Source organism: Nocardia caishijiensis NBRC 108228, assembly GCF_001612825.1.
Taxonomy (GTDB): Bacteria; Actinomycetota; Actinomycetes; order Mycobacteriales; family Mycobacteriaceae; genus Nocardia; species Nocardia caishijiensis.
In genome coordinates, this window is the sequence record NZ_BDBE01000039.1 from 169,739 (window position 1) to 225,996 (window position 56,258).

Genomic DNA, 56,258 nt, shown 5'->3' on the forward strand with positions numbered 1-56,258 from the left:
CGCCACATGCCCATCGCGATCTGGCGCTCCACGGGCTGCGCGCGATACCAGGGGTGCCGTCCCAGCGGGTCCTCGGTCGGCATGATCCAGCGTGGATCGTCGGAATGCACCACCATTTCCGGTGCGTCCCAATCGATGTCGACATAGGGATCGAAGTGTTTGGTGACCGAGCCCTCGGACAGGCCCTGCAGAATATCGTGATAATCGGACAACGTCATCGGTGTCTCCTAGCGGTGGTTCCACTACTCAGTTTAGTGGTACCGGCGGTTCCATTCAAGTGTAGATGGAACTTCGTGTCACATATATTTCCGCACCCGGTCGACGGGAGCGGAATGAGGTCGAATCACATACGCCACCAACACTTTCCGACCGCGAAAAGGGCACTGATAAGGTGTGTGCGGATTCGCCGGAAGCGCAGCACAGCGGGACGGGGACAGGCCGCACTCGCACCGTTGCACCGACGGCGGCAGTCTCGTCGGAGGGACCGGCGAGGTTCCGGCCACCAGGCTCTTCGGCCGGTGAGACGACTAAGGAACCGATGACCCCGACAATCGCGGTGTTCTTGTTCGGTATCGCAACAGTGGTGTTGCTCGGCGCGGTCGCGGTGGCGCTGGTCGCCCTGCGCAACGAGCGTCACGTGCGCGCGCGGCTGTCCACGGCAGAACGCGAGCTCTACGCGCACGACGAGGCGATGACGCGCCTGGTCGAAGCGACCTTACCGAGGATCACCGAAGCCATCCGCCGCCACAGTGAACCGGACGTCACCGCGGAGGTCCCCGCCCAGCTGCGGGACTCGCCGTTCGCGCACAAGATCGCGCGCATCGCGGCCGAGTACGCCGAGGACCTCGCCCTGGTGCGCGAGGAGACCCGGCTCGCCGCCGAGCACGACGCCGAGGAGCGCGCCGCCGAACGGGTCGAGGCGGTCCGCGACGAGACCCGCGCGCAGGTCGCCGCCGAGGCCCGTGCCGCGACGGGAAACGCGGTGCGCGCCTTCGGCACCACCGTGGTGAGTCTCGGCGCCGACGTGGGCCAGGTGGTCAGCAACGCGCTGCGGGAGAACCGCAACGACGAGGTGTACGGCACCTTGAGTCGCATCGATCACACCGTGCAGCAGATGATCCGGCAGGCGCAGTCCTATGTACTGGTCTCCGGCGGTCTGCCCGGCAGGCGGTGGCCGCAACAGACGGTCGACGACGTGGTCGGCGGCGCGACCGGACGGGTGCGCGACTACCTGCGGGTGCGGACCGGGCACTGCGACCGGGTGGTCATCAGCCGCGCCGTCGAGCCGCTGGTGCACACCGTGGCCACGCTGCTCGACAACGCTCTGCGCTATTCGCCGCCGTCGTCGTTCGTCGATGTCGCCTTCCAACAGGGACACCACGGCGTCACCCTGATCATCGACGACGCAGGCGTCCGGATGAGCCAGGAGCAGATGGAGGAGGCGCGCCAGATCCTCTCGGGCGAGCGGGTGATCGACATCAACGCGCTCGGACCGTCGCCGAAGATCGGCTTTCCCGGCGTGGCGGCGCTGGCCCGGCGCTACGGATTCGCCGCCTATGTCGACGGACCCAATGTCTACGGCGGCACCCGCGCGATGGTCTTCATTCCCTCGGCGCTGCTCGTCGACAAGTCCGACTCCCGCTCGACCGAACTCGAGCAAGCCGCTGTCGCACCGGAAGTCATTGTGCGAGAGGATGTTTCCGAACCACTGGAGGTCGCGGCGGTGAGTGTCGCGACGGCACCGGAACCCACGGAACCGGACACGACCCCCGGCGGTCTACCCAAACGCACACGACGAGTCGTGACCCCCGCCGGGGACCGGGCCCGCGGCTCGGAGCTGCCAGGCAGGCCAGAGCTGGTCACCGCCTGGCAGACCGGCTCCCGGCACGGTCGCGCCGCGGCCGAACGTTCCATCGACGGACAGGACAGCTGATGAGCACTTCCCTCACCGACAGCACCAACCGCCTGGCTTGGCTGTTGGACGATCTGGAGCTCGACGGCGTGCGGTTCGCGGTCCTGTTATCCGACGACGGGCTCCGGGTGGCCCATTCGCCCGGCATCAGCAAGGACGAGGCCGAACGATTCGCCGCCGCGGCCTCTGGGCTGCGCTCGCTCGGCAAGGCGCTCGGTGAGTTCTGCGGCGGGTATCCGAACGCGGTGCGCCAGAACATGACCGAGTACGACGAGGGAATGATCCTGATCACCGCCGCGGGCGCGGGCACCCTGCTCGGGGTCGCGACGACGGCGGAGGTCGATCTCGGACTCGTCGCGCACCGGATGAACGAACTGGCCGAACGGGTCGGCCGCGAACTTGGTGCCCCGCCTCGGCGCGATGAATTCCGTCGAGCGGAGATCTCGCTGTGACCCTCGAGACCTCCTTCGGCGCCGCTCCCATCTCACCCGACTCCAACAGCGGGCAGGCCAGGATGGCGTTGTACTCGGAGGAGTTCGCGGCCGACCCGCAAGGCGCCTATCGCGACATGCGGCGCCGCTTCGGCTCGCTCGTCCCGGTCGACCTCGCGCCCGGTGTGCCCGCCACCCTGGTGATCGGCTATCGCACCGCGGTGCACATCCTCAACGACCCCGACCACTTCCCCGCCGACGCGCGCGTGTGGGAACGGACGGTACCCGAAGACTGCCCGGTGCTGCCGGTGATGCGTTACCGTCCCACCGCACTGCGCACCGCGGGCGCCGAGCACGCGCGCTACCGGCAGGCCACCGTCGCCAGCTTGGCCGGGGTGGACCTGTACCGGCTGCAACGCACCGTCGAGCAGATCACCATCCCGCTGATCAACGAGTTCTGCGCCGACGGCAGCGCGGAACTGCTGAGTCAGTACGGCTTCCCGGTCGCCTTCGCGGCCCTCAATTCGATGCTCGGCGCACCCGAGGACATCGGCGCCCGAGCCGCCGCGGGCATGGCGGCGATTCTCGAGGGCGGCGCGGACGCCGTGCAGGGCGGTCAGGTCCTCGAGGACGCGCTCTACGAACTGATCCGCCACAAGCAGCTCGATCCGGGTGACGACGTGGCCACCCGCCTCGTACAACACCCGGCCCGCCTCAACGACGAGGAGCTGATGAACCAGCTGCTCACCATGTACGCCACGGGTATCGAGCCGATGCTGAACCTGATCCTCAACACGGTGCGCCTGATGCTCACCGATCAGCGTTTCGCAGGCAGCATCCTCGGCGGCAGCCTGTCGACGCGGGACGCGCTCGACGAAGTGCTCTACACCGACCCGCCGATCGCCAACCACTGCACCACCTATCCGCGCCAACCGGTTCTCGTCGAGGACGTGTGGCTGCCCGCGCATCAGCCGGTCGTGGTGAGCATGGCGGCCTGTAACACCGATCCGGCCATCGGCACGGGTGAGTTCCTCGACAACCGCGCCCACCTGGCCTGGAGCACCGGCCCGCACGGTTGCCCGGCCAAGTCCCCCGCGTATCTGATCGTCCAGGAAGCCATCGATCAGTTGCTCGACGCCCTGCCCGAAATGCGGCTCGCGGTGCCGGAGTCGGAGCTGGTCTGGCGACCAGGCCCGTTCCATCGGGCCCTGACGTCGCTCCCTGTCACCTTCCCCGAGACCGCGCCGATGCCGGTCCCGAATTGACCAGTCGACGGAAGAAAAAATCTACAGTGGCAACTGTAGACATTGTGCTTCACCAGTTGTAAGGTCGCTGATGTACACGAGCTTCGACACAACCGGCAGTCACAGGAGGTGGTGGTCACTGAGCAGTCACTTACCAGTCCCGCGTCCCGGAGAGTGTCGGGGTGCGGAGTGAATGTGAAGTCAATCCCTCGTTTGTAGATCCCAGGCCCGGCGCCACACGCGCCGGGCCTGCCAGCGTTGACCGAGAGGTGCTGTGCAGCACGTGGACACCGACGACGGCATCACTGCCGCCGACCGACTCGAAGACGACGACTACCCCGCCTACAGTATGGGTCGCGCCGCCGAAATCCTCGGCGTCACCCAGTCGTTTCTGCGCGCCCTCGACGCCGCCGAACTGCTGACCCCGCAGCGCTCCACCGGCGGCCACCGCCGCTACTCCCGATATCAGCTGCGCATCGCCGCGCGGGTACGTGGACTCGTCGACGCGGGCAACACCCTCGAATCCTCGTGCCGCATCGTGATTCTGGAAGACCAGCTCGCCGAGGCCGAGCGCATCAACGCCGATCTGCGCGAGGCGCTGCACAATCGCCGCACCGACAGCTGACAGCGTGCGCGCCGACTCCGAGGTCCACTCGATCTGCGACCGGTATGTGGACGACTTCGCCGACGCCGACCCGGTCATGGCGACCCTGCTCGGCATCACCGGCCGCGACGATCAGCTCACCGACTACTCACCCGCCGGGTACGCGGCGCGAGCCGACCTCGCCCACCGCGCGGCGAGTGCCATCGCCTCGACGACACCCGACGACGACGAGCGGATCGCGCGAGCGGTGTTCGCCGAGCGCATCGGCATCGAGGTCGAACTACACGATGCCGGTCTGCGCCTGGGGGCGTTGAATGTCATCGCATCGCCGGTTCAGGACGTGCGGATGGTGTTCGACGTGATGGCGAGCGACACCGCCGAGGACTGGACGATGATCGGCGATCGGCTCGCCGCTGTGCCGAAATGCCTCGCGGGCCTGCGCGATTCCCTGCTCACCGCGCAGCAGCGCGGTCGGGGTGCCGCGATGCGGCAGGTACTCGAGACAGCCCGGCAGGCCGAGACATGGGCAGCCGGATTCTTCGCCACCTTCACCGCGGCCGCCGAGCACGTGCCGGGCGCACCCGATCTGGCCCGCGTGGCCTCGGCCGCCGATCGGGCATTCGGCGAGCTGGCGATGTTTCTGCGCACCGAGCTCGCGCCCCACGCTCCCCGCGCCGACGCGGTGGGCGAGGACACCTACCGGCTGTGGTCGCGGTATTTCACCGGAACCGCCGTCGACCCGCACGCGGCCTACGCCTGGGGTTGGACGGAATTGGACCGCATCCATCGCGAGCTGGCCGCCGTGGCGGGCCGTATCGCACCGGGGGCGTCCATCGCCTCGGCCGCCGCGGTCCTCGACGCCGACACCGACTACCACCTGCACGGGCGCACTGCCCTGCAAGCCTGGCTGCAGGAGACGTCCGATCGAGCTCTGGACGCGCTAGGCGGCGTGCACTTCGAGATTCCGGACGAACTGATGGCGCTGGAGTGCCGGATCGCACCGCCGGGCGGCGGGGTCGGCGCGTACTACGTCGGACCGAGCGAGGATTTCCGCCGACCCGGCCGGATGTGGTGGTCGGTGGAGCCGCGGCGGGAGCTGTTCCTCAGCTGGCGTGAGATCAGCACCGTCTACCACGAGGGTGTGCCGGGCCACCACCTCCAGGTGGCCACCGCGGTACGGGAGGCCCGGTCCCTCAACCGGTTTCAGCGACTCCTGTCGTTCGTGGACGGCCACGGCGAAGGCTGGGCGCTCTACGCCGAGCGCCTCATGCGGGAACTGGGCTTCCTCGACGAGGACGGGGCCCTGTTCGGCATGCTCGCCGAACAACTCTTTCGCGCCGCCCGCGTCGTGCTCGACATCGGCCTGCACCTCGAACTGCCGATTCCGTCCGGTACCGGTTTCCACGAGGGTGAACGCTGGACTCCGGACCTCGGCCGGGAGTTCCTGCTGACCAGAACCCTGAAGGACGCGACCACCGCCCGCGACGAGATCGCCCGCTATCTGGGCTGGCCCGGCCAAGCCGCCGCCTACAAACTCGGCGAACAAGCCTGGCTCGCGGCCCGCGAGGACGCCAGACTCCGCGCGGGCGCTTCGTTCGACCTGAAGCACTTCCACACCCGTGCCCTGCGGCTGGGTGGGATGGGGTTGGACACCCTCCGCACGCAATTGGTGCTGGACTGACCGGGCCCGCCGACCCCCGCCCGGGTGCTCCCGCGTTTCAGAACAGGCTGGTCTGAGCCGGTTCCGGGGTGACGTCGATGGTCGGGTCGAGTTCGATGCGGCGACCGACGAGGCGGGAGTCGTTGACCAACACCAGTTCGGCGGCACCCGCCCGGTCGCGGCAGGCGAGGGTGTGGCCGTGGGCGGCGACGGCGTCGAAGACGTACTCGCCTGCCGCCGAGGTGATTTCGACGGGGTCCGGGAATCGGCCGCTGGCCTGGATGGTCGTGTAGAAGTCGCGGCCGCCGGACCAGGCGATGTCGGTGCGGACGATCTCGTCGGGGAGGGCGCTGGCCGCATGCGCGGCGGCCTCGTCGACCGCGGCTTCCACGGCCGACCACGGTCGCAGCGGCCGGGTGAGGATCCGCGTCTTCGTGACGCCCGGCACCGACTGCCGAAGTCCGGCCCGCTCGGTCACCACCCGTTCGAGTTCGCGCACGTACAGTCCGTCGGGCGAATCGGTGATGAACCGGGCGGCGAGCGCACCCTGCTCGAACAGGCGGCGGTGCCGGCGCTGCGCGGAGGCGGTCCCGACCTTGGCCATTCCGTCCCCGAAGTACGCGATGTAGAGGTGGTGCGGGCGGGCCATGTAATCACGCACCTGTTCGGGCAGTGTGGTGAGCGGGCCCCGATGACTGTGCACGACCGACCACCCCTCCCGGATCCGGCACCGCTCGCACTGATGACCGGTGTCGACGCGCGCCTCGTGCGGACAGGGACGGCGGCCCGGCTCCGCGCCGAACGCGCGATAGCCGAGGCAGTAGCGGCCCTCGGCGACCCGGAACGCCAGGCGGGTACCGACGCCAGGCAGCCGGTCGACGGTGCCGTCGCCACCTTGCAACTCGTACCACCATCGACCCTGTTCGTCCCAGCGCGTGCCGCAGTACAGGGCGGTGGAGGTCATCCGGCGAATCTAGGCGATGGGGCTCACACGGCGTCGAGGAGGTCCTCGAGGTGGATCGGGACGTGGCGGACGCGGACCCCGGTGGCGTGGTGGATCGCATTGCCGACCGCCGCCGCCGAACCGACGATGCCGATCTCACCGATTCCCTTGCTGCCCATGGGATTCACATGCGGATCGTGTTCGTCGATCCAGCTGACGTCGATCTCGCCGATGTCGGCGTTCACCGGAATGTGGTACCCGGCGAAGTCGTGGTTGACGACCGCACCGAAGCGGGTGTCGAACACGCTCTCCTCGTGCAGGGCCATACCGATGCCCATGGTGATGCCGCCGATGAACTGGGAGCGGGCGGTCCTCGGGTTGATGATGCGGCCCGCACCGAACACGCTCACCACCCGGGGCACCCGGATCTCAGCGGTGTCGGTGTCGACGCGCACCTCGACGAAATGCGCGCCGAAGGCATGCGTCGAGAAGTTCTCCCGCGCCGGATCTTTCGACGTTTCCACGGTGGTCTCGGCTCCCTCGGCCGGATCGTCGCCGAAGCGGCGGCGGAAGTCCTCGGCCGCGGCGACCACCGCCGACCCCCACGACGCCATCCCGCTCGAACCACCCGCGACGGTCCCGGCGGGCAGGCGGGAATCGCCGATGCGCAGGTCGATGTGGTCAGTGTCGACGCCGAGCGCGTCGGCGGCGATCTGACCGAGCGTCGTCCAGGTGCCGGTGCCGATGTCCATCGCGTCGATGGCCACCTCGTAGCATCCATCGGCGAAACGCACCCGCGCGCTGTTGCCCGGATTCACGTCGGCCGGGTAGGTGGCCGCCGCGACACCCGAACCGACCAGCCACCGGCCGTCGCGGTGCGACCTCGGCGCCGGATCCCGGTCGGCCCACCCGAAACGCCGCGCCCCCGTGCGCAGGCATTCGACCAGCCCGCGACTGGAGAAGGGGCGACCCGATTCCGGGTCGACCTCGGGTTCGTTGTGGATGCGCAAGGCGATCGGGTCCATGCCGAGCGCCACCGCCAGCTCGTCCATCGCCGTTTCGGCCGCGTACATCCCCGGGCAGTGTCCCGGCGCCCGCATCCACGACGACACCGGCACGTCGAGCGCGGCGAACCGGTGGGTGGTGGCGCGGGAACCCGCCGCGTACATCACCCGCGACACGATGGCGGTCTGCTCGGCGAACTCCTTCACCGCCGAAACCTGTTGGATCACATCGTGACTCAGGGCGGTCAAGGTTCCGTCGCGGTGAGCGCCGAGCCGGACCCGCTGCACGCTCGGCGTGCGGTACCCGGCGAGGGAGAACAACTGCTGGCGGGTGAGTGCCAACTTCACCGGCCTGCCGTTGGTGAAGCGGGCCGCCATGGCCGCCAGCACGATATTGGCGTGCGGTTCGCCCTTCGACCCGAATCCACCACCGACATACGGTGCGATGACGTGCACCTGTTCGGGTTCCAGCCCGAACAGCGGCGCCAGCGTCGAGCGCACCACGTGTGGGCCCTGGGTCGAGTCGTAGAGGACCAGGCCGTCCTCGGTCCAGTGCGCGATGGTGGCGTGCGGTTCCATCGGATTGTTGTGCACCATCGCCGTGGAGTAGGTGCGATCGATGGTCACCGGGGCCAGCTCCAGCGCCTGCTCGACGTCACCGACGGTGGTGTCGGTGGCGAAGCCGCCGCTCACGTCCTCGGGTGCGTACAGGTCGTCGCGGTCGGGGTCGAAGACCACGTCGGCGGGGCTCTCGTCGTAGCTCACCAGCACCCGCGCCGCCGCCGCACGGGCCACCTCGGGGCCGGTGGCGACGACCACCCCGATCAGCTGACCACGGAAGGCGACCTCGTCGTTCTGCAGGATGAACAGTTCGTTGTCGTCGTCGGCGGCGAGCCGTGGTGCGTTGAGATGGGTGAGCACCGCGACGACGCCGTCCGTCTGCTCGGCCGGGCGGGTGTCGATCGCGCCGATCCGGCCCCGCGCGATGGTGGCCTGGATCGGGAAGGCATGCAAGGCATCCCGGGCCGGATGTTCCATCGCGTACGGTGCCCGGCCGCGCAGCTTGGCCGGTCCGTCGACGCGGGTGGGGGAACTACCGATCGCGTGCGTCATCGCGCTCCCTGTTCGGTCAGGTCGCGCAAGGTGGCGACGAGGACTTTGCGCGCCAGCGGGATCTTGAAGGCGTTGTGCTGTTGTGGGCGCGCGGCGGCGAGTTCGGCCTCGGCGGCGTCGGCGAAACTCGCCTCGGTGGCGGGACGACCGCGCAGCGCGGCTTCGGCGGCGTGGGCGCGCCAGGGTTTGTGCGCGACCCCGCCGAACGCGATGCGGCAGTCGCGCACCAGCCCGTCGGCGAGATCGAGGGCCGCGGCGACAGAGACCAGCGCGAACGCGTACGACGCGCGATCGCGCACCTTGCGGTAGGTGGAACGGGCCGCCAAGTCGAGGGCGGGCAGGTCGACGGCGGTGATGAGGTCGCCGTGGGCGAGGACGGTGTCGCGCTCGGGCTCGTTGCCCGGCAATCGGTGCAGGTCGATGAGGGGGATTTCGCGTTCACCGTCGGCACCGAGTACCCGGACCGTCGCGTCCAGCGCGGTCATCGCCACCGCCATGTCGGAGGGGTGGGTGGCGATGCACTGCTCCGACGCGCCGAGTACGGCCTGGTCGCGGTCGTATCCGCCGATCGCCGAGCAACCGCTGCCGGGCGTGCGCTTGTTGCACGGTGTGGTGACGTCCTGGAAGTACGGGCAGCGGGTGCGTTGCAGCAAATTGCCCGCGGTGGTCGCCAGATTGCGCAGCTGGGGTGAGGCACCGGCGAGCAGTGCCGCCGAGAGCATCGGGTAGCGGGCGCGAACGATCGGATGGGCCGCGAGGTCGGCATTGCGCACCGTCGCACCCACTCGTACCCCACCGTCCTGGCGTTCGACGATGTCGTCGAACGGCAACCGGCTCACGTCGACGAGCAGGCCGGGGGCGGCGATACCGAGTTTGAGATGGTCGACGAGATTGGTTCCGGCGCCGAGGAATACGGCGTCCGGCTCGGCGAGCATCGTCGCGACCGCCTGCTCGGCACCGGTCGCGCGTTCGTAGCCGAAGTCCCTCATCGGGCGGCCTCCGCGATCGCGGCGACGATGTGCGGATACGCACCGCACCGGCACAGGTTACCGCTCATGCGCTCCCGGATCTCACTGTCGGTGAGTTCGATCGACTCGGTGAGATCGGCGGTGACATGACTCGGTGCGCCCGCCTTCACCTCCTCGAGCATGCCGACAGCCGAACAGATCTGGCCCGGCGTGCAGTACCCGCACTGGAAGCCGTCGTGATCGAGGAAGGCCTGCTGCACCGGATGCAGGTCGTCCCCGTCGGCCAGCCCGTCGGCGGTGACGATGCCGGCGCCGTCGTGCGCCACGGCCAGCGCCAGGCACAACGTCGCGCGCCGCCCGTCGAGCAACACCGTGCACGACCCGCACTGCCCGTGATCACACCCCTTCTTCGGTGAAATCACCCCCAGCTGCTCCCGCAGGACGTCGAGCAACGTGGCGCGGGTGTCGACCCCCACCTCCCGCGTATGCCCGTCCACGGTCAAACTGATCTGCGCACGCATCGAACGGCCTCTCGTCGTGGGACACCGACCTCACCACCGACCACCGCGGCACGCCCTCACGGGCCCGCCACCAGCTGCTACCCGAACAGGTGTGCACCAGCACACCTCGCCACGGTAGCAAAGTGACGGCGCACAGCCGCACCCTCGCCGCTACGAGCGGGCACAACGTCCCGCCCACCTGGTACCGGTCCGCATCGCCCGGAAGTCGACGCGGACCGTTTCGTCCGGGCACAGCACCCGCCGCGGCAGCGGTCACATGCGCTGCGGAGCGGCGATTCCCAGCTGCCCGAGGCCCCTTTCGAGGGTCGCGGCGGTGAGGCCGCACAGGACGATCCGATTGGAGCGGACCGGCTCCGACGCGGTGCGCACCTGGCACGAGTCGTAGAACGTCGTGAAAACCCGGGCGAGCTCGTAGAGGTACCCGGCCAATCGATGCGGCTCGAGCGACTCGGCCACCTCGTCGAGCACGGTTCCGTAGGCGTCGAGGGTCAGCGCGAGTGCCCGCTCCGCGGGTTCCAGAGCGACACCGGGGTCCACCGTCGCGTGTGTCGTATCCGCGGCCTTGCGCAGGATCGAGCACACCCGTGCGTGCGCGTACTGCAGGTAGACGCCGGTGTTGCCGTTCAGCGCGGTCATCCGCACGGGATCGAAGGTGTAGTCCTTGACCCTCGACGTCGACAGGTCGGCGTATTTCACGGCACCGATGCCCGCCTGCTCGGCGACGGTGTCGAGCTCGTCCGGTGTCAGCTCCGAATTCTTCTCCGCGACCACGTCACGTACCCGGGCGACCGCCGCGTCCAGCAGATCGCGCAGGCGAACCGTGCCACCGGCACGGGTCTCGAGCGGCTTACCATCCGGACCGAGGATGGTCCCGTAGGCCACGTGGTCGACCTGGATCGCCTCGGTCAGCCAGCCGACTCGCCGTGCCGCTTCGAAAACCAGACGACGACCGCACCCGCGCTGTCGACGGCCACGCCTTTGTCGACCAGTTCGGTCACCGTCTCGGCCAGCTGGTCGTTGTAGAACGATTCGCGGAGGTAGTCGTCCGGCGTGAGCAGTACACCGAGCCGCTCGTAGATCACACCGAATGCTTTCTCCGACTCCGCGACGATCTCCCGCCATCGCGCGACGGTGGCCGCGTCGCCCGCCTGCAACGCGACCACCCGCCCGCGCGCCCGCTCGGCGAACTCGGGCTCGGCGTCGAACTGTGCCCGGGCAGCTTTGTACAAAGCGTCCAGCGCCGAGACCGCACTCGTGTGGTGGTCGAGTTCGGCCGTGTGCCACGGTGATTCGGGATGCTCGTCGATGTACTGGATGAGCATCCCGAACTGGGTTCCCCAGTCACCGAGGTGGTTGGCGCGAATCACCTCGGCTCCGAGGAAACCGAATACGCGGGCCAGGCTGGCGCCGATGATCGTGGTGCGCAGATGCCCCACGTGCATCTGCTTCGCCACGTTCGGGCCCGAGTAGTCGATGACCAGCCTGCGCCCTTCCTCGGTGGCCGCGACGCCGAGCCGATCGTCGGCCGCCGGGCGACCGCGGTCCACACCGCGTGATCCGAGAGCGTGATGTTCAGGAACCCCGGGCCCGAGACCCGCGCATCGGCGATGAGGTCGTCGCCGCACTCGATGGCGGCGGCGATGTCGGCACCGACCTGGGCCGGTGGCATCCCGATCCGCTTCGCCAGGGACAGTGCGCATCGGACTGACAGTCGGCGCGCTCGCAACGTCGTACCACCGGGTCCGCATCCGCCGTTTCCGGACGGACTCGGACGATCGCCTCCGACACAGCGGCAGCGACACGTCCGAGCAGCGGTACGACACCGGCAGAGCTCACCTACGGTTCCTTTCGAACGGAGACGGTGCGGCCATTCTCGCACGCACCACAAGGCATTTTCCCGATCAGGACGAGGGCAGAACTCGCCGAGCCGCCGGTGGAATCAGGCGACGAGTTCGGCCGTGCGGCGTTGAAGGTCGGCCAGGACCGCGCGCAGGGACTGTTCGGCACGGATGCGTTGCCAGCCCAGCATGGCGTGGGGGCTGAACCTCGCCTCCTCGAAGAGGGTGACGAGTTCGTGGGCGGAGGAGTCCTGGAGGACGCCGGTGGTGAACGCGCGGGCCAGCACCTCGTTGGGGGTGTCGGAGATCAGGGGGGCGGCGGCGCGGTCGGCGGACAGGCCGCGCTCCATCGCGACGTAGCAGGCGATGATCGCCTCCCGGGTGTCCTGACCGGGGGCGATCATGGCGGCCAGACCCATCTCGGCCGCCCTGGTGAGCGAATCCACCTCGGGCGCGGGGAGTTCGGTGTCGACGGGGAAGACGGGGTCGGGGACGCGGCGGGCAGAACCGAACGCGGCGGCCATCCCGACCACCGCGAGCGCCACGAGCAGCAGCGCGAGCGCGACGGCGACCACGAGGGTCAGGCCGGTCAGATCCGGTGTGCTGAACGGGGATTCGGGAGCAGTGGCATCGAGTGAGGTCGGGCGGTCGCGCACCGGGGCGTCCTCGGGCGGCGACTGCTCGGTTCGCGCGCCCGGCAGCAGGAACAGGGCGACGATCCCACCGGCGAACACCAGCGCCGACACACCGACAGCGACCGGGAGAAGCACCGAGAACCGCCCGAACCGCAACCGTGGCAGCCCGCCCTTGGCCTCGACCTGCGGCATCGCCAGTGGCAGCCGGTGCTGGCTGATCAGCACCCCCGCCGCCAGGATCACCACCGAGACGAGCAGCAGCACCGGCATCACCGCGACCGCCAGCGCGGAGGGGCGCTCCCCCGCCACCGCGCTCACCCCGGGGACCCGGCCGCGCAGGGCGATGACGGCCCCGATCATCAGGGCGACCACCAGCACCGATCGCAGGATCGACACCCAACTCGTTACACGCACACTCGGTCTTTCGCAGGCAGAATTCGGCCGGACAGCCGCCCCGAAAAGTAGGACCCACCCGCACCCGAGAAAACCGTTAACCGCAGTCATTGGAAGATTCACGACACTTCTCCCACGACCCCATGCTCACCCACAGGAACAGACCGCCGGGTCGGCGCTAGTCCGGGGGCAGGTCGCCGCGGAGGCGGGCGTGGAGGACAGCGTTGGCGTCCTCGAGGTCGAGGATGCGGCCGATGCCCGCGAGGTTCACACCCGCGGCGGCGAGGGCGACGATGCGGTGTAGGCGTGCCAGATCGTCGCCGCTGTAGCGGCGGGTGCCGCCATCGCTGCGGGCCGGGGTGAGCAGGCCGTGGCGCTCGTAGAGCCGCAGTGTCTGCACACCGACCCCGGCCAGTTCTGCTGTCACCGAGATTCCGTATACCGCCCGCGCCGGGTCGGGCAGCGGGGATCCCGCGTGCGGATCCAGCGACATCTCACTCCTCTCTTGCACTCTCATGGCTAGAGTGCTAAAACAAATCTATGCCACATGGCATAGGTTACCTGACCTACAAGAGAGAAATGGAGTGAGTTGGAGGTGGCGACCATGCTGATGCGCACCGATCCTTTCCGCGATCTGGACCGACTCACGCAGCAGGTGCTCGGCACTGCGGCCCGGCCGACGGTGATGCCGATGGATGCCTGGCGTGAGGGCGACGAGTTCGTCGTCGAATTCGACCTGCCGGGCATCGACCCGGGTTCACTCGATCTGGACATCGAACGCAACGTTGTCACCGTGCGAGCATCGCGACCGGACCTCGACTCGAGCCGCGAGATGATCGCCGCGGAGCGACCGCGCGGCGTGTTCAGTCGTCAACTCTTCCTCGGCGAGGGACTCGATACCGACCATGTCCGCGCCGAATACACCGACGGTGTCCTGCGTTTGACGATCCCGGTGGCCGAGAAGGCCAAACCACGCAAGATCGAGGTGGCCCACTCCAACGGGCACCAACGCCAGGCCATCGACGCCTGATCCGACCGGCGGGGGTTCACCCACCCGGCGCGAACCCCCGCCGGAACGACGCGACCACGGACGCGCCTAGCGATCCGACCAAACACCCGGGCCGAATTTTCGTGATGGAAGCCACAAGTTAGCTGGCACTATTGCCAGCGACACAGCGAGCGACAGAAGATGGTCTTCTGACCAATCCGATGTCGAGGAATCGCCGTGTCGCACTTCGCTACCCGCCTCAACGAGCTCTTCCGCAATCCCCCCGAGCAGGTCGCGGACCGGTGCACCAACCGGCAGGTCGCACGCTCGTTACAGGCGGCGGGGCATCGCATTTCGGCGCCGTACCTGTCCCAGCTCCGGTCGGGCGGGCGCAGCAATCCGTCCTGGAGAACCGTTGCCGCGCTGGCCGATTACTTCCAGGTGGAACCTGATTACTTCTTCGCTCGCGACCTGAACGGGTCGAACGTCGACGACAACACCCTGCTCGCCCGCCTGCAACTCGACCGGCCACGCCTGTTTCTCGTGCAGACGATCGGCCTGTCGCGCGACTCGATCGACCTGCTCGTCACCATGGCCGAGCATCTGCGCTCGAGCGAGGGATTGCTGGATATTCACTTCGACAGCTGAGCGAGCCTGAGCACCGCCGCGCCGAAGCGGAGCGTTCGCCGGGTCCCGGCGTGGCATGATCACCCCGACCGCATCGGCCGCGGCGGGGACGCCGCACACCTGGAACCCGGCATCGATATGAACCTCGACGACCACGCAGACGAGTGGGCTCGGCGGCTGGCCGCGCTCGGTCCGGTCGCGTGGGAGTCGCTCGTCGAACCGGTGCGCGGCATCCTCTCCACCCTCGGCGCGGCGCCGCACGACTCGACATTCGCGGCCGCCGAACGGGCCGCGGAAGCGCTGGTCGGTCTCGGGCTCACCGACCCCGCCGTCATCGGCGCCTCGGTTCCGGTACTGCGCGCCATCGCGGATTCGGACGACGTCGGGGACGCCCTGCTCGGCGGCTTCGGCACCGGTTTCGCGCGAGCCCTGTGCGCCGGGCCACCGCATGCCGAGGGGTATGAGATCGCCTTCCGCCACTCCTCGATCGGTATCTCCATCGGCGACGAACACGGCACCATCCTCGACGCGAACCCAGCCTTCGAACGGCTCATCGGCCGCGATCTGGCCGAGCTGCGCAGCACCACCGGTTTCACCATGTTCCCGGCCGACCGCCGAACCGAGGTGCGCGAGCGGGTGATGCGGGCCCTGGACGAGTCGGCGACCGGCAGCATCCAGATCGAAGGCCGGTTCCCCCGCCAGGACGGCTCGATGGTGTGGACCTCCTGGACCGTCACCCGGTGCGCCTCGACCGACGGCGAACGCGGATACCTACTCGGCTTCGGTGAGGACATCACCGAACGACGCACGGCCACCGAGCAATTGCAGTGGCAGGCCATGCACGATCCGCTCACCGCCCTGCCGAACCGGCGCTATCTGCTCGACCGGCTGCACACCGTGATCGATGAATCGACACCGGCGGCGCGAGCTGGGGTGTGCGCGCTCGACCTGGACAACTTCAAAGAGGTCAACGACTCGTTCGGCCACATCGTCGGCGACAAACTGCTCGCCGCCGTGTCGAACCGACTGGAGTCGGCGGCCACCGCGCACGGTTGCCTGCTGGCGCGGACCGGCGGTGACGAGTTCGTGGTGCTCGCCGAACCGCCCGCCGACCGCGACCTACTCGACCGGCTGGTCGCCGCGCTGCACGCGGCGCTCGGCGCGCCGGTCACCGTCGACACGGTGAGCATCGATGTCACCGTGAGTATCGGCGCGGTCCTCGTCGCGGTGGCGGGCCAGGAGCCCGACCACATCCTGACCCGCGCCGATCAAGCTCTCTACGCCGCGAAATACGCGGGCGGCTGAACCGGATCGCGATCACTCCGGCGTATCGGGCCTGCGGATCTCGTCGGACACGGAACCACCGGCCACATCGGCGGCGATGCCGAGCTCCTCTTCGTAACCGACCTTCGGTGCGACCTGGTTACCGTCCTGATCGAGTTCGACCGGGGCCGAACCGACCGCCTGGGGACCCGAGCCGGGGACCACATCGGGTTCCTCCTCGGCCAAGCGTTCGTCCAGACCACGCGGCTGGGCCTGTTCGGCCGGTGTCATCCCGTATTTCGTGACGCCGGTCCAGTGCTCGGGTGGGTCCATGCCCGCCTCGAGCGGGTCCTCGCGCAGGCGGTCCTCGTCGAGGTCCTCGCTGCTGTTGAGTGCGGCCGGATCGGTTTCGACCGAGTCGGGCGCGCCGGTGTCCTGCGGCGGGTCATAGGTGTCGTCTGCTTCGGTCATGCCGTGGCCCTACCCCTCCGACGGGGCCGCAAACGGCACTGGTGTGCCACACCGTAGCTGGCAGAGTGCCGTGAACACGCGGCGGCGGACCTCACGCACCGGGGACCACTGATTCCACGCCGGTCGACACGCTTTTGCTGGAAAATTGCGACACGCGAAACGGCCCCATCCCATCCGGCCGCAGGACCGAATACATGACGGGTCACCGCCCATCGGCGGGTGGCGATCCTCGCGCGTCACCGCCGACTCGCCCCCACTCCCGCTGCCCCCGTTGATATTTCGAGCCCGAACGCGAGGAATTCTCGATGATCACCGACGCACAACCCGACCGGATCACTCCCCCGGTACCCACCCCCGCCCAGACGCCGCTCGGCGCCGACCTCACCCCGCTCGCGCTGCCCGCACTCGGCACCTCGGTGGTGATGCTCGCCCTCGGAGCACTCGCCGTGTTCCCTCTCGGACACTGGATGCACGACTACGGCATCGTGCTCGTCCTCACCGCCTACATGCTCTACATCGCCTGCTTCACCGCCCTCGCCGCGTGGGGATTCACCCAGCTCAACCACCATCGGCTCGACGAGGACGAGCCGGGCCTGTGACGCCCGCGCGCGGGTTGTCGAGGGCGTAACAGGCACAATGGTCGGGTGAAACCCTGGCAACCCACCGACTCGGCCTCCTCCAACGGACAACTGGTGGATGTCGACGACCTGCGCCGGCTGCGCGACCAGTTCGTCGACTTCATGCTCGGGTACAAGTTCGCGATCGACGAGGTCACCACCAAGATCAACATCCTGCGTGAGGACTTCAACAACACCCACGCCTACAACCCCATCGAGCACGTCGGCTCACGGCTGAAGTCGCCGGAGAGCGTGCTCGAGAAGGTGCGGCGCAAGAACTACGCGATGAACCTGGCCGCCATCCGCGAGAACGTGCTCGACATCGCCGGGGTCCGGGTGGTGTGCAGCTTCATCTCCGACATCACCACCATCAAGGACCTGCTGGTCAGCCAAGCCGACATCACGGTGCTCGAGGAGCGCGACTACATCACCCACCGCAAGCCCAACGGTTACCAGAGCCTGCACCTGATCGTGTCGATCCCGGTGTTCCGCGCCGGGCACACCCAGCGGGTTCCGGTGGAGATCCAGATCCGCACCATCGCCATGGACTTCTGGGCCAGCCTCGAGCACAAGATCTATTACAAGTACCGAGGTGAGGTGCCGCCGAATCTGCGCAGCGATCTCGCCCAGGCCGCCGAGGCGGCCACCCAGCTCGACGAGAAGATGGAAGCCCTGCACCGCCAGGTCGATCGGGCGGCCGAGCCCAAAGCCCCGGCCGGGGACGCCCTCGACCTCAGCGTGCTCTACCACAGCCTGACCAGTCGGCCATTTCCCGGAGATCTCCGCGCCTAGTCCGTGAGTCGCGCTAGGGTCGGCCGCAGGAGGAGTCGATCATGAGCGCATCGAAGGACCGCACGCCCAGTCAGTGGGAGGAGATCGTCGCCGCCGACCCGTCGCATTCGGCGAGGTACGTGCAGCGTTTCCGCACCCTCGCCGCCGAGGGCACCGACATCGTCGGTGAGGCGCGTCTGGTCGACGCCATGCTCGGCCGCGGCGCCCGCGTGTTGGACGCGGGCTGCGGGCCCGGCCGGATCGGCGGCCATCTGCACGACGCCGGACACACCGTGGTCGGTGTCGACGTGGACCCGGTGCTCATCGACGCCGCGCGCGCCGATCATCCCGGCCCCACCTGGCTCGTCGGCGACCTCGCCGAATTGGCTCTGCCCACCCGCGATTTCGACGCCATCGTGTGCGCGGGCAATGTGCTCACCTTCCTCGCCCCGTCCACCCGGGTTCCCGTGCTCGAGGGGTTCGCCCGCCACCTCGGGCCCACCGGTCGCCTGGTCACCGGTTTCGGCGCCGAACGCGGCTACACGTTCACCGACTTCCTCGACGACACGGAGAAGGCCGGTCTCACCACCGATCTGCTCCTGTCCACCTGGGATCTGCGACCCTTCCGCGAGGACTCCGACTTCCTGGTCGCGGTGTTCTCCCCGATCTGACCCCGGAAACCAATACTTGACTGATTCAAGAAAACGGGGAAGACTACGTGGCGTGCCAACGGACCTGGAATTCCAGCAGATGCTGCGGGGAGTTTCACTGCGCGTCACGGCCCCGCGTGTCGCGGTGCTCGGCGCCGTCCACGATCACCCCCACGCCGATACCGATTCGGTGATCCGGGCGGTGCGCTCGCAGCTGCCCGGGGTATCCCACCAAGCGGTCTACGACTCGCTGCGCACCCTCACCGGGGCCGGACTGCTGCGCTGCATCCAGCCACGCGGTCTGGTCGCCCGCTACGAATCGCGCGTCGGCGACAACCATCATCACCTCATCTGCCGGGACTGCGGTGCGATCTTCGACGTCGACTGCCAGGTCGGCGAGGCACCCTGTCTCACCGCGGCCGACGACCACGGCTTCGCCATCGATGAAGCCGAGGTCATCTACTGGGGCCTGTGCCCCGACTGCGCGCACGCACCGTCCACCCCCAACGAGTAGCCCGCTCCACCCGTCCAGGAAGGAATATCGTGACCTCCGATAGCCGCCCACCCACTCCTGACACCGAGACCACCAGCGCCAGCGAGAGCGAGAACCCCGCGATCCCGTCGCCGGAGCCCAAGGCGCATCGCCCGCTGTCGAACCAGGACTGGTGGCCCGAGCAGATCGACGTCTCGGTCCTGCACGCGCACTCGTCCAAGTCCAATCCGCTGGGCGAGACCTTCGACTACGCAACGGAATTCGCCAAGCTCGACGTCGAAGCGCTCAAGGCCGACATCGCCGCGGTCCTCACCGATTCCCAGGACTGGTGGCCCGCCGACTACGGCAACTACGGCGGCCTGTTCATCCGCATGAGCTGGCATTCGGCGGGTACCTACCGGATCGCCGACGGGCGTGGCGGCGGCGGGCAGGGCGCGCAGCGATTCGCCCCCCTCAACAGCTGGCCCGACAACGCCAATCTCGACAAGGCGCGCCGGTTGCTGTGGCCGGTGAAGCAGAAGTACGGCAACAAGATCTCCTGGGCCGACCTGCTGGTCTTCACCGGCAACGTCGCGCTGGAGTCGATGGGCTTCCAGACCTTCGGCTTCGGCTTCGGTCGCCCCGATGTCTGGGAGCCCGAGGAAGTCTTCTGGGGTCCGGAGGACACCTGGCTCGGCGACGAACGCTACGGCGAGGAACGTCAGCTCTCCGGTCCGCTCGGCGCCGTGCAGATGGGCCTGATCTATGTGAATCCGGAGGGCCCCAACGGCAGGCCCGACCCGGTGGCCGCCGCCCGCGACATCCGCGAGACTTTCGGCCGCATGGCGATGAACGACGAGGAGACCGCCGCCCTGATCGTCGGCGGCCACAGCTTCGGCAAGACCCACGGCGCCGGTGACGCGAGCCTGGTCGGCCCCGAACCCGAAGCCGCCCCGCTCGAGCAGCAGGGCCTGGGCTGGAAGAGCTCCTTCGGCACCGGCAAGGGCAAGGACGCCATCACCAGCGGGCTCGAGGTCGTGTGGACCGCGACCCCGACGCAGTGGAGCAACGGCTTCCTGAAGAACCTGTACGGCTTCGAGTGGGAACTCACCAAGAGCCCCGCCGGTGCGTGGCAGTGGAAGCCGAAGGACGGTGCGGGCGAGGGACTCATCCCCGACCCGTTCGGCGGTCCGGCCCGCACGCCGACGATGCTCACCACCGACCTGGCCCTGCGCGAGGATCCGATCTACGGCGAGATCACCCGCCGCTGGCTCGACCACCCCGAGGAGCTGGCCGAGGCCTTCGCCAAGGCCTGGTACAAGCTGCTGCACCGTGACATGGGTCCGCTGAGCCGCTATCTCGGCCCGTGGGTGCCCGAGCCGCAGCTGTGGCAGGACCCGGTTCCGGCCGTCGACCACGAACTGGTCGACGACGCCGACGTCGCGTCCCTCAAGCGCACGGTGCTCGACTCCGGTCTCACCGTCGCCCAGCTGGTCAAGACGGCCTGGGCGTCGGCGGCCAGCTTCCGCAGCACCGACAAGCGCGGCGGCGCCAACGGTGCCCGCATCCGGCTGGAACCGCAGCGCGACTGGGAGGTCAACGAACCGGCCGAGCTGGCCAAGGTACTCGAGGTGCTCGAGCGCATCCAGCAGGACTTCAACGCCTCGGCCACCGGTGGCAAGAAGATCTCGCTGGCCGACCTGATCGTCCTCGCGGGTTCCGCGGCGGTCGAGAAGGCCGCCCAGGACGCCGGTCATCCGGTGACGGTGCCGTTCCACCCCGGACGCACCGACGCCACCCAGGAGTCCACCGACGTCGAGTCGTTCGCCGTGCTCGAGCCGCGCGCCGACGGTTTCCGCAACTACGTGCGTCCCGGTGAGAAGGCGCCGCTCGAGCGCTTGCTGCTCGACCGCGCGTACATGCTCGACGTGACCGCGCCGCAGATGACGGTGCTGGTCGGCGGCCTGCGCGCGCTCGGCGCCAACCACGGCGGCAGTGCGCACGGCGTGTTCACCGATCGCCCGGGTGTGTTGTCGAACGACTTCTTCGTGCATCTGCTCGACCAGAACACCGAGTGGAAGCCCGCGGAGTCGGCGGAGAACGTCTACGAGGGCTTCGATCGCAAGACCGGCTCGAAGCGCTGGACGGCCACGGCCAACGACCTGGTGTTCGGCTCGCACTCGGTGCTGCGCGCGGTGTCGGAGGTGTACGCCCAGAGCGACGCGGGTGAGAAGTTCGTGCGCGACTTCGTCGACGCCTGGGTCAAGGTGGTCGACAACGACCGGTTCGATCTGCGCTGATCCTCGACGACGGCCCGGAACCCACTGCGGTTCCGGGCCGTTGCGCTGTTCAGGCCGGGTGGCCGGGCGTCAGCTCGGCGACGGCGCCCAGGTGCAGGATCGCCCGGTCGGTCGACGGCGCGGCGGCCGCGACAGGCGCGAGGACTACGCCGAGGTGGTCGCCGAGGTCGACCCGCTCGATGATCTCCCCCGCGAACCATCCGGCCGCACCGGCCAGGATGGGCAGCCCGTACGGACCGGCGTGCCAGTCACATCGGGCGAATTTGTCGGTGTCGTCCCCGGTGGTCGTGGCGAACAGCCGGGCCAGCTCGAAATGGTCGGCGGTGAGCAGGTGCACGGCGAGATGGGTTGCGGCGGCGACTGTTTCGTAGGTGTGGTTGCTCTCGGACAGGGCGACGAGAAACCGGCGCGGGTTGATGCTCGCCTGCGTGGCGAACCCGACCAGACAGCCCGCGCGCCGGTCCTCGGCGACGGTGGTGACGATCCAGACCGGCGCGTCCGCCGCCGCGATCACCGCGTCGAAGGCGTCCGTGGGCTCGCTGTCGGCCGACATGGGATCAGATCTTAGGCCGCGGGCCCGGGTGGTTCCAGCAACAGCGCTGTCGGAGTGGACGCTGTGCCGATCCGCTCTCGCGGTCGGTCACTCGTCCTCGTCGTCATCATCGATCAGATCCACATCCAGATCGACGGAGAAGTCCGGGATGGCCAGCGGATCCCCCGACGTGTTCATGATGAGATCTTCGGTGCCGAGGCCGAGCCGCTGCAACAGGACCGCGACGACAGTGGCGACGACCCGGGCATCCGTGCTCGCGGCAGGCCAGGTGCGGAGCGCGATCCCGTCCGCGGCGTCGTGGAAACCGAGGGCGAGCAGGTGCGCGCGGGTGGCCTCGGTGGTGGCGACGAGCACGCGAATCTCGGTGAGCGACAATTCGAGTCGGACGTGACGGTCCGGCGACTCCTCGGGGTCGTAGAAGTCCACCGCGAGAGGATCAGCGCCGGGGCCGAGGGCACGCATGGCGAGGTGGACGCTGCTCAGCAGGTCGGTGAGCACACCACGCAGGTGCGCGAGGGTGTAGACACTCCAGATCTCGCTGCCGCGACCGGCCGGGCCCGAGGACCAGGTGTAGTCGATCTCGTAGTCGTCGGCGCTGGTGTGCTCGAGGTCGTGTTCGTCGGTCGGGGCCCACTCGTCCTCGTCGATGAATTCCGGGTAGTGGTACTGGGTTTTCCAGTTCCACCACCGGCGATTGGCGTCGACCTCGGTCGACCGGATGCTCACCGCGAGGTCGCCGTCGGCCGCCAGTTCGAGGGTGTACAGCGTCGGCCCGTCGACCCAGCCGACGTCCAGGTCCGCCGAGAGACCGCTGTACCAGGAGGGTTCGCCCCACGCCGCGATCGCCCGATCGAGATAGGTGCGGAAATGTTCGGGCTCGATCCTCGCGACGGGAAGGAAGAACTGTCGGCACGACTCGGTGTCGTTGTAGGGATCGTCGTCGCCGAAGGTGTGGGCCCCATCGGGGACACCGGGGATATCGACCGAACCGTCGCTCGCGAAGGTCCCGCCCAGCGTGCGACAGGCCCGATCCATGTCGGCGCGAGTGCAGGCACGGAAATCGGCGGTGCGCAGCCGCGTGAGCAGGTCGGCGAAGCGGGTGTCGGGCAGGAGATCCATGCCGAGAACAGTAGGGTGAGGCACCGACAAGTCTCGATGGAAGCCGTTGCGGGGGTTGATGATCCACCCACGCTCGCACATCGCGGTACCCGCCGGGTCGGATCGGCGTGTCCGAGTTCGAATTGAAAATGATATTCAGTAGCATGGGCGTCATGACGATCATTCATGAGCGCCGCGGGGGGCGGACGGGGACCGGGACCTCGACCGGGGAACCGGCCGAGGCCGAGGCCGTGTTCCTCGATGCGACGCTGGCCCTGCTCGAACCGCTGGCGATCGCACCGGGCCAGGTCGTGGTGGATGTGGGGCCGGGAGCCGGATCGGCGACCGTCGAACTGGCACGTTCGGTCGGCGAAGCGGGACGCGTGTACGCGGTCGATCTCGATCCGGCGATGCTCGAACTCACCGTCGAGTCCGCGCGGGCGGCCGGGGTCGACGACCGGGTGCGCCCCGTGCTGCACGATCTGGAGGACGGCCCACCACCACTACCGGAACCGGTCGACGCGGTGTGGTCCTCCTGGTGCGTGCACCACGCGCACGACTGGGAGGCGGCGGTGCGGTCGCTGGCCCGGGTGTTGCGCCCCGGCGGCATCCTCGGTATCGCCGAAGGCGGCTTGCCGACACGGTGCCTGCCGTGGGACGTCGGCATCGGTCGGCCGGGGTTGGAGACACGACTCGACGAGGCGCACGACCAGCAGTTCACCCGCTGGTTCTTCGACCGCGTGGCGGCTGTACGTCCGCGCCGCGCGTGGACGACGATCCTGGCGGACGCCGGTCTGGTCGACATCACCGCCTCCACGGCGCTGCTCGACCTGCCCGCTCCCCTGCCCGTCGAGGTGCGCCGGGTCGTGCTGGACGAATTCGCGGCGCGGGTGCGCCGGGCCGGACCGTATCTCGACGACGCCGACACCGCGATCTGGCGTCGACTGCTCGACCCGCACGACGAGCACTGGCTCGGAGCGCGCGACGACCTGGCACTGCTCAGCGCACGCACCGCCTTCCGTGGTCGCACCCCACGCTGAGACGGCTCAGCTGCGCATTCCTTCGCAGCGACGCACCACCTCCAGCACCCGGTCGATCTCGTCGGGGGTGTTGTACACGTGCACGCTCACCCGCACGGCGTGGTCGTCGGAGTCGCGGCCCGCCTGGCAGTGCCCGTCGGCGCGCACCATGATGCCCTCGTCGGCGAGCACGAAGCCCAGGTCGTCGGAGCGCACCGCCCGATGGCGGAAGGTCACCAGTGCCTCCCGCCGCTGCACGGTCGATGCGGCGGTGAGGCTGTCCTGACAGCCGAGAACGCGCACCCCGGCCAGCCGGGCCAGCCCGTCGGTGAGGCGGGCGGTCAACGCGCCTGTCCAGGAACCGATCTCGGCCGTCCCGGCAGCGTCGAGCCAGTCGAATGCCGCGGCCATACTGACGATGCCCGCCGTGTTCGGTGTCCCCTCCCACCCGCGCAGCGCGAAACGCGGGCCGCGCCGGTTACGCGCCCACACCGCGCCGATGCCCGGCAGTGCCAGCATCTTGTGCCCGGAGAAGACCACGAAATCCACATCGAGATCGGCGACCGACACCGGCCGGTGCCCGACGCTCTGCGCGGCGTCAAGACAGATCGGCACGTCCGGTCCGACCGCCGCACGGACGCGGTGCACGTTCATGTCGACCCCGAAGACGTGATGCACATGGGTGACCGCGACGAACCGCGTGCGGTCGGTGACGACCGACGGCAGCGCCCGATGGTCGTAGTCACCGGAGGCCGGATCGACCGGCATCGCGATGACGCGCACACGGATACCGCCGCGCGCCAAGTCGTCTCGCATATCCAGCCACGGCCGCAGATTGGCTTCGTGGTCACCGAACGGCACGATGATCTCGTCGCCGTCGAGGAGCTGATCGGCCAGCCAGTCCTGCGCCACCGTACGCAAACCGTGGCTCGTGCCACCGACGAACTCCACCGAGGACCCGGTCGTGGTGTCGCCGAGGGCGTTTCGGACCCGTTCACGGGCGCGTTCGATGCGGCTGGTCGTCGCGGTCGCCCACGGATAGGAACCGCGCCCCACGTTCGCGTTGCCCGTGCTGAGGAACTCGGTCACCGCGTCGAGCACCGCGCCGGGCTTCTGTGTCGTGGCCGCGCTGTCGAGATAGGCCACATCGGGGTTGCGCGCGAGAATCGGGAACTGGGCGCGTAATCCGGCCTGCCAGTCGGCCAGCCGGTCGAGGACATCGTCGGGTGTGTTCATGGCTCAGTCCCTGACCAGCGGTGCGCCCGCGTCGCGCCAGGCCACCACACCACCGCGCAGACTGCGCGCGTCACGGTGCCCCATCCGGGTGAGCAGGGCCGCGTAGCGCGCGGACTTCTCCCCGACCGGGCAGACGAGCAGTACCGGCGTGCCCGCGCCGAACGGCAGTCCGCCGTGCACGAGTTCGTCGAACAGCTCGTCGACGATATTGATCGAGCCCGCGATGTGGACGGCGCCGTAGGCGAAGGAACCGCGCAGGTCGACGACCACCGGTCGGTCGCGGGCGATCCACTCTCGGGCCCGGTCCACGTCGATCGATGCCACCGCCGCGAGCTCGTTGTCGGTCACCGTGCTCACCGAATTCGGGCGCACCGGTTGCTCGAGCAGATCGGGCCTGCGCTTGCGCACATAGCTGAGATAACTCTCTACCCGATCGCACACGATGAACACGGCGGTGCGCCGGTCGGTGAGCTCGGCGTCGACGGTCCGCAGATGACGCAGCGCCCCGAAGTAGGCGGCGCCCGCCGTCGGACCGCCGAGGATCCCGCAGCGGCGGTTGAGGGTGAGCATGCCCTCGATCGCCTCCTGGGAGGTCACCGCGTCGATGGTGTCGTAGTTGTCCGGATCGAACAGCCCGACCTCGTTGATCTCATCGATATTGCGGATACCGGGGATGAAATCGGATTTGTCGGCGACCAACCCGATCACCGACACCGCCGGATTGTGTTCACGCAGCGCACCCGCCACGCCCGTCGAGGACCCGGCGGTGCCGATGCAGGCGATGAAGATGTCGGGGCCCGCGCCGTCGAGATCCTTGATGATCTCCGGCGCGGTCCCGGTGCGGTGGGCGTCGAGATTGCGGGTGTTGAAGTACTGATCGGTGTGCAGGTAGCCGCCGCCGTCCTCGGACAGCATCCGGTACATGCGGCTGAGCGGGTCTTCGGTGTCGGTGGGATCGAGACATTCGGTCTGGCCGGGCAATTCCTCGATGCGGGCGCCGAGCAACAGCAGCAGCTCTTTGATCTCGGGCACCTTCATGCGGTTGGTGACGCTCTTGAACGGCAGTCCGTGCATGGCCGCGATCACCGCCAGGGCCTTGGCGGTGTTGCCGCTGGACAGCTCGACCACCGCGTCACCCTGCTCGACGGCCCGGGACAGCCCCTCGCGCACCATGTTCCACGCCGGACGGTCCTTCACCGATCCGAACGGATTGAGCATCTCCATCTTGGCGTAGAGGTCGATATGGGCGAGCCCGTGCACGGCCGGATCGATGCGGACCAGCGGCGTGTCCCCGATGACGTCGAGAATGCTGTCGTACTTCATGCGCGGTTCCCTTCCACGGGCCAATACTGTTCATCCAGGCACCACGTCCACCCACCCTCGCCGGGGCGAACCGCGATCGTGCGGGCCACCGGCTGCATCAGCGCGGAATCGGCCGCGAAGTCCATGAAGTAGCCCGCGGTGTTCACGAACGCGAGCAGATCGCCCGGCACCGGAGTGCGCGCCAGGGTGACCTTGCGGCGGGTGATGAAGTCGTCCTCGAGACAGAGGTTGCCCGTGAGATAGACCCCGACCGGTTCACCGGGACGCTCGGGCAGCAACACCGGATCCATCAGCACCGCATGGTCTTCGGCGCTGATGTCACGGGAATTGGCGGCCACCCGGACCAGCAGGTCGCCCTCGTCGGTGGCGCGCACCTCCGAGACCCGGGCCAGGGTGAGGCCACACTGGTCGAGCAGCGACCGGCCGGGTTCGATGTGCAGGTCGTAGAGATTTTCCAGGAGCAGGGTGGCCAGCGATCTGCCCAGCGAGGGCGCCTCGCGGCTCAGCAGTTCGTCGAGGTAGCGCGCACCGGAGAGTTCGCGGTAGGCGGGATAGAGGCCGAGGGTGCCACGCAGCGTTCCGGCCTGTGCACGCAGGCCGTATCCGTGGTTGTGCCAGGTCATCGAAGGACGCGTGCCGAGCACCGCGTTGCCGAGTTCGGTGGTGTAGCGATGCCATTCGTCGCGATCGTGCAGGTAGCTGACGCCGAATCCGCCACCGATGTCGATCGCGCTCGGCGTGAAGCCCCTCGTCTGGGCCTCCCGCATGGCCAGCAGGCAGCCTTCGAGTGCGAGCGCCTTCTCGTCGAGGCCGGTGGTGTCGAGGTGGTAGGCCATGCCACGCAGGTCGAGGGTGTCGCGATGTCGGTCGAGAAGGTCGAGGGCCGAGGGCACTTCGCGGGCGTGCAGGCCGAAGCGGCTGCGTCGACTGGCGATGGTCACCCCGGGCGAGTCGAACGCGGACAGCCGCAGCATCACCCGCGTGCGCGGCAGGCCGGACTCCGCGATCAGCCGGGCGAGCTCGGCGAGTTCCTCGCGGGAGTCGGCGTTGACGACCGCGCCGACCCGGGCCGCGAGCCACAGGAATTCCCGGTCCTTGGGACCGGTCGCCATGATGCGGTCACCGGTGAAGCCGGACTCGAGCGCATGGCGGAGTTCACCGAGGGAGGCCACGTCGATGCCGCACTCCCCCGCCGCCAGCGCGCGGACGATCGCACTCGATCGATTGGCCTTGTGCGCGAAGAAGATGTCCCCACTCAGCCGGTGCTCGCGGTACACGGCGCGATAGCTCGCCGCGTTGTCCTCGAGTTGCTGCGGGACGACCACATTCAGCGGTGACCCGAGGGCGGTCACCAGCTCCGCGAGCCTGTCGGGAGCGTCGAGTACCGCGCGAAGCGACGCACCGATTCGCGGCGTCAAGATCAGGTCCGGTTCCACACTGCCCCCATCCGAGCCACGTTTGTTGACAACGATTTTCGCTAGGACATCATGTCCCCGGCCCCCTTCCCGCACAAGTTCGCGAGCGTCACTGCGCCACAACAGGTTCGATTTCCAGGGTAGCCACCACCACCGACAGCCGACCGATTTCGACCGTCCGATATGCGACACTGGGCCGATGAGCGAAGCCGACGCCGGAGCGGGCAGCTACGTCGAGAAGGGCGAGTTCCGCCGCGACACCAACTACATCACCACACGCATCACCGCCGACGGCCGCGACGGCTACCCCGTCGAACCTGGCCGCTACCGACTCGTCGCGGCCCGCGCCTGCCCGTGGGCCAACCGCACCCTGATCGTTCGCCGCCTGCTCGGGCTCGAGCCGGTGTTGTCGCTCGGCCTGTGCGGTCCCACCCACGACAAGCTCAGCTGGACCTTCGACCTCGATCCGGACGGCGTCGATCCGGTGCTCGGCATCCACCGTCTGCGCGATGCCTATCTGGCCCGGTTCCCCGACTACCCGCGCGGTATCACAGTGCCCGCGATGGTCGAGATCGCGACCGGGCAGGTCGTCACCAACGACTACGCCCAGATCACCCTCGACTTCTCGACCGAGTGGGCCCCCTACCACCGCCCGGGCGCGCCGCAGCTGTATCCGGAACCGCTGCGCGAGGAGATCGACGCGATCAACCGGGAAGTGTTCACCGAGATCAACAACGGCGTCTACCGCTGCGGTTTCGCGGGCGCGCAGGACGCCTACGACGCGGCCTACGACCGGCTCTTCGCCGCGCTCGACCGCGTGAGCCAACGGTTGCGCACCCAGCGCTACCTCGTCGGCGACACCATCACCGAGGCCGACGTGCGGCTGTTCACCACGCTGGCCCGCTTCGATCCCGTCTATCACGGGCACTTCAAATGCAACCGGACCAAGCTCAGCGAGATGCCGGTGCTGTGGGCCTACGCTCGCGACCTGTTCCAGACACCCGGCTTCGGTGACACCATCGACTTCGGCCAGATCAAGGAGCACTACTACGTGGTGCACCGTGACATCAACCCCACCGGCATCGTCCCGGCGGGCCCGGACCTGTCGAACTGGCTCACCCCGCACCACCGCGAGGAGCTGGGTGGCCGCCCGTTCGGTGACGGCACGCCGCCGTCACCGCCGATGCCCGCGGAGCGGGTGCCCGAACCCTCCTCGGCGAACCGGTAGGTCAGCGCTCGCCGGGCAGGGCCGCCGCGAGCTGGTTGCCGACGTCCAGCGCCAGACCGAAAATGTCCGCGGGCAGCGGACGACCGTGGCAGACGGCGATGTCGCAGCCACCGTAGGCGCCCGTGCCGAGCAGGATCGCCGCGGTGGTGTGCGGGTCGAGCAGCAGTGCGCGTTCCTCCGGTGTCGCGCCGGTCCGATGGATCGGGTCCGGCGGGAGGTCGGGGTCTTCGAGGGGTTCCTGGTTCTCCACCGCGGCGACAATGCGGTGGAACAGCATCCGGTTGTCGGGATTGCTGGTGCCCGTCAGGAAGCCGGTGAGATTGTTCGGGTCGATGGTCGCGGGCACGCCGAGACGGATGATCACCAGGTCGCGGCTGGGAATCACCACCGCCAACTGGCCGAGGGCACCGGAGAAGGCGATCGTGTCGTGGGGAAGTCCGGGAAACAGGCGGTGCTCGTACAAAGCGGGTACCGGCACATTCACCCCGCGGAAGGTCTCTCCCGCGTTGAGCCACAGCAGGAATCCGTATCCGCCGTTGGCCTGGGTCGGCGTGGTGGCCTGACGAAGGTAGTCGGCATCGATCAGCTGGTTGCCCGCCCATTCACCGCGTTGCAGGACGAGCCGGGCGATTCTGGCCAGGTCGGCGGGCCGCATCGCCAGACCACCCGCGACGGCGGTGGTGGTGTCGCGGTCGCGCAGCCACACCCAGTGATCGCGGGGAATTCCCAACGGGCCCATCAGTTCTCGCCGCACGAACTCCTGATAGTCCAGACCGGTGGTGATCTCGATGATGCGGGGCAACAGTCCGAGCACTGCCTGCGCGTACTGGAAGGTTGTGCCCGGTTCGTAGTCGATCGGCGCGGCCAGGACCCGGTCGACGGTGCTGGTGGCGATCGAGGCGACGTCGGCGGGCCAGGAGAAGTGCAGACCGGTGGTCTGGGTGAGAACCTGGCGCACCGTGATCCGGGCGTGCGCGGCGTCGGCCGTCGGGAAGAACCGACCGATCGGATCGTCGAGCCCGAAATGCCCGAGCGTCACCGCCCGGCCGACCGCGACGGCGGTGACCCCTTTGCTCGCGCTGAACAGGGGCATCGGCAGATCGCCGGTCGGGGCGTGGTCGGCGATTAGGCACCCGTGCCGGTAGACCTGGATGGCATGAGCTTTCGCGCCGATGCCGAAATCCATCGCGGCGGCCAGCGCGGCCTCGTCCATGCCCACCTCCTCGGCCGCGCGGCGCTGCGGCGCGGCGCCGGGTTCGGCGCACGCGGAGTTCGCCCGCGCGGTCGACGGCTCGATCAGCACGGGACCCAGCGCCAGCACGGCGGCCAGCACGATCGCGACCGGACAGGGTGACATGAACGGACCTCCGGAGTCGGCGATCAGGCGGGTCGGACCCGGGCGGCGACGAAGGCGGCGGCTTCGTCGGCGTACCGCTTGTACTGCATGTGGACGTTCCAGTCCTTACCTCGCGGATCGCACACGGGGTCGTTGTCGTTGCACACATCGTAGGTGCGATCGGCGTACACGCCGGTGACCTCGCGACCCACTCCGCGAATCGGGTTGCCGAACAACAGGATCGCCGCGATCCTCGGCGCCAGCTCGGCGGGCAGGGTGGCCACGATCGGCCCGCCGACCCGGGCGCCTGCACTGCTGATGCCGATCGAGTTGTCCACCACGTTGGCGCCCTGGGAGTAGCCGACAAGCACGAACTGCTGATCCGGGCAGGCCGCCGCCCGCGCGACGACGTGATCGACCAGGTCACGGTTGCCCGCCTGCACCGAGGCAGGCTGCTCGTAGCCCGCCGGGTACTGCACCCGATACGCGTTGGTCGACTGTGACAACCTGTCGTCGATGGCGGCGTACACCGGGTTGCCGACGACGGTGCCCAGCTTGTACTGGCTCCACAGCCCGCCGGGTTCGTTGGTTCCGCGCGCCGCGACCACGTGCACGTCGACGCACCCCGCCGCCCGCGCGGGCGCGGCGGCGACCACCCCGGTCATGGTGCCCGCCAGTACGGCGGCGGAAAGTGCCAGGCCCACGCGGGCACGGTATTCGATCACGGCTCGTCCTTCGCATCGGTGGTCGATGGCCGCGAGCGTAGGTGCGCACCGCGTGGCGAATCGGTGCCCGGCACGCGCTTTTGGCCCGGTTCACATCGGTGGGGACGACCGCCTCGCGATTCGGTGACGGAATCCCAGCAACCGCGGATCAGCGGCAGCAGTTGGGATCGAGCACCGTGCACAGCGCCGACAACGCCTCGCGCCGCGCACGGTGGAAGGTGTTCATCCCCCGCCGCTCGGACTCGACCAGCCCCGCCTTGCGCAACTGCCCGAGGTGATGCGAGACCGTCGACTCGCTCAGCCCGACGACGCCCGCCAGATCGCCACCGTTGCACTCGCCCACCGGACTGGTGAGCAGCAGCGACAGCAGTTTCACCCGGACCGGATCGGCGATGGCCTTGAGCCGCAACGCCACCTCCAGGGCGGCCACATCGTCGACCGGAGCCGCCGCGACGGGCGCGCAGCAGACGGGAGCGGACATGTCGATCACCGGTAGCGCCTTGGGCATGACATCGACCCTACGCGAAGCATTGACATATGTCGAAAAGGTGCGCACACTCGAGCTCGCAACTTCTTCGACATATGTCTCACAAGTGGAGGTACGACCATGTCCCGAATCCAGCTGGCCCTCAATGTCGACGACCTCGACCAGGCCGTGCACTTCTACTCGATTCTGTTCGCCACCGACCCGACCAAGCGCAAGCCCGGGTACGCCAATTTCGCCGTCGCCGACCCGCCACTGAAGCTCGTGCTGATCGAGAACGCGGGGCAGGGCGGCAGCCTCAACCACCTCGGCGTGGAGGTCGAGTCGTCCGAGCTGGTCCACGGCGAGATCGCGCGGCTGACGCAGGCCGGGCTGTTCACCGAGGAGCAGCAGGCGACGACCTGCTGCTTCGCCACACAGGACAAGGTGTGGGTGAGCGCGCCCGACGCCGAGCGCTGGGAGGTCTACACCGTGCTGGCCGATAGTGAAACCTTCGGCAGCGCACCACAACTCACCGAAGCGGAGCGCGGTGTCACATGCTGCGGCACCGCTGCGGAGGCGGAGGCCGAAGGAGCCTGCTGCGGCACCGACGCCAAGCGGAATGCAGTCGCGTCGGGGGCGACCTGCTGCGGCTGACAGAGTCCGACCGGCTCGGAAGTTCCGAGCCGGTCGGGAAACTCGGGCGGGGTTGACGCTCGAGGAAGAGTGAGTGTACAGTCACTCACATGAGCAAGAGCGGAGCAACACTCTCCCGGTCCGACATCCGACGCGACGCCGTCGTGGATGCCGCGATCATCGAGTTCGCCCGTACCGGTTACCACGGCACGCCGATCAGCACGGTCGCGGCGACGGCACAGATCTCACCGGCGTACGTCTTCAAGTTGTTTCCCGGCAAGGTCGCCCTGTTCGTCGCCGCGCTCGAGCGGTGCTTCGACCGGATCACCGCGGCCATGTCGGCCGGTGCGGCACGGTCGAGCGGTGACAGCCCCGAGCAGATCCTCTACGACATGGGCGGTGCCTACGCCCAGTTGATCAGTGACCGCAGCTTGCTCATGCTGCAGGTCCACGCCCAATCGGTGGCCGATGTACCCGAGATCGGGACGGCGATGCGCGCCGGACTGGCCCGGATCACCGAACTCGCCAAACACCGCTCCGGCGCCGAGGACGACCACGTTCAGCGGTTCATCGCCTTCGGTCAGCTCTGCCACCTCATCACCACCCTCGGCCTCGACGGCGACGACAGCGCGTGGGCGACCATCGTCACCGCGGGCATCCGTCACCCGGACGCCGTCTGACCATCGAATGCCCCTCGCGGGGCATTTTTTCGACCCGTCGAGTGATTGACCAGTCACACACTAGGAGAGCCATGTCCATCGTCGCCACCGAAATCGTCCTGCCCGAGCGGGTGGAGCCCGAGGGCCTGCTGGTGACCCGGCGCTCGTTGCCCGCACCCGGGCCGGGTCGGGCCGTCGTCGCCGTGGAGGCGAGCGGTGTCTCGTTCGCCGAGCAGCAGATGCGCCGCGGCAAGTACTACGACCAACCCGCGTTCCCGTTCGTTCCCGGCTACGACCTGGTCGGCACCGTCCTCGCCGTCGGTCCTGGCGTCGACACGACCATGATCGGCAGGCGGGTCGCCGCGCTGACCAAGATCGGCGGATGGAGCAGCCATGCCGAGCTCGACGCCGCCGCTCTCGTCGCGGTGCCCGACGGGCTCGCGGCCGATGCGGCGGAGACCTTTGTCGTCAACGGAATCACGGCCTGGCAGATGTTGTTCCGCATCGCGAAGGCGCGTCGCGGGCAGACCGTCCTGGTTCACGGCGCCAACGGAGGCGTGGGGTCGACGCTGGTGCAGCTGGCCCGCGCCGAGGGAATTCATGTCATCGGCACGTCGTCGACACGGCACGCCGAAGCGGTCCGGGCGCTCGGCGCCACCTGGGTCGACTACCGCGGCGATGTGGGGCAGCAGGTCCGGGCGCTGGCACCCGACGGGGTGGACGCGGTGTTCGACCACATCGGCGGTCCGGGGATCACCGAGTCGTTCGCTCTGCTCGCGCCCGGCGGCACCCTGGTGTCCTACGGCACCGCGTCGACCAAGAACGACGAGGGCAATTCGCGGCTACCGGTCCTGCGGTTGCTCGGCCGACTACTGGTGTGGAACGCGTTGCCCAACAAGCGCAACGCGCACTTCTTCAATCTCTGGGCGGGCAAGCGCGACCTGCCGCGTTTCCGTGCCCGCATCGCCGAGGACCTGGCGGCCGTGTTCGACCTCGCCGCTCGCGGCGTGCTGCGCGCACAGGTGGGTGCGCGGGTGCCGTTGGCACAGGCCGCGCGAGCGATGCGGCTCGCCGAATCGAGCACTGTCGTCGGCAAGGTCGTCCTGGTCGCCGACACCGAGTCCTGAACCCCTACGATTCTGGAGAAATTACGATGTCCGCTCTGCGTGTTCTGCTCGACAACCGTCCGTCCTACCTCAGTTTCGGTGCCGCGTGGCTGCTCGGCCACGGCGCTTACGCCGTGTCGCACGGTGATTCACCGCTCGTGCGGCTGCCCGCCGTGGTTCCGGGCGCGCTGCTCGTCGGCGGGTTGCTGATCGCGATGATCGTGACCAGCGTTGTCACGATGCGGGCCAAACGCGGCGCGACCGGAGCCGAGGCGGTGATCGGCAACCTGCTCGCCGCCTCGTGGCTGGTGGGTTTCGGTGCGCAGTTCTTCGTCATCACGGCGCTGAGTTCGGCAGTGGCCGACGAGAATCTGCGGATGCTGTTGTGGCCGACCGGTTCCGGTCTCGTCGTCGGCCTGCTGTATCTGGCCGGTGGTGCCGCCTACCGGGATGTGCTGCAGTACGCGCTCGGTGCGTGGCTGGCATTGACGTCCTCGGCTGCGCTGTTCCTCACCGGGGCGAGCCCGTACTGGGTGCTGGCGCTGGCCGGTGGTGGCAGCTACCTGGTGGCCGCCGCGCTCGAACCACGTCGCCACGCTGTCCCCGCCTGAATCAGCGTCTGACCGTCGTCGAGCCCGGCTCGGCGGCGGATGCGCTGGTTTCCCATCCCCTTCTCACTGTATACACGATCGCGGCCGCTCATGAGACATCGAAAAGTGGTCCATAATCGCTCGCGTACTGCTGAAACCGCAGGTGAGGAGTGGGTTATGGGTGTTGTTCTCGAGTTCGGGCAGATCGATCGGTCGCAGGTGGGAATCGTCGGGGGCAAGGGTGCGAATCTGGGTGAGCTGGCACGCATCGAGGGGGTTCGGGTGCCCGACGGGTTCTGCGTGACGACCGAGGCCTTCGACCGGGCCCTCGCGGGCGCGACGGCGGTCCGTGCGCGCATCCGCGACCTGGCGGACCTCTCGCCCGAGGACCGGGCGGGGATCAGCGCAGCCGGTGCCGCGATCCGCCGCGACATCGAGCAGTTGCCGGTACCCGAGGACGTGGCGGCCGAGATCCTCACCGCGCACGCCCGGCTCGGCGCCGACGCCGCGTACGCGGTGCGCTCCAGCGCCACGGCCGAGGACCTGCCGACCGCGTCGTTCGCCGGGCAGCAGGACACCTATCTGAATGTGATCGGTGCGGCGCGGGTACTCGATCACGTGCGGCGATGCTGGGCTTCGCTGTTCACCGAGCGGGCGGTGACCTACCGCCTGCGAAACGGGTTCGACAGCAGCATGATCCGGATGGCGGTCGTGGTGCAGCGGATGGTGTTTCCGCGTGCGTCGGGCATCCTGATGACGGCCGACCCGGTCACCTCCGATCGCACCGTCGTCTCCATCGATGCCGGGTTCGGTCTCGGCGAAGCCCTGGTCTCCGGCCTGGTGAACGCCGATGTGTACAAGGTGCGCGACGGCGAGATCGACAAGACCATCGCCACCAAGAAGATCGCCGTCGAACCGGTGGTCTCCGGCGGCACCGAGGTGCGTGAGATAGCCGACGATCGTCGCGACGAACCGGTTCTCTCGGACACCGAGGTGCTGCGGCTGGCCGAGCTGGGCCGACGCGTCGAAGCGCATTTCGGCGCCGCGCAGGACATCGAATGGTGCCTCGACGACGAGATCCGCCTCGTCCAGAGCAGGCCGATCACCACACTGTTCCCGGTTCCCGACGCGGCCGACGACGCCGACCGCGTCTACGTGTCGGTGGGTCATCAGCAGATGATGACCGATGCCATGAAACCGCTCGGGCTTTCGTTCTGGCAGCTCACCAGTCACGCGCCCATGCGTGACGCGGGTGGGCGGCTGTTCGTCGACGTCACCGAACGATTGGCCTCGCCGACCGCGGGCCCGGCCGTGGCCGAGGCGCTCGGGAAGTCCGATCCGCTGATGGGTGACGCGTTGCGCACGGTCCTCGATCGCGGCTTCGTCCCCCTTGTTCCGCAGACCGACCCGGTCGCGGCACCGCCGACGCCCGCGCCGATCGACACCGACCCGGCGATCGTCGAGGAGTTGATCGCCGACAGCGAGGCCTCGCTGGCCGTCCTGAAACGCGAGATCGCCGCCCTGTCCGGGTCGGCACTGCTCGATTTCATCCACGCCGACATCGCGGAATTGCAGCGGGTGCTGTTCTCCCCGCGCGGATTGCGGATCATCACAGCCGCCATGGACGCCACCGAATGGCTCAACGACCGCTTGGGCGAATGGCTCGGTGAGAAGAATCCCGCCGATGCGCTCAGCCAGTCGGTGCCGGGCAACGTGACCTCGGAAATGGGGTTGGCATTGCTCGATGTCGCCGACGCCATCCGTCCGCACCCACAGGTGGTGGCGTACCTGCGGGAGATCGAGCAGAACGGCACGAGCGATTTCCTCGGTGGTCTCGAGCAGTGTTCGGGCGGCCCCTCGGCACGGGTCGCGATCAGCGAATTCCTCGACAGGTACGGGATGCGCTGTGTCGGCGAGATCGATATCACCCGCACCCGGTGGAGCGAGGACCCCACCGCGCTCGTGCCGACCATTCTGGGCAATGTCCACAACTTCGGACCCGGCGCGGGCCGAGAGCGTTTCGAGGAGGGGCTGCGCGATGCCGAGCAGCAGCGCGCTCGTATTCTGCGAGAACTACGTGCCCTGCCGGACGGCGAAAACAAGGCCGAGGAAACCGCGCGGATGATCGACCGAGTCCGTACTTTCGCCGGTTACCGCGAATACCCGAAGTACGGCATGGTCAGCCGCTATTTCGTCTACAAGCAGGCGCTGCTGCGCGAAGCCGAGCGACTCGCGGCGGCCGGGCTACTCCGGCGACCCGAGGACATCTTCTTCCTGCGGTTCGAGGAATTGCGCGACGTGGTGCGCGACCGCCGCGTGGACGACACACTCATCGACGAGCGGCGCGAAGCGTTCCGCACCTTCCGAACGCTCAGCGCGCCAAGGGTTCTCACCTCCGACGGCGAGGCGGTGACCGGTGCGTACCGGCGCGAGGATCTGCCCGAGGGCGCGCTGCCCGGCATGGCGGTCTCCGCAGGCACGATCGAGGGTCGAGCACAGGTAGTCCTCGATATCGGTCAGGCCGATCTCGAGCCCGGCGACATCCTCGTCACCGCCTACACCGACCCGAGTTGGACGCCGCTGTTCGTCGGCATCGCCGGACTGATCACCGAAGTGGGCGGGCTGATGACCCACGGCGCGGTCATCGCCCGCGAGTACGGCCTGCCCGCCGTCGTCGGCGTGGAACACGCGACCGAGCTGATCCGCGACGGACAGCGGATCCGCGTGAACGGCACCGACGGTTACGTGGAGATCCTCACCTAGCCGTCGGTGAGGCGCACATCCTCGGCGGCGGCGGTGACGTGCAGGCCGTCCGCCGCCGGGGTGATGGTGGTGATGCGCGCGCCGAGGGGCAGGCTCCGCAGTGGGACCACGAAGGTCAGTCTGCTCCGCAGCAGGGCCAGGGAGATGGTCGGACCGCCCGCCGAGTGCCGCGCGGACACGGGAGTCACCTCGATGCCGTCGGCGGTGGGTGCGACGGTGACGATCACGGTGGCGGGAACCATGATCCCGGCGACGGGGAACCGGCCGACCACGGTGAGGCCGTCCGGTCCGTATCCGATCGATTCCACGTCGTCGGGCGCGAACCCGCGCACGGTGTCGTAGGGGACGACCGCGGTGGCCGTCGCCGTGGCGGCCACCAGGTTCGCTGTGCGACCGGCGAGCACGTCACCCAGCGGTGCGGACACATCGTTGAGGGTGACGTCGAGGTCGCGGACGGTGATGTCGTCGCCGGTCCAGTCGCCGACCGCGATGTCGATGGTGGGGTACGCGCCGTCGACGGCCTGGGTGAGGAACGGGAAACCGGGGATGTCGACCTCGGGCCGACTCGTGAGCTGGTATTCGGCGGCGATCTGGCGTCCGATCGCGTTCTGCGCGACCACGAGCGCCACCCGGTCGCCGACGAGCAGCGCGATCGCCGCCAGGATCAGCGATGTCAGCAACGTGCGCATGCGTTCAACCCCTTCACCTCACCCGTGCGGGCAGTGGCGACCATGCTACGGCTCGGGCCGTGCGTCGTCCGGCCCGATTGGGCCGCGACACAGTGGGTATCAGCCTCACACGCAGTCCACCGGAGGGAAGGATCGACCATGGCGTACCCCGCCCACCACGGCTCCCGGATCTCGCGCCGCACCGGGCGCGAATTCCCCGACCACTCCCGAACGACCCGCAGCCACGCCGGTGAAGGACTCGAGGACGGGTACAACTTCCCCGGCATCATCCTGTGCGCGCTGGCGGTGATCGCGCTCGGCCTGTGTCTGACCGCCGCCGGGTACGGCTTCGCGGGCTGGGGCGCGATCGCGGCCGTCGCCGCCGCGACCCTCGCCCTGGCCGGTGTCGCCTGGCTGCTGCTGGAACACCGACGCGTGAAGGCCAAGGAGGGCCTCAACCTCACCGATCAACGCGGGCACTGACCGCTCGAACGCGACGCCCCCGACCTGTGTCAGGCCGGGGGCGTTTCTTGTGCGGCGGGGTGACCACCCGGGGGTACCGTCGGCGATATGGCCGACCACCATCCTCGGGGCAGCGGTTCGGACACCACCGACGACGAGCACCACGACGTGCCTTCGGGGCACCACCACGGTGACCACGTGGCCATGTTCCGGCGGCTGTTCTGGCTGATGCTGGCGCTGGCCGTGCCGGTGGTCGCCGCCGACATGATGTTCGCCGAACTCGTCGGCTACACCGTGCCGACGGGCTTGCGGTGGGTGTCGCCGGTGCTCGGCACCGTCATGTACATCTGGGGCGGGCAGCCGTTCCTCACCGGCGCCGTCGGTGAGATCCGGGCGCGCAAGCCCGCCATGATGCTGCTGATCGCGCTGGCCATCACCGTCGCCTTCCTCGCGTCCTGGGGTTCGACGCTCGGGCTGTTGCACCACGAGCTCGACTACTGGTGGGAACTGGCGCTGCTGATCGTGATCATGCTGCTCGGTCACTGGATCGAGATGAGCTCGCTCGGACAGGCCTCCAGCGCGTTGGAATCGCTGGCCGCCCTGCTGCCCGACGAAGCCGAACGGGTCGGCGACGACGGCGCGACGAGCACCGTCGCGGTCGGCGACCTGCGCACCGGTGACCGCGTCGTCGTGCGACCCGGCGGTCGGGTGCCCGCCGACGGGGTGGTCGAGTCGGGCAGCGCCGATGTCGACGAGTCCATGATCACCGGCGAATCACGGCCGGTGCGGCGCGAACCGGGCGACAAGGTCGTCGCGGGCACCGTCACCACCGATTCGGCCCTGCGGGTGCGGGTCACCGCAGTCGGTGCCGACACCGCTCTCGCGGGCATCCAGCGACTGGTCGCCGAGGCCCAGAATTCGTCGTCGCGGGCGCAAGTGCTCGCCGATCGGGCGGCGGGCTGGCTGTTCTGGTTCGCCGCCGGGTCCGCCGCGATCACCGCCGTCGTCTGGCTCGCCCTCGGCCGTCCCGAGGACGCGGTCACCCGAACCATCACCGTGCTGGTCATCGCGTGTCCGCACGCGCTCGGCCTGGCGATTCCGCTGGTCGTTTCGATCGCGACGGAACGGGCCGCGAAGGCCGGTGTACTCATCACCGATCGCCGCGCCCTGGAAGCGATGCGCGCGGTCGACGCGATCCTGTTCGACAAGACCGGCACCCTCACCCGCGGCGCACCGGCCGTCGTCGGGACCACCGCCACCGGGTCGGGCCGCACCGACGACGATGTGCTCGCCCTGGCCGCGGCCGCCGAATCGGAGAGCGAGCATCCGCTCGGGCGCGCCATCGTCGCCACCGCCTCCGACCACGGCGTCCGTGTTCCCACCGCCACCGGGTTCACCGCCCACAACGGTGTCGGAGTTCGCGCGACGGTCGATGGTGCGACGATCGAGGTCGGCGGACCGGCCCTGCTGCACCGGCACCACCTCGAGCCCGCCGAGGCCACGGCGCGCTGGTCGGAGCAGGGGTCGACGGTGTTGCACGTGCTGCGCGACGGCGAGCTGATCGGCGCGTTGGCCCTGGCCGACGAGGTCCGTCCCGAATCCGCGCAGGCGATCCGGGCGCTGCACCGCCGAGGCGTTCACGTCGCCATGATCACCGGTGACGCCGAGCCGGTGGCGCGCGCCGTGGCCGATCAACTCGGCATCGACCAGGTCTTCGCCGGGGTTCTGCCCGCCGACAAGGGCGAGAAGGTGCGTTCGCTGCAGGAGGCCGGGCACACCGTGGCCATGGTCGGTGACGGTGTCAACGACGCGCCCGCGCTCGCGCAGGCCGATGTCGGGATCGCCATCGGGGCAGGCACCGATGTCGCCATCGCCTCCGCGGGCGTAGTGCTCGCCTCCGACGATCCACGGGCGGTGGTCTCGGTGATCGAGCTGTCGCGGGCCACCTACCGCAAGATGGTCCAGAACCTCGTGTGGGCGGCTGGGTACAACATCGTCGCCGTCCCGCTGGCAGCGGGTGTCCTGGCGCCGTGGGGTGTCACGATGCCGATGGAGGTGGGGGCGCTGCTCATGTCCGCGTCCACGGTGGTCGTCGCGCTCAACGCTCAACTGCTGCGGCGCATCGACCTCGACCCGGCCACCGTCGTGCGGGACTGAGCCCTCACCCGATCGCGAACGCGACGAAGAAACCCGCCGCGGTCGCCATCCCCACCCACCAACCACCTTCCCGGTATGCCTCCGGCACAAGGGAGTCCGCGAGCATCGCGATCGTCGCACCGCCCGCGAACGCCTGCACCGCGCTGATCGCGCTGCTCGAGATGGTTCCGGCCAGCGCGTTGCCGAGCACGGTCACCGCGACGAGGACAGCGGCGGTGACCGCCCACAGCCCGAACGTCCGACCCGGCGAGAAGCCGTGCTGGTCACGCAGGAACGCGACCGCGCTCACCGCTTCCGGCACGTTTCCCACCGCGATGGCGACCAGCAGCACCAGTCCCCCGCCGCCGACCAGCGACACCCCGAGCGCCATGTTCTCGGGGATGCCGTCGAGCACCGTGCCGAGCAACAGCGCCCACCCGATCGCGGCCCGCCCCAGCTTGTTCTCGATCAGATGATCCGCGACCACATACATCCCGGCCCCGGCGAACAGCGCGATTCCCGCGATCACGGCCCCGTCCCGCCGGAAGGCCGGTGCGAACAACTCCTCGGACACGGCGGCGATCATCGTCCCGGCCCCGAACGCCATCATGCTCGCCAACACCGCACGTGGCAGCGTCCACCGCACCCCGACCGCGACCCCGATCATCAGCGGAACCACGGTCCCCAACCCGTAGAGCAGCGCAGTCAGCATGGACAAACCCTAGCGAGGAAGCGGCCGCGCCAACGGTCGTGGCGCGTGGCGCGTCCGGCGAGGACACTGGGAGAAACGAGCCGATGTTTCGAGGAGGATTGGCGATGGCGGACGACGGATCTTTCGATGCCGACGATTTCGAGCGGGTTCTGCGTGGGGCGAGCGATGAGATTCGCGGATTGATCGGGAAGGCGGGCGGATTTCTTGATCAGTCGGTGTTGAATTCGTTGTTCGGGCAGTTCGCCGGGCCACAACCGAAGTCGGAGCCCGAGACGACCGGCGCCACCGGCAGCGGGGTGTGGGCGATCTACACGCTCGATGAGGACGGGCAGGCTCGGGTGGATCAAGTTTTCCCGAGCGAACTCGAGGCACTGCGGGCACACCGCGACAACGTCGATGAGCGTCGCCGCGTGCGATTTCTGCCCTACGGGGTTCCGGTCAGCGTGCTCGACACACCCTGATCCTTTTCAGTTCCCTTACCGCCCTTACCTTTTCCTTCCCGTTACCTCGGCGATCAACCGATCAGCCTGACCGGACAGTGGTGGCGAAGTCAGGAATGCTGGTGCAGGATCTCAACGATGGCGGTCTGCCCGAGCCGTTGCGCGTTCTCGAGAACCGTGCGGCCTTCGGCGTCACGGATGTTCGGGTCGGCGCCCGCGTCGAGCAGGGCGGTGACTGTGTCCTGGTATTTCTGTGAGCCGTCGCCGTAGACCACGGCCTCCTGCAGCGCCGTCCACTGCGGTGTGTTCACGTGATCGACGTCCACACCCGCCTCGATCAGTATTCGCACGGTCGAGACGAACCCGTGCTCGGCGGCGGGAATCAGCGCGGTGCCGCCGAACCGATTCAAGCTGCGTATATCGGCCCCGTGCGCGAGAGTCATCCGCAGGATCTCGTCATACCCTTCGGCCCCCGCGTAGAGGTAGGCCGAATCCTGCAGGTCGTCCTTGGCGTCGACGTCGGCACCCGCATCGATCAGCACCCGCGCCGCGGCGACGGCCCGGTTCTTGACCGCCGTCACCAGTGGTGTGCGGCCCTCGTCGTCCCGCGCTTCCATGGGCGCGCCTCGATCGAGCAGTTCCCGCACGCGGGCACCGTCGTCGGCGGCCGCGGCCTCGTGCAGCGCTCCGGCGAGCGACGGGTCGACCGGTTGCGACGTCGGCGCCCCGCTCGTAGCCGCGCTCGCAGCGGTGGTGAATCGCGTGGTGGACGCCGCCTCGGACCCGGTGGACGAATCGGTCGAGCACGCCGTGCACAACACCGCCGTCCCCGCGAGCGCCAGCACAGCCATGCGGATCGAAGTGATCACATCGAACCTCCTTGCCGAGCGTCCGGTATGGCTGCGCTCGACGCCACGCGCCGAGCCATCAGCGGACAGGTTACCCGGAAGGTCCTCGCGAATCCGGGCACAGTGCTTGTCCCCCGGTCGGGCGGGCTGTCACAATTGCTCAGCAGTTGCCGAGGTTTCTCCCTCACACCGAAGAGGTAGTCCATGAGGCCGAATGCGAGATTTGCCGGGGCGCCGACGAAGAGCGGGCGGCATCGGAAGCGTTCGGCGGCACGGGCGGCGTCGGCGGTCGTGACGGCGCTCGGTCTCGGCTGGCTCGAGGCGCAGAGCGTGTGCGCGGTGGCGTTGGCCGCCACGTCGGCGCTGATCGTCCCCGGCACCGGGACCAGTGACCCGTCCGTGGCGCACAACTTCGAGAGCAACGCCTACCAGAACTTCATCGATCCCGGCGCGCCGGGCTGCACCGACAATGCTTGTCCCGGTGTCGGTTTCGTTCCCGTTCCGTACGACGCCGCGCTGTGGCCGGTGATCTCGTCCAAGGGCCCTGGCGCGTCGTCGGCGAAATGGGACACCTCGGTCGCCGGTGGGGTGGCCACGCTCGACGAGCTCACCCGCCGACAGCTCGCGGCGCCGGGTACCGCGGTGGTCTTCGGCTATTCGCAGGGTGCCACGGTCGCCAGCACAGAGAAGGCCGCACTGGCCGGACTGTCGCCGCAGGACAGGGCGCGGTTGTCGTTCGTGCTCATCGCGAATCCGAACCGGCCCAACGGCGGCATCATCGAGCGGCCGGTCCGTTTCGGGGGGATTCCGGTCGCCGACATCACCTTCGGGCCGCCGACCCCGACCGACACCGGGATCGCGACCACCGACATCGCCATGCAGTACGACGGCATCTCCGACTTCCCGGCCTACCCGCTCAATGTGCTCGCCGACGCCAACGCGCTGCTCGGCACGGTGCTCATCCACCCGTCGTATCTGCAGCCCAAGGGCAACGGCGCGGGAAGCGAGCCGACGGCGGGCGCCGCGATCTACGGGTACCCCGACCGGTCCGAGTTCCTCGCGCAACAGAACTGCGACACATCACCCCAGCACTGCCAAAGCCACGGCGACACAACATATGTCACCATCCCGAACCCGCAGGGCGCGCTGCCGCTGCTGTATCCGTTGCGCGCGATCGGCGAGCACACGAACCGCACCGACCTCACGGAACCGGCCGCCGCCCTGGCCGAGCCCGCACTGCGGGTGCTGATCGAAACCGGCTACGACCGCACCGACTACGCTGCGCCCACCCCGCTGCGTTTCGACCAGCCCCTCAACCCCGACAGGACCGCGACGCTCGCCCCCGATCTTCCCGCCGCCCTCGATCAGGGCATCGCCGACGCCACCGCCGAGATCGAGAACCCCACCCACGACCCCGACCGCACTCTGCCCGTCGAAGCGGTCCTCGCCAACATGGAGGACCTCCTCCCGCCTCCCCTCCGCGAATTCCTGCCACCGGCGCCCTGAACAGGCGGTATTCGTTCAGCAATACACTGAGGTCCATGAGGCATCGACACGGTGATGGCACGCTCGACCTGGTTCAGTTGCGAACCTTCCTCGCCGTCTACCGTTGCGGCTCACTCACCGCGGCCGCCACTCAGGTCGGACTGTCCCAACCCACCGTCACCAGCCAACTGCGAACCCTCGAAAAGGCCGTGGGCCGACCGCTTTTCGACCGGCTCCCCCGTGGCGTCTCCCCCACCGCCGCCGCGCACGAGTTGGCCGCCAGAATCGCCGACCCGCTCGACGCCCTCGCCGAGGTCACCGGCATCACCGCCGCTCACACTCCCCCCGAACCGCCCGTGCAGCTCGGCGGACCCGCCGAGTTCCTGGCCGCCCTCGCGCTACCGGCGTTGGCGCCGCTGGTCGCCGAGGGGGTTCGCTTGCAGGTCACAACCGGCCTCGCCGACGATCTGCTCACCGAATTGCACACGGGTGCCCTGGATCTCGTCATCTCGGCCATCCGCCCTCGCGGTCGCGCGGTGCTCGCCGAGCCCCTCGCCGACGAGGAATTCGTCCTCGTCGCGGACCCGGCCACCGCCGCCCGCATCGACACCGGTCGCCTCGAACGCGGCGACGCCTCCGCGCTGACGCCTGTCCCCCTGGTCAGCTACGCCACAGATCTCCCCATCCTGCGCCGATATTGGCGCCACGTCTTCGGCCGCCGCCTCGAACGCCGACCCGCCGTGGTAGTCCCCGACCTGCGCGCGGTGCTCGCCGTGGTCGCGGCGGGCGGTGGCGTCAGCGTCGTGCCCCGCTATCTGTGCGCGTCCGCGTTGGCCACCGGAACCGTTGTCGCGCTGCTGGATCCGCAGGACCCGCCGATCAACACCGCCTACCTCGTCGGCCGTTCGACACGCACCGAGCGTCCGCACGTCGCCCTGGTCCGGGCCCGTCTTCGGGACGCGGCGTCGACCTGGTGACGCGTCGCACCGCCGGTCGGCGGATCCGGTGGGCATCGGGTGGTCCTCGGATCGGATAGGATCGCAGAGCTCTGTCGGTCCAGCCAGCGGCTGACGGTGTCAGTTCGCGCTGCGGGCGCTCGGGATCGGAGATATTCGTGCACACCGCTGGTTTTCAGCTGTCCAGCTGCGGGAGAGGACCCACTCGCCGCGACCGTGCGAGCGTCCATACCGGCATTCCCACAGGTCGCCGTGCCGCACAGTGACACAACCGCCGCCGATCTCCTCGTCACCGAGGCCGCGAACCTGCCGGGCGGTGCGGTACGCATCCTGCTCGTCGAGGACGACCCGGGCGACGCGCTGCTGGTAGAGGAGCTGGTGGCCGACCTCGGCGCCGGGCCACGCCTGGAATGGGTGCGCACCTTGGCCGAGGCGGGTCAACGGTTGCGCGTCGACACCCCTGACTGTGTCCTGCTCGACCTGCACCTACCCGACGCCCACGGGCTGCAGGCACTGGCCCGGCTGCGCGAGATCGACGACCAGATCGCCGTCGTGGTGATGACCGGGCTCGACGAGGAGCAGACCGGTCTCACGGCCTTGGCCGCAGGTGCGCAGGACTACCTGGTGAAGGGCCGGGTGGAGCCCGAATTATTCGGTCGCGCAGTGCGTTACGCCATCCAGCGCAAGCACGCCGAGCGCACGACCGCCGCTTTGCGCGCCAGCCAGATGCGGGCTCAGGAGAACGCGCGCCTCGAACGCGGTCTGCTGCCGACTCCCCTGCTCGGCGCCGACCGCACGGTCGAGGTGATCTCGCGGTATCGGCCGGGCGCCGACCACTCGCTGCTCGGCGGCGATTTCTACGACGTGGTCCAGGACACCGACGGCGTGGTGCACGTCGTGATCGGCGACGTCGCCGGTCACGGTCCCGACGCCGCCGCCACCGGCGTCGCGCTCCGATTGGCTTGGCGCACATTGGTTCTCAGCGGCGTCACCGGCGCACGACAGCTGGCACTGCTCGAGGAACTGCTTGTCGCCGAACGCCGCGACGAGCAGACCTTCGCCACCGCGACCGTGCTCCGGCTCGACCCGGCCACCAGGCAGGTTCAGGTGCGCCGAGCGGGCCATCCGGGCATGCTCCGGCGCGCGGGCGGCACCTCGAGCTGGGTGGAGGTCGACGGGGGCCCGGCGCTCGGGTTCGTCCCCGGGTTCGGGCAGTGGCCGGTCCAGGAGCTGCATCTGGCCGAAGACGCCGGGCTGATGCTGTTCACCGACGGGCTGTTCGAAGGCCACGTCGGCGACGGCAGTCGACGCCTGGGCGAGGAGGGCCTGCTCGCGCTCGCCAATGCTCTGCCCGCAGGACACCCCGACGCGTTCATCGACGCGCTCATCCACCGAGTGGAAGACCAGGCCGCCGCGGCAGGCGGCTTGGACGACGACGTGGCCATCCTCTATGTGGGCTGGCGCGACAACGGAAGGCCTGTGCAGTGACGAGGACCGCCCGCGACCGCACACGGTTGGTCAGCCGGATGACGGCGCAGGGCTGGTTCCAGCTCGTCTTCGCCTCGATGATCGTCGCCGTGATCGCCGGTGCGGTGGCAGGCGCCCAGGTCATCGCCCACACCAGCCGGGTCACCGATCGGCTCGTGGCGCAAACGCTTCCGGCCGCCGCCGAGGCCGCACGACTCCAGGGCGCACTCGTGAACGAGGAGGCAGGTGTCCGGGGGTATGTACTCACCCGCGATCCCCTGTTCGTCTCGCACTACGTCGGCGCCAGGCAGGACGAGACGAACGCCATCGAGCGGCTGGAGCAGTTGCTCGACGGTCGCCCCGAACTCGAGGCCGACCTCGCGGACCTGCGGTCCGCCGCGGATCTGTGGCGCACCGCGTACGCCGATCCGGTGATCGCCCAGGGCGGCGCACCCATCCGCACAGACCTCGGCATCGCCTATTTCGGTGAGTTGCGGGCACGGTTCGCCGTCCAGAACGACAACCTCGCCACCGCCGTCGACCGCGACAACGACACGCTAGAGGCCGCCCGGACCACCCGCGACCTGGTGCTGTGGGGCATCGTGCTGGCCTTCGTGGTCACGGGGATCGCGCTCACCGTCCTGGTCCGGCGCCTCGTCGTCCGGCCTCTCGGCTATCTCACCGAGTCGTCCCAGCGGGTCGCGGCGGGCGAATTCGACGCGCGCATCGATCCGGTCGGCCCCTCCGACATCGCCCTGGTCTGTGCCGCGGTCGAGAACATGCGCGACCACATCGTCGCCGAACTCGCTTCCTCGCGCGTCCAGGAATCCATCCTGCACCAGCAGAAACAGGAATTGGCCGAGCAGGCGGAGGAACTACGGCGCTCCAATACCGAACTCGAGCAGTTCGCCTACGTCGCCTCCCACGACCTGCAGGAACCGCTGCGCAAGGTCGCCTCGTTCTGCCAGCTGCTCGACAAACGCTACGGCGACAAGCTCGACGACCGAGGCAAGCAGTACATCGATTTCGCCGTCGACGGCGCCAAGCGCATGCAGGTGCTCATCAACGATCTGCTCACCTTCTCGCGGGTCGGGCGCGTATCCGACGGCACCGAACCGGTCGAACTCGCCGACGGACTCGACGCCGCACTCGCGGCACTGTCGTCGAGTATCGAGGAGACCGGCGCGGTCATCGAGCAACCGGAGCGCCTGCCGCGCATCGAGGGGGAACCGACCCTGCTGGTCATGCTGTGGCAGAACATCATCGGCAACGCGATCAAATTCCGCACCCCGGGATCGACACCGCTGATCCGGATCGCCTGCGCGCTCGACGACACCGGTTCGAATTGGCAGGTGTGCGTGTCCGACAACGGCATCGGCGTCGACGCCGAATTCGCGGAGAAGGTTTTCGTGATCTTCCAGCGTCTGCACTCCCGCGACGCCTACAGCGGGACCGGTATCGGACTGGCCGTCTGCAAGAAGATCGTGGAATTCCACGGCGGCCGGATCTGGATAGATACCGACTATCACGACGGTACCCGCCTGTGTTTCACTCTGCCCGCCCTCGATGAATCCACCACCGCATCCGATATCCGGAAAGAGGCATTCGCGTGACCGTGCCCGGCCAGCCCATCGATATTCTGCTCGTCGAAGACGACCCCGGCGACGAATTGATGACGAGAGAGGCGTTCGAGGACAACAAAATCGGCAACACCCTGCACGTCGTGCGCGACGGGCAGGAAGCCCTGGACTTTCTCTACCGTAACGGTGACTACGCCGAAGCACCGACTCCCGACCTGATCCTGCTCGATCTGAATCTCCCGAGATACGACGGCAGGCAGGTATTGGAGAAGATCAAGGCCGACCCGGAATTGTCACCGATTCCGGTGGTCGTACTCACGACTTCGGCCGCCGAGGAAGACATTCTTCGCAGCTACAAGTTGCATGCCAATGCCTATGTGACCAAACCGGTCGACCTCGACCAGTTCATCGCCGCGATCCGGCAGATCGATGAATTCTTCGTGCAGGTCGTCCGGCTCCCTCGGGTGCGGTGAGCGGCTCACCCACACGCGATCAGCATGGTGACGACGGTGCCGGATTCGGATGTCTCCACATCGAATTCGCTGCTCACGGCCCGCATGATGGTCAGTCCTCGACCCCGGGCCGCGTCGGCGGGCGAGGCACTCGGCCGCCAGCTGCCGTGGTCGGTGACGACGACGAGGATGTGACCATCGGTCAGCGATGCGTCGATTTCGACGGGTCCGCCGTCGCAATGGTGTGCGTGTTCTACCGCATTGGTACACGCCTCACCTGCGGCCAAGATCACATCGTCGGCGAGCGTCTGCCCGACCGGAATGGCGGCCAACCAGGAACGCAGCGCACGACGGACCTCGATCAAGCGATCGGCGGTCGCGGGAAATTCCAGATAGAAGGGATTCAGAGCGTTCTCCTGACCAGACGGGCGCCTCGGCACCGAACTGTGTGCTGTCGGTCTCGCTCCTGGCATTTACCCCATCCGATCCACTGCTAAGCAGGGCCCAAGTGTGATGCGTACGTCCGGCGAGCATAGCGCGGGCCCGCGAGACCTCTTCGGTAAGGTCCGATTTCATCGGGTAAGTTGAGTAAGATGTGTTCGCCGACCCGGCGACACCGAGGCAAGAGGTGAAAAGTGGCGAATCGCGACCAGAACGGAATCCCCGACCTCGATGTGCAGGCGCGCGCCGAAGACGGATTCGAAATTCTCACCGTTCGTGGCGAAGTCGACATGGCGTCGGCACCCCAGTTGCAGGCCGCACTGGAGAAGGCACAGCAGGGCGGCAATACACTCGTCGTCGACATGACCCAGGTCGGCTTTCTCGGATCGGCCGGTCTCAGCGCCTTGCTGATCGTGTCGAAGGCGGCGCCGGGCCAGTTGCGGGTCGTCGCGTCCCGCGAGGTCGCCCGGCCCATCGAACTGACCGGCCTGGACAAGCTCCTCGCGGTGTTCAGCACCCTGGAAGCGGCCGTCGCCGCGACCGACGAGGCACCCTCCGCGCTGTAAGCGCACCGCGAGCAGCGCCCGGATCGGCCGTGTCCGATCCGGGCCTCGCCGCACTCACATCGGGTACACCGAGTGTTTGCGCGGATTGAATTCCGGTGCGACCGGCGGCTTGTCACGCAGCAGTCGGAGTGCGTGCCGAATCTCGAGGCGGGTGCGCGCCGGTTCGATGACCGCGTCGATATAGCCGCGTTCGGCCGCGATCCACGGCGTGGCCACCGTCTCGTTGTACTGATTGATCATGAAATCCCGTGCGGCGGCGCGATGTTCCTCCGGAACCGCCGCCAACTGCCGCTTCCCGATCAGATCCACGGCGCTCTCCGCGCCGATCACCGCGATCCGCGCCGTCGGCCACGCGAAACTCACATCGGCACCCACCTGACGCGCCGCCATCATCCCGTAGGCACCGCCGTAGGACTTGCGCACCACGAGATTGATGATCGGCACCGTCGCCTCGATGATCGCTCTCGGCACCCGCCCGCCACGGATGATCACACCCGCCGCCTCCTGATCGAGGCCCGGCAGCACACCGGGGGTGTCGACGACGAAGACCAGCGGGATGTTGAACGCGTCGCAGAGCCGGATGAAGTAGGTCGATTTGTCCGAGCACGCCGCGTCGATCGAACCGCCCAACACCAGGGGCTGATTGGCGATCACGCCCACCGGGAACCCGTCGACCCGCGCGAAGCCGGTGATGAGGTTCGGCGCGAAAGCCGCACGGATCTCATGGAATTCGCCGTCGTCGAAGATCCGCAGCAGGATCTCGTGCATGTCGTAGCCGCTGCGGTCGGAGTCGGGGATGATCGTCTCGAGCTCACGATCCGATCCGGTGATCTCCGGTTCGAGGCCGGGATTCACGATCGGCGGTTGCTCGAGGCAACTGGTCGGCATGTAGCTGAGGTAGGCCCTCGCCCAGGCATAGGCATCCGCCTCGGACTTCGCCACGTGGTGCAGGGTGCCGCGCTCGGCCTGCACCGTGGCCCCACCGAGGTCCTCGGCGCTGATCTCCTCACCGTTGACGGCTTTGATCACCTCCGGTCCGGTGACGAACATGTACGAGTCCTCGGTGCCGATCAGCACGTCGGTATTGATCGGCCCGTACACCGAGCCCGCCGCGCATTTGCCGAGAATGATCGACACCTGCGGCACATAGCCCGACAGTTTCTCGAGCACTCGCGAGATGTCACCGAACGACGCGATCGAACCGACCGCGTCCTGAATGCGCGCACCACCGGAGTCGTTGATGGTCACCACCGGGCAGCCGGAGTCGAACGCCAGCTTCAGCGCCCGCATGAATTTACGCGCCGACACCACGCCGACCGATCCGCCGTACACGGTTTGGTCATGGGCGATCACCACCACGGGACGTCCGTCGATCATGCCGCGTCCGGTCACCAGACCGTCGCCGTAGAGCGCGTCGGGCTGGTCGGGTTGCCGTGCCAGCGCGCCCACCTCGATGAATGTTCCGGGGTCGAGCAGCATCCCCAGCCGCTCCCGTACGCTCGGCACGCCCTTCTTCGCCCGCTTCGCGACCCCGGCCTCGCCCGCGGGTTCCGCGGCGATCGCCAGAATCTTGACCAACTCGTCGAGCTTCGCCTGCGTAGTCGCCACGCTCGCTGCCACCTTCCAACCACCTGTAGTGCTCCGGGCGAACCGTAGGCCCTGATGCCTTCGCATACGTCGACTGCGCGCGGTATGTGGACAGGTCACAGTGATCGGCGGCGATCCCTCGTGCTTCCGACAACCCCGTTGTGGCGGGCGCCGAACCCCGCTGCCATACCTGATCGCGCGACACAAGGCGATATGACAGCCGAGACGAATTGTTGTGGATTTCTCCGACAATGGCGCCGCATTCCGAATGGAAACGTCAAAAGTCGCGGCAGGCAGGTGAATTCGGGATTGTCACCGTGATCTGATCGAGATGTCCCGAGCATGGGATGTTCACCGAACACGAGGAAGTACGTATGAACTCCAGAATTGCCCGCCCGATCGCCGTTGTCGCCCTCGCCCTGTCGGCCGCCGCCCTCAGCACCGGCACCGCGGCCGCGGCCACCCCCGTCGCCGGATCGGTCGAGGTGTGTGTGCCCATCCCGCTGCTCCCGATCGAGCTGAGCCTGTGCCTCTGACCGGCTAGATCGGCGCGGTGAGCCGGTGTGGGCGGCGTCGGGGCGCCCACACCGGCTTTTATCCGGTACTTGCCGTAACCCTAATCATTTCATCGTTCTCTTGACCTTTGTCACAAGCGAACCCCGGACGTCACAATGGCCTACGCGGTAGTTTGGTCACTTGCCCAGCGATCTGGGTGGGAAGGATTCATCATGGCTGTCACAACTTCCATCGAACCGTTCTTGACCGCTTCGGGCCGCCCGGTCTCAACCCCGCTGAAAGACGTCCGTACAATCTCGCGCCAGATGGTGGTGCATTTCATCGAAAACGTCGTCCCCTGTGCCACCCTGCCCGGCGAAGCGCTCGACGGCGACGTCACCACCGTCACGCGTGTCTGTCTGGAACTCACCCGCAGCATGCTCGACGGCCGTGACCTCCCCGGCCGCGTGGAGCGCGTGCAGGCCGCCGCCGCCGACTGGGCGCGCGAGGGGATCCCGATCGACACCATCCACCACGCCGTCCACGAGGGCTTCAAACTCGGCTTCGACCTGGTCATCACCAATGTCACCAATCACGACTACGACACCGTCGTCGGCGTGGCGCGGCGCCTGATGGATGCCCAGGACATGATCACCTCCGCCGTCTCCGCGGCCTACGTGCGCGAACTTCGCGCCGTCGTCAGCGAGCACCACACCGCCGTACACACCCTCACCTCCGCGCTGCTCGGCGGTCAGAACACCTCGACGATGGCGCGCGAATGCGGCATCGAGGTCGCCGACCAGTACCACGTGATGGCCATCGAACTCCCCCCGCACCCGGAGGAGTCCGAACCCGGCCTGAACGCGAAAGTCGTTGCGCGGCGCAAGTTGCGGCGTGTGCAGGCCGAACTCGCCAACCGCTGCGACGGCAAGGTCCTCTCCCTCCTCAGCGTCGACGGCGGCACCCTGCTGCTGCCCGCCACCGAGTTCACCGAACCCGAACTCGACGACCTGATCGTGCATCTCTGCGAAGCGGCCCAGGTTCCCGTGCGCGCCGTGGTGATGGCGGCCGCGCCGAGCGAGATCCCACGCGCCGCGGAACAAGTCCACGAACTCGTCGAGATCGTGCACCGCCTCGGCGGCCCGAGCAAGGTTTACCGACCCCACGAGCTGGCCTTCGAATATCAGCTCACCCGCCCCGGCCCCGCCCGCGACTACCTGAGTTCGGTCGTCGATTCCCTCGAAGCGCACCCGGAACTCATGCAGACACTCGAGGTCTACATGGCCACCAACATGCAGCGTTCCCGCACGGCCCGAAAGATGTTCATCCACACCAACACCGTCGACTACCGACTCAAGCGGATCAGCCAGATGACCGGCTTCGACCTCAACGACGTCACCGGCCTGTGCTACCTGCGAGCAGCCCTGCTCATTCGCGCGCACCGAGGGGCGGGAACCAGCGAGTTCTCCCGGGATCGGGATTCGCGCGCGGGGTGAGTTCCGCTACGTGGGTGTGGCGTGCCGGTCCCGGCCTACGACGGCGAGTCGACCACTCGGGCAACACAATCAATTTCGGGTTGTTCACCGGGATCGGTGGGCGGTAACGTACGGGCCGGGGGGTATTCGGACAGTCGGCATGATGCGGATGGCCGTCCTCCGTCACCATTTCCACTGTCACACGGGGGTTTTCGAATGTCTGGGGTCAATGCGATGCAGGCGGGCGTTCGATCGCCCTACGCGAACGAGCCAGCGGTTCGGCGATCGACCCGCCTTGCCGGATCCGCTGGAATCGCGCTGGGCATCGTGCTCGCGGCCTGCTCCGCCGGACTCGTGGTGTCCGGACTCGTCAATCCCGAGTACCTGATCGTCGTCTGCGTGGTCGCACTGCTGCCCGGAATTCCCGCCCTCAGCCTGCTGGCGGCGTCACGACGGATCCTGCGCGGCGAGATCAACGGAACAACCAGGGCGACCACGATGCTGGTCGCCATCAGTGGCCTCGTCCTGATGGGCACCCTCGGCGCCCTCATCGAAGGCCCCTGGCCCGCGAAGATTCTCATGGTCGCACTCACCATCGGCACCTTCACCACCGCGACATTCGTGAGCCGTGCCGATCGAGCGTTGAAGGGCCAATAGTTCGTCGCGGCCCGAGCGTGGGTGTGCACACAGTGTCGAAATGGTCAGCCGTTCGCACGGGGCCCGCGGCGTCACCGGACAAGGACCGCCGTGGAAAGCGTTGAGATCGTCGTAGCCCATCACGAACGCGCGACCGTGCGAGTCGGCGACATGTTCCTGAAGATCGACAGTGATCAGACACGTATCGATGCCGAGGTCGCGGCGATGGCGGCCGCACCGATACCGACACCGAAGATCCTGTGGCGCAAGCCTTCTGTTCTCGCCCTCGCCGCCCTGCCCGGAACCGCTCTGGGACGGCTCGGCGAACCGTCCTCCGCTCCCCCTGCGGCCTGGGCCGCAGTCGGGTCGGCCCTTCGCGTGCTGCACGACGCGCCATTGCCGCCGAAGCCCGGTCGCACACCGGACCAGCTCGAAGCCGAACTCGAAGCCGAATGCGCGTGGCTGACCACGAATGCTGTTCTACCCAGGGATGTCGTCGAACGTAATCGCCGGATCGCCGAGGCCGCGCTCCGACCGTGGACACCGGCATTCACCCACGGTGACCTGCAACTGGCGCATGTCTTCGTCGAGGGAGACGCCGTCACCGGTGTGATCGACTGGTCCGAAGCGGCTCAGGGTGACCCTCTGTACGATCTGGCCACCTTGACGCTCGGTCACCCGGAGCGACTGCACGATGTGATCGCAGGCTACGGCGACCAGGTGGATCTCGAGGTGATCCGAGCATGGAGGTCGTTGCGGAGCCTGCGCGGCGTGCGCTGGCTGATCGACCACGGCTTCGATCCCAGCTCGCCGGGTTCCGAAATCGATGTCCTTCGGGCACAGGCGAGCCAGGTGTGACCACGATCAGGCGTTTCGCGCGAACCACGCATCGGCGAACATCTCGTGCAATGGCCGAGGCGGGAGCAGGGCGGTGAACGGGCCGATGATGCTCTTGTTCTCGATGCGGACCAAGTGACGGTCGAGTTTCGCGGTCTCCAACGGCAGATGCGGTGACGGCATCTTCGCGGTCCACGGCCCGGGGATGAACGCGGTGCGCCCGGCGCGGGCGCGCTTGTCCTCGACGACCAACTGCCCGGCGACGAGCTCGGCCTGCGCCTTCTTGTGCCGGGCCGGAGTCCAGTTGTTGAAGCGTCGCACGGCGCGGTCGGTGGGGCGGGCCAGGGTCAACAGTTGGAGGTAGAGGGCTGCCGCGTCGGGACTCGTGCCGATGGTCGCCGATACGCGCTCGACCAGATCCGGGACGCTGTGTTGCGGGTCGGCTTCATACCGACCGGCGGCAACAGGTGTCGTGGCGGCGCGTTCGACGAGCGCGGCCACCCCACTCAGAAGTATCGCCTCGCAACGGATCGCGTGATCCAGTTCCGTCAGTCCGTGGTCCGCGCAGATGCGCAGGCTTCGGGCGAGTGTGTCGGGATCGCCGAGGGCGGCGGGACGCAGGAAGGTCGAGCGGCGCCAGTCGTGCTCGTCGACGATGATCAGACCGTTGTCGTAGACCATGCGGTCCTCGGTGCTGACCGCATGGGTTTCCGGCCCGAACAGTTCGGCGGGAAAGCGTCCCGACGAGAGTTCGACGAGCAAGCCCGGGGCTTGCAGGCGCGCTCGGAGCCGGTCGTGGAGCTCGATGATCCCCCGCACCTCCGGATCCCCGACCGGGCGTTCGGTGAGCCCCCACATCAGTGCGGTCGCCAGTTCCCGATAGGGATTCCAGCGCCGGAAGGGGGCCACGGCCATGGAGTTGTGGCGAATTTCGAGCCATCCGTTGCCACTCACCCGCAGGTGGCAGCGCAGGTTCTCGGTCGCGACAGTCGCGCGCTGGGGATGTGTCAGCGCCAGAGCGAACGCGTACGCCAGGCCCGTGTCGGCTTCCAAATCGCCGATCAACTGCTCGGAGACGTACAGCCGCCTGCCGAGCAGTTCGTTCCACACCGCCGCCATCCGCTCGGCGGCTGCGAGATCGCCGTCCTCGGTCCACAACTCGCTGACATCCTCGGGCACACCGGCGGCGAGCAGACGGTAGCGGCCAGCCCAACCGAGCTTGCGTGTGTACTCCTCGTACAACTCGGCGACGAGAGAATCCGCGCGATACGGTTTGGTGCGGACCATCTTGTCGTGCGCGGCGTACAGGACCGACGGACCGCCCCCGAACCCCCGGCGTCGCGGCAACCCGTCCAGCACGAGCCGGGCGATCGGTTCCCGCACACCGGTTAGCTCCAGGAAGCGGCGCACTGCCTTCTCACCGGGAACGCGCGGACCGTT

The 56,258-nt window shown here is 68.3% G+C and carries 57 protein-coding genes and 1 pseudogene (2 of these 58 running past the window's edge); 33 read left to right on the plus strand and 25 right to left on the minus strand.

Annotated features, from left to right (window positions below; all coding sequences use genetic code 11):
* Window positions 1-218: the start of an AurF N-oxygenase family protein gene (locus NC7_RS22135; protein WP_067986162.1), read on the minus strand. It extends 745 nt beyond the left edge of the window; only the first 218 of its 963 coding nucleotides appear in the window; its start codon is at window positions 216-218; its stop codon lies beyond the left edge, outside the window.
* 320 nt (window positions 219-538) lie between these two features.
* On the opposite strand from NC7_RS22135, the gene NC7_RS22140 reads away from it, so the two are divergent.
* The 5 genes from NC7_RS22140 (at window position 539) to NC7_RS22160 (ending at window position 5,872) form a co-directional block, all read left to right on the plus strand.
* Complete coding sequence (locus NC7_RS22140; protein ID WP_067986165.1) at window positions 539-1,933, plus strand: sensor histidine kinase; 1,395 nt, start codon at window positions 539-541, stop codon at window positions 1,931-1,933.
* Entirely contained in the window at window positions 1,933-2,364 is a 432-nt protein-coding gene (locus NC7_RS22145) for a roadblock/LC7 domain-containing protein (RefSeq protein ID WP_067986167.1), read from the plus strand. Before NC7_RS22140 ends, NC7_RS22145 begins: the two co-directional genes overlap by 1 nt.
* A gap of 62 nt (window positions 2,365-2,426) precedes the next feature.
* Window positions 2,427-3,608: a cytochrome P450 family protein gene (locus tag NC7_RS22150; protein ID WP_236573615.1), complete on the plus strand. Its 1,182-nt coding sequence runs from the start codon at window positions 2,427-2,429 to the stop codon at window positions 3,606-3,608.
* A gap of 253 nt (window positions 3,609-3,861) precedes the next feature.
* The gene (locus NC7_RS22155; protein WP_373861267.1) at window positions 3,862-4,212 is read left to right on the plus strand and encodes a MerR family transcriptional regulator; all 351 of its coding nucleotides are present in this window, start codon (window positions 3,862-3,864) and stop codon (window positions 4,210-4,212) included.
* 4 nt (window positions 4,213-4,216) lie between these two features.
* The gene (locus NC7_RS22160; protein WP_236573601.1) at window positions 4,217-5,872 is read left to right on the plus strand and encodes a DUF885 domain-containing protein; all 1,656 of its coding nucleotides are present in this window, start codon (window positions 4,217-4,219) and stop codon (window positions 5,870-5,872) included.
* Between the two features lie 37 nt (window positions 5,873-5,909).
* Here the strand turns inward: NC7_RS22160 and NC7_RS22165 are convergent, their stop codons facing one another.
* The 9 genes and pseudogenes from NC7_RS22165 to NC7_RS22195 form a co-directional block, all read right to left on the minus strand.
* Window positions 5,910-6,815, minus strand: a complete 906-nt coding sequence (locus NC7_RS22165; RefSeq protein WP_067986168.1) for a DUF2797 domain-containing protein — start codon at window positions 6,813-6,815, stop codon at window positions 5,910-5,912.
* Window positions 6,816-6,838: 23 nt separating this feature from the next.
* On the minus strand, window positions 6,839-8,911 hold the full coding sequence (locus tag NC7_RS22170; protein ID WP_067986169.1) for a xanthine dehydrogenase family protein molybdopterin-binding subunit: 2,073 nt from the start codon (window positions 8,909-8,911) through the stop codon (window positions 6,839-6,841).
* Complete coding sequence (locus NC7_RS22175) at window positions 8,908-9,900, minus strand: FAD binding domain-containing protein (RefSeq protein WP_067986170.1); 993 nt, start codon at window positions 9,898-9,900, stop codon at window positions 8,908-8,910. The genes NC7_RS22170 and NC7_RS22175 overlap by 4 nt, the downstream gene beginning before the upstream one ends.
* Complete coding sequence (locus NC7_RS22180; protein WP_067986171.1) at window positions 9,897-10,400, minus strand: 2Fe-2S iron-sulfur cluster-binding protein; 504 nt, start codon at window positions 10,398-10,400, stop codon at window positions 9,897-9,899. The genes NC7_RS22175 and NC7_RS22180 overlap by 4 nt, the downstream gene beginning before the upstream one ends.
* A 252-nt stretch (window positions 10,401-10,652) precedes the next feature.
* Entirely contained in the window at window positions 10,653-11,282 is a 630-nt protein-coding gene (argS, locus tag NC7_RS30265) for an arginine--tRNA ligase domain-containing protein (protein WP_236573600.1), read from the minus strand.
* 23 nt (window positions 11,283-11,305) lie between these two features.
* Window positions 11,306-11,947, minus strand: a complete 642-nt coding sequence (argS, locus tag NC7_RS30270; protein ID WP_236573599.1) for an arginine--tRNA ligase domain-containing protein — start codon at window positions 11,945-11,947, stop codon at window positions 11,306-11,308.
* 74 nt (window positions 11,948-12,021) lie between these two features.
* Window positions 12,022-12,069, minus strand: a pseudogene (locus NC7_RS30275) (hypothetical protein); the annotation flags it as partial.
* Between the two features lie 270 nt (window positions 12,070-12,339).
* Window positions 12,340-13,269, minus strand: a complete 930-nt coding sequence (locus NC7_RS22190; protein WP_236573598.1) for a DUF4129 domain-containing protein — start codon at window positions 13,267-13,269, stop codon at window positions 12,340-12,342.
* Window positions 13,270-13,444: 175 nt separating this feature from the next.
* Complete coding sequence (locus tag NC7_RS22195) at window positions 13,445-13,759, minus strand: MerR family transcriptional regulator (RefSeq protein ID WP_067986173.1); 315 nt, start codon at window positions 13,757-13,759, stop codon at window positions 13,445-13,447.
* Window positions 13,760-13,870: 111 nt separating this feature from the next.
* On the opposite strand from NC7_RS22195, the gene NC7_RS22200 reads away from it, so the two are divergent.
* The 3 genes from NC7_RS22200 to NC7_RS22210 all read left to right on the plus strand — a co-directional run bounded on the left by NC7_RS22200 (window position 13,871) and on the right by NC7_RS22210 (window position 16,186).
* A complete protein-coding gene (locus tag NC7_RS22200; RefSeq protein ID WP_067986330.1) occupies window positions 13,871-14,296 on the plus strand; it encodes an Hsp20/alpha crystallin family protein in 426 nt (141 codons plus the stop codon).
* A gap of 195 nt (window positions 14,297-14,491) precedes the next feature.
* Window positions 14,492-14,902 (plus strand): helix-turn-helix domain-containing protein, encoded by a 411-nt coding sequence (locus tag NC7_RS22205; RefSeq protein ID WP_067986178.1) that lies wholly within the window; start codon window positions 14,492-14,494, stop codon window positions 14,900-14,902.
* Window positions 14,903-15,019: 117 nt separating this feature from the next.
* The gene (locus tag NC7_RS22210; protein ID WP_067986180.1) at window positions 15,020-16,186 is read left to right on the plus strand and encodes a sensor domain-containing diguanylate cyclase; all 1,167 of its coding nucleotides are present in this window, start codon (window positions 15,020-15,022) and stop codon (window positions 16,184-16,186) included.
* Between the two features lie 12 nt (window positions 16,187-16,198).
* On the opposite strand, the gene NC7_RS22215 is transcribed toward NC7_RS22210, so the two are convergent.
* Window positions 16,199-16,615: a hypothetical protein gene (locus NC7_RS22215; RefSeq protein WP_067986182.1), complete on the minus strand. Its 417-nt coding sequence runs from the start codon at window positions 16,613-16,615 to the stop codon at window positions 16,199-16,201.
* 305 nt (window positions 16,616-16,920) lie between these two features.
* Between NC7_RS22215 and NC7_RS22220 the strand changes: the two genes are divergently transcribed.
* The 5 genes from NC7_RS22220 to katG all read left to right on the plus strand — a co-directional run bounded on the left by NC7_RS22220 (window position 16,921) and on the right by katG (window position 21,425).
* A complete protein-coding gene (locus tag NC7_RS22220; protein ID WP_067986184.1) occupies window positions 16,921-17,214 on the plus strand; it encodes a hypothetical protein in 294 nt (97 codons plus the stop codon).
* 141 nt (window positions 17,215-17,355) lie between these two features.
* The gene (locus NC7_RS22225) at window positions 17,356-18,024 is read left to right on the plus strand and encodes a GTP pyrophosphokinase (protein ID WP_084458703.1); all 669 of its coding nucleotides are present in this window, start codon (window positions 17,356-17,358) and stop codon (window positions 18,022-18,024) included.
* A gap of 41 nt (window positions 18,025-18,065) precedes the next feature.
* Window positions 18,066-18,674: a class I SAM-dependent methyltransferase gene (locus tag NC7_RS22230; RefSeq protein ID WP_067986189.1), complete on the plus strand. Its 609-nt coding sequence runs from the start codon at window positions 18,066-18,068 to the stop codon at window positions 18,672-18,674.
* A gap of 79 nt (window positions 18,675-18,753) precedes the next feature.
* The gene (locus tag NC7_RS22235) at window positions 18,754-19,167 is read left to right on the plus strand and encodes a Fur family transcriptional regulator (RefSeq protein ID WP_174550260.1); all 414 of its coding nucleotides are present in this window, start codon (window positions 18,754-18,756) and stop codon (window positions 19,165-19,167) included.
* A gap of 29 nt (window positions 19,168-19,196) precedes the next feature.
* Entirely contained in the window at window positions 19,197-21,425 is a 2,229-nt protein-coding gene (gene katG, locus NC7_RS22240) for a catalase/peroxidase HPI (RefSeq protein WP_067986194.1), read from the plus strand.
* Between the two features lie 49 nt (window positions 21,426-21,474).
* Here katG and NC7_RS22245 read toward each other — a convergent pair whose 3' ends face one another.
* Window positions 21,475-21,978: a flavin reductase family protein gene (locus NC7_RS22245; RefSeq protein ID WP_067986203.1), complete on the minus strand. Its 504-nt coding sequence runs from the start codon at window positions 21,976-21,978 to the stop codon at window positions 21,475-21,477.
* A gap of 87 nt (window positions 21,979-22,065) precedes the next feature.
* Window positions 22,066-23,097 carry a hypothetical protein gene (locus NC7_RS22250; RefSeq protein WP_067986206.1) on the minus strand — a complete coding sequence of 344 codons (1,032 nt, stop codon included), beginning with the start codon at window positions 23,095-23,097 and terminating at the stop codon, window positions 22,066-22,068.
* A 152-nt stretch (window positions 23,098-23,249) separates the two neighbouring features.
* Between NC7_RS22250 and NC7_RS22255 the strand changes: the two genes are divergently transcribed.
* Complete coding sequence (locus tag NC7_RS22255; protein ID WP_159372892.1) at window positions 23,250-24,116, plus strand: class I SAM-dependent methyltransferase; 867 nt, start codon at window positions 23,250-23,252, stop codon at window positions 24,114-24,116.
* A 6-nt stretch (window positions 24,117-24,122) separates the two neighbouring features.
* On the opposite strand, the gene NC7_RS22260 is transcribed toward NC7_RS22255, so the two are convergent.
* From NC7_RS22260 to NC7_RS22270, 3 genes are read right to left on the minus strand one after another with little or no spacing between them, the layout of a single operon-like run.
* Entirely contained in the window at window positions 24,123-25,331 is a 1,209-nt protein-coding gene (locus NC7_RS22260; protein WP_067986210.1) for an aminotransferase class V-fold PLP-dependent enzyme, read from the minus strand.
* Window positions 25,332-25,334: 3 nt separating this feature from the next.
* Complete coding sequence (locus tag NC7_RS22265; protein ID WP_067986212.1) at window positions 25,335-26,654, minus strand: pyridoxal-phosphate dependent enzyme; 1,320 nt, start codon at window positions 26,652-26,654, stop codon at window positions 25,335-25,337.
* A complete protein-coding gene (locus NC7_RS22270) occupies window positions 26,651-28,090 on the minus strand; it encodes a type III PLP-dependent enzyme domain-containing protein (protein ID WP_067986216.1) in 1,440 nt (479 codons plus the stop codon). Before NC7_RS22270 ends, NC7_RS22265 begins: the two co-directional genes overlap by 4 nt.
* A 178-nt stretch (window positions 28,091-28,268) precedes the next feature.
* Here NC7_RS22270 and NC7_RS22275 point away from each other — a divergent pair, with 178 nt between their 5' ends.
* The gene (locus NC7_RS22275; RefSeq protein ID WP_067986218.1) at window positions 28,269-29,297 is read left to right on the plus strand and encodes a glutathione S-transferase family protein; all 1,029 of its coding nucleotides are present in this window, start codon (window positions 28,269-28,271) and stop codon (window positions 29,295-29,297) included.
* A gap of 1 nt (window position 29,298) precedes the next feature.
* Here the strand turns inward: NC7_RS22275 and NC7_RS22280 are convergent, their stop codons facing one another.
* The 3 genes from NC7_RS22280 to NC7_RS22290 all read right to left on the minus strand — a co-directional run bounded on the left by NC7_RS22280 (window position 29,299) and on the right by NC7_RS22290 (window position 31,866).
* Window positions 29,299-30,654, minus strand: a complete 1,356-nt coding sequence (locus NC7_RS22280) for a serine hydrolase domain-containing protein (RefSeq protein ID WP_067986220.1) — start codon at window positions 30,652-30,654, stop codon at window positions 29,299-29,301.
* Between the two features lie 23 nt (window positions 30,655-30,677).
* Complete coding sequence (locus tag NC7_RS22285) at window positions 30,678-31,358, minus strand: cutinase family protein (RefSeq protein ID WP_236573596.1); 681 nt, start codon at window positions 31,356-31,358, stop codon at window positions 30,678-30,680.
* A 148-nt stretch (window positions 31,359-31,506) separates the two neighbouring features.
* Window positions 31,507-31,866, minus strand: a complete 360-nt coding sequence (locus tag NC7_RS22290; RefSeq protein ID WP_067986222.1) for an Rv2640c family ArsR-like transcriptional regulator — start codon at window positions 31,864-31,866, stop codon at window positions 31,507-31,509.
* A 99-nt stretch (window positions 31,867-31,965) separates the two neighbouring features.
* Between NC7_RS22290 and NC7_RS22295 the strand changes: the two genes are divergently transcribed.
* From NC7_RS22295 to rph, 5 genes are all read left to right on the plus strand, one after another.
* On the plus strand, window positions 31,966-32,478 hold the full coding sequence (locus NC7_RS22295; protein ID WP_067986227.1) for an ArsI/CadI family heavy metal resistance metalloenzyme: 513 nt from the start codon (window positions 31,966-31,968) through the stop codon (window positions 32,476-32,478).
* 89 nt (window positions 32,479-32,567) lie between these two features.
* The gene (locus NC7_RS22300) at window positions 32,568-33,137 is read left to right on the plus strand and encodes a TetR/AcrR family transcriptional regulator (RefSeq protein WP_067986229.1); all 570 of its coding nucleotides are present in this window, start codon (window positions 32,568-32,570) and stop codon (window positions 33,135-33,137) included.
* Between the two features lie 71 nt (window positions 33,138-33,208).
* Window positions 33,209-34,243 (plus strand): medium chain dehydrogenase/reductase family protein, encoded by a 1,035-nt coding sequence (locus tag NC7_RS22305; RefSeq protein WP_067986232.1) that lies wholly within the window; start codon window positions 33,209-33,211, stop codon window positions 34,241-34,243.
* Window positions 34,244-34,269: 26 nt separating this feature from the next.
* The gene (locus NC7_RS22310) at window positions 34,270-34,833 is read left to right on the plus strand and encodes an ABC transporter permease (protein ID WP_067986234.1); all 564 of its coding nucleotides are present in this window, start codon (window positions 34,270-34,272) and stop codon (window positions 34,831-34,833) included.
* A gap of 156 nt (window positions 34,834-34,989) precedes the next feature.
* Window positions 34,990-37,575 carry a rifamycin-inactivating phosphotransferase gene (gene rph, locus NC7_RS22315; RefSeq protein WP_067986237.1) on the plus strand — a complete coding sequence of 862 codons (2,586 nt, stop codon included), beginning with the start codon at window positions 34,990-34,992 and terminating at the stop codon, window positions 37,573-37,575.
* Here rph and NC7_RS22320 read toward each other — a convergent pair.
* A complete protein-coding gene (locus NC7_RS22320) occupies window positions 37,572-38,264 on the minus strand; it encodes an LmeA family phospholipid-binding protein (RefSeq protein WP_067986241.1) in 693 nt (230 codons plus the stop codon). The genes rph and NC7_RS22320 overlap by 4 nt on opposite strands.
* A 138-nt stretch (window positions 38,265-38,402) precedes the next feature.
* Between NC7_RS22320 and NC7_RS22325 the strand changes: the two genes are divergently transcribed.
* Window positions 38,403-38,726 (plus strand): hypothetical protein, encoded by a 324-nt coding sequence (locus tag NC7_RS22325; RefSeq protein WP_067986243.1) that lies wholly within the window; start codon window positions 38,403-38,405, stop codon window positions 38,724-38,726.
* 87 nt (window positions 38,727-38,813) lie between these two features.
* Window positions 38,814-40,862, plus strand: coding sequence for a heavy metal translocating P-type ATPase (locus NC7_RS22330; protein WP_067986244.1), 2,049 nt, complete (start codon window positions 38,814-38,816; stop codon window positions 40,860-40,862).
* A gap of 4 nt (window positions 40,863-40,866) precedes the next feature.
* On the opposite strand, the gene NC7_RS22335 is transcribed toward NC7_RS22330, so the two are convergent.
* Complete coding sequence (locus tag NC7_RS22335) at window positions 40,867-41,553, minus strand: ZIP family metal transporter (protein WP_067986245.1); 687 nt, start codon at window positions 41,551-41,553, stop codon at window positions 40,867-40,869.
* A gap of 104 nt (window positions 41,554-41,657) precedes the next feature.
* On the opposite strand from NC7_RS22335, the gene NC7_RS22340 reads away from it, so the two are divergent.
* Window positions 41,658-42,014 carry an Rv0313 family protein gene (locus NC7_RS22340; protein ID WP_067986246.1) on the plus strand — a complete coding sequence of 119 codons (357 nt, stop codon included), beginning with the start codon at window positions 41,658-41,660 and terminating at the stop codon, window positions 42,012-42,014.
* A gap of 89 nt (window positions 42,015-42,103) precedes the next feature.
* Here NC7_RS22340 and NC7_RS22345 read toward each other — a convergent pair whose 3' ends face one another.
* Window positions 42,104-42,862 carry an ankyrin repeat domain-containing protein gene (locus NC7_RS22345; protein ID WP_236573594.1) on the minus strand — a complete coding sequence of 253 codons (759 nt, stop codon included), beginning with the start codon at window positions 42,860-42,862 and terminating at the stop codon, window positions 42,104-42,106.
* A gap of 270 nt (window positions 42,863-43,132) precedes the next feature.
* Between NC7_RS22345 and NC7_RS22350 the strand changes: the two genes are divergently transcribed.
* The 5 genes from NC7_RS22350 to NC7_RS22370 all read left to right on the plus strand — a co-directional run bounded on the left by NC7_RS22350 (window position 43,133) and on the right by NC7_RS22370 (window position 48,802).
* Window positions 43,133-44,347 carry a PE-PPE domain-containing protein gene (locus NC7_RS22350; protein ID WP_067986248.1) on the plus strand — a complete coding sequence of 405 codons (1,215 nt, stop codon included), beginning with the start codon at window positions 43,133-43,135 and terminating at the stop codon, window positions 44,345-44,347.
* A gap of 35 nt (window positions 44,348-44,382) precedes the next feature.
* Window positions 44,383-45,303: a LysR family transcriptional regulator gene (locus NC7_RS22355; RefSeq protein WP_067986250.1), complete on the plus strand. Its 921-nt coding sequence runs from the start codon at window positions 44,383-44,385 to the stop codon at window positions 45,301-45,303.
* Window positions 45,304-45,588: 285 nt separating this feature from the next.
* Window positions 45,589-46,770, plus strand: a complete 1,182-nt coding sequence (locus NC7_RS22360) for a PP2C family protein-serine/threonine phosphatase (RefSeq protein ID WP_067986336.1) — start codon at window positions 45,589-45,591, stop codon at window positions 46,768-46,770.
* 38 nt (window positions 46,771-46,808) lie between these two features.
* Window positions 46,809-48,362, plus strand: a complete 1,554-nt coding sequence (locus NC7_RS22365; protein ID WP_067986252.1) for a sensor histidine kinase — start codon at window positions 46,809-46,811, stop codon at window positions 48,360-48,362.
* Entirely contained in the window at window positions 48,359-48,802 is a 444-nt protein-coding gene (locus NC7_RS22370) for a response regulator (RefSeq protein ID WP_067986253.1), read from the plus strand. Before NC7_RS22365 ends, NC7_RS22370 begins: the two co-directional genes overlap by 4 nt.
* A gap of 5 nt (window positions 48,803-48,807) precedes the next feature.
* Here the strand turns inward: NC7_RS22370 and NC7_RS22375 are convergent, their stop codons facing one another.
* The gene (locus tag NC7_RS22375) at window positions 48,808-49,221 is read right to left on the minus strand and encodes an ATP-binding protein (RefSeq protein ID WP_067986254.1); all 414 of its coding nucleotides are present in this window, start codon (window positions 49,219-49,221) and stop codon (window positions 48,808-48,810) included.
* A 195-nt stretch (window positions 49,222-49,416) separates the two neighbouring features.
* On the opposite strand from NC7_RS22375, the gene NC7_RS22380 reads away from it, so the two are divergent.
* On the plus strand, window positions 49,417-49,788 hold the full coding sequence (locus NC7_RS22380) for an STAS domain-containing protein (RefSeq protein WP_067986255.1): 372 nt from the start codon (window positions 49,417-49,419) through the stop codon (window positions 49,786-49,788).
* A gap of 54 nt (window positions 49,789-49,842) precedes the next feature.
* Here the strand turns inward: NC7_RS22380 and NC7_RS22385 are convergent, their stop codons facing one another.
* Window positions 49,843-51,396 (minus strand): acyl-CoA carboxylase subunit beta, encoded by a 1,554-nt coding sequence (locus NC7_RS22385; protein WP_067986257.1) that lies wholly within the window; start codon window positions 51,394-51,396, stop codon window positions 49,843-49,845.
* Between the two features lie 353 nt (window positions 51,397-51,749).
* Between NC7_RS22385 and NC7_RS29630 the strand changes: the two genes are divergently transcribed.
* The 4 genes from NC7_RS29630 to NC7_RS22405 all read left to right on the plus strand — a co-directional run bounded on the left by NC7_RS29630 (window position 51,750) and on the right by NC7_RS22405 (window position 54,839).
* The gene (locus NC7_RS29630) at window positions 51,750-51,911 is read left to right on the plus strand and encodes a hypothetical protein (RefSeq protein ID WP_167352447.1); all 162 of its coding nucleotides are present in this window, start codon (window positions 51,750-51,752) and stop codon (window positions 51,909-51,911) included.
* 285 nt (window positions 51,912-52,196) lie between these two features.
* Window positions 52,197-53,366 carry a PucR family transcriptional regulator gene (locus tag NC7_RS22395; RefSeq protein WP_084458687.1) on the plus strand — a complete coding sequence of 390 codons (1,170 nt, stop codon included), beginning with the start codon at window positions 52,197-52,199 and terminating at the stop codon, window positions 53,364-53,366.
* A 195-nt stretch (window positions 53,367-53,561) separates the two neighbouring features.
* Window positions 53,562-54,002 carry a hypothetical protein gene (locus tag NC7_RS22400; RefSeq protein ID WP_157102131.1) on the plus strand — a complete coding sequence of 147 codons (441 nt, stop codon included), beginning with the start codon at window positions 53,562-53,564 and terminating at the stop codon, window positions 54,000-54,002.
* Window positions 54,003-54,092: 90 nt separating this feature from the next.
* Window positions 54,093-54,839 (plus strand): phosphotransferase family protein, encoded by a 747-nt coding sequence (locus NC7_RS22405; RefSeq protein ID WP_067986265.1) that lies wholly within the window; start codon window positions 54,093-54,095, stop codon window positions 54,837-54,839.
* 6 nt (window positions 54,840-54,845) lie between these two features.
* Here NC7_RS22405 and NC7_RS22410 read toward each other — a convergent pair whose 3' ends face one another.
* A protein-coding gene (locus tag NC7_RS22410; protein ID WP_067986267.1) for a hypothetical protein crosses the window boundary here: on the minus strand, window positions 54,846-56,258 show its 3' end. The gene runs 3,060 nt beyond the window's last position; the window shows 1,413 of its 4,473 coding nt (coding positions 3,061-4,473); the start codon falls outside the window, past its right edge; its stop codon occupies window positions 54,846-54,848.

What these genes read in the sequence shown, in the direction of transcription:
- NC7_RS22260 (WP_067986210.1), bottom strand. Translation starts at nt 25,331, where the DNA reads ATGAACACACCCGACGATGTCCTCGACCGGCTGGCCGACTGGCAGGCC.
- NC7_RS22210 (WP_067986180.1), top strand. Translation starts at nt 15,020, where the DNA reads ATGAACCTCGACGACCACGCAGACGAGTGGGCTCGGCGGCTGGCCGCG.
- NC7_RS22230 (WP_067986189.1), top strand. Translation starts at nt 18,066, where the DNA reads ATGAGCGCATCGAAGGACCGCACGCCCAGTCAGTGGGAGGAGATCGTC.
- NC7_RS22300 (WP_067986229.1), top strand. Translation starts at nt 32,568, where the DNA reads ATGAGCAAGAGCGGAGCAACACTCTCCCGGTCCGACATCCGACGCGAC.
- NC7_RS22145 (WP_067986167.1), top strand. Translation starts at nt 1,933, where the DNA reads ATGAGCACTTCCCTCACCGACAGCACCAACCGCCTGGCTTGGCTGTTG.
- NC7_RS22165 (WP_067986168.1), bottom strand. Translation starts at nt 6,815, where the DNA reads ATGACCTCCACCGCCCTGTACTGCGGCACGCGCTGGGACGAACAGGGT.
- NC7_RS22400 (WP_157102131.1), top strand. Translation starts at nt 53,562, where the DNA reads ATGTCTGGGGTCAATGCGATGCAGGCGGGCGTTCGATCGCCCTACGCG.
- NC7_RS22245 (WP_067986203.1), bottom strand. Translation starts at nt 21,978, where the DNA reads ATGTCGGCCGACAGCGAGCCCACGGACGCCTTCGACGCGGTGATCGCG.
- NC7_RS22305 (WP_067986232.1), top strand. Translation starts at nt 33,209, where the DNA reads ATGTCCATCGTCGCCACCGAAATCGTCCTGCCCGAGCGGGTGGAGCCC.
- NC7_RS22215 (WP_067986182.1), bottom strand. Translation starts at nt 16,615, where the DNA reads ATGACCGAAGCAGACGACACCTATGACCCGCCGCAGGACACCGGCGCG.
- NC7_RS22280 (WP_067986220.1), bottom strand. Translation starts at nt 30,654, where the DNA reads ATGTCACCCTGTCCGGTCGCGATCGTGCTGGCCGCCGTGCTGGCGCTG.
- NC7_RS22295 (WP_067986227.1), top strand. Translation starts at nt 31,966, where the DNA reads ATGTCCCGAATCCAGCTGGCCCTCAATGTCGACGACCTCGACCAGGCC.
- NC7_RS22250 (WP_067986206.1), bottom strand. Translation starts at nt 23,097, where the DNA reads ATGGATCTCCTGCCCGACACCCGCTTCGCCGACCTGCTCACGCGGCTG.
- NC7_RS22335 (WP_067986245.1), bottom strand. Translation starts at nt 41,553, where the DNA reads ATGCTGACTGCGCTGCTCTACGGGTTGGGGACCGTGGTTCCGCTGATG.
- NC7_RS22150 (WP_236573615.1), top strand. Translation starts at nt 2,427, where the DNA reads ATGGCGTTGTACTCGGAGGAGTTCGCGGCCGACCCGCAAGGCGCCTAT.
- NC7_RS22340 (WP_067986246.1), top strand. Translation starts at nt 41,658, where the DNA reads ATGGCGGACGACGGATCTTTCGATGCCGACGATTTCGAGCGGGTTCTG.
- NC7_RS22140 (WP_067986165.1), top strand. Translation starts at nt 539, where the DNA reads ATGACCCCGACAATCGCGGTGTTCTTGTTCGGTATCGCAACAGTGGTG.
- NC7_RS22170 (WP_067986169.1), bottom strand. Translation starts at nt 8,911, where the DNA reads ATGACGCACGCGATCGGTAGTTCCCCCACCCGCGTCGACGGACCGGCC.
- NC7_RS22330 (WP_067986244.1), top strand. Translation starts at nt 38,814, where the DNA reads ATGGCCGACCACCATCCTCGGGGCAGCGGTTCGGACACCACCGACGAC.
- NC7_RS22265 (WP_067986212.1), bottom strand. Translation starts at nt 26,654, where the DNA reads ATGAAGTACGACAGCATTCTCGACGTCATCGGGGACACGCCGCTGGTC.
- NC7_RS22195 (WP_067986173.1), bottom strand. Translation starts at nt 13,759, where the DNA reads ATGTCGCTGGATCCGCACGCGGGATCCCCGCTGCCCGACCCGGCGCGG.
- NC7_RS22320 (WP_067986241.1), bottom strand. Translation starts at nt 38,264, where the DNA reads ATGCGCACGTTGCTGACATCGCTGATCCTGGCGGCGATCGCGCTGCTC.
- rph (WP_067986237.1), top strand. Translation starts at nt 34,990, where the DNA reads ATGGGTGTTGTTCTCGAGTTCGGGCAGATCGATCGGTCGCAGGTGGGA.
- NC7_RS22275 (WP_067986218.1), top strand. Translation starts at nt 28,269, where the DNA reads ATGAGCGAAGCCGACGCCGGAGCGGGCAGCTACGTCGAGAAGGGCGAG.
- NC7_RS22325 (WP_067986243.1), top strand. Translation starts at nt 38,403, where the DNA reads ATGGCGTACCCCGCCCACCACGGCTCCCGGATCTCGCGCCGCACCGGG.
- NC7_RS22310 (WP_067986234.1), top strand. Translation starts at nt 34,270, where the DNA reads ATGTCCGCTCTGCGTGTTCTGCTCGACAACCGTCCGTCCTACCTCAGT.
- NC7_RS22180 (WP_067986171.1), bottom strand. Translation starts at nt 10,400, where the DNA reads ATGCGTGCGCAGATCAGTTTGACCGTGGACGGGCATACGCGGGAGGTG.
- NC7_RS22255 (WP_159372892.1), top strand. Translation starts at nt 23,250, where the DNA reads ATGACGATCATTCATGAGCGCCGCGGGGGGCGGACGGGGACCGGGACC.
- NC7_RS22355 (WP_067986250.1), top strand. Translation starts at nt 44,383, where the DNA reads ATGAGGCATCGACACGGTGATGGCACGCTCGACCTGGTTCAGTTGCGA.
- NC7_RS22200 (WP_067986330.1), top strand. Translation starts at nt 13,871, where the DNA reads ATGCTGATGCGCACCGATCCTTTCCGCGATCTGGACCGACTCACGCAG.
- NC7_RS22175 (WP_067986170.1), bottom strand. Translation starts at nt 9,900, where the DNA reads ATGAGGGACTTCGGCTACGAACGCGCGACCGGTGCCGAGCAGGCGGTC.
- NC7_RS22365 (WP_067986252.1), top strand. Translation starts at nt 46,809, where the DNA reads ATGACGGCGCAGGGCTGGTTCCAGCTCGTCTTCGCCTCGATGATCGTC.
- NC7_RS22395 (WP_084458687.1), top strand. Translation starts at nt 52,197, where the DNA reads ATGGTGGTGCATTTCATCGAAAACGTCGTCCCCTGTGCCACCCTGCCC.
- NC7_RS22290 (WP_067986222.1), bottom strand. Translation starts at nt 31,866, where the DNA reads ATGCCCAAGGCGCTACCGGTGATCGACATGTCCGCTCCCGTCTGCTGC.
- NC7_RS22225 (WP_084458703.1), top strand. Translation starts at nt 17,356, where the DNA reads ATGCTCGGGTACAAGTTCGCGATCGACGAGGTCACCACCAAGATCAAC.
- NC7_RS22235 (WP_174550260.1), top strand. Translation starts at nt 18,754, where the DNA reads ATGCTGCGGGGAGTTTCACTGCGCGTCACGGCCCCGCGTGTCGCGGTG.
- NC7_RS22220 (WP_067986184.1), top strand. Translation starts at nt 16,921, where the DNA reads ATGATCACCGACGCACAACCCGACCGGATCACTCCCCCGGTACCCACC.
- NC7_RS29630 (WP_167352447.1), top strand. Translation starts at nt 51,750, where the DNA reads ATGAACTCCAGAATTGCCCGCCCGATCGCCGTTGTCGCCCTCGCCCTG.